Source organism: Caballeronia sp. HLA56 (assembly GCF_054655155.1).
The window spans coordinates 1-57671 of sequence record NZ_BAAHOB010000005.1; the positions used below are offsets into that span (position 1 = coordinate 1).

Annotated in this window: 48 protein-coding genes (1 of these 48 running past the window's edge); 11 read left to right on the plus strand and 37 right to left on the minus strand. The window is 61.4% G+C overall.

Annotated features, from left to right (window positions below; all coding sequences use genetic code 11):
* A partial coding sequence (gene fdhD, locus ACYQ47_RS19430; protein ID WP_459906525.1) for a formate dehydrogenase accessory sulfurtransferase FdhD occupies positions 1 to 634 on the plus strand: 634 nt, incomplete at its 5' end.
* A 27-nt stretch (positions 635 to 661) separates the two neighbouring features.
* Here the strand turns inward: fdhD and ACYQ47_RS19435 are convergent.
* From ACYQ47_RS19435 to ACYQ47_RS19520, 18 genes are all read right to left on the minus strand, one after another.
* Complete coding sequence (locus tag ACYQ47_RS19435; protein WP_250462974.1) at positions 662 to 1426, minus strand: enoyl-CoA hydratase; 765 nt, start codon at positions 1424 to 1426, stop codon at positions 662 to 664.
* A 56-nt stretch (positions 1427 to 1482) separates the two neighbouring features.
* On the minus strand, positions 1483 to 2682 hold the full coding sequence (locus ACYQ47_RS19440) for an acetyl-CoA C-acyltransferase (protein ID WP_250508742.1): 1200 nt from the start codon (positions 2680 to 2682) through the stop codon (positions 1483 to 1485).
* A 27-nt stretch (positions 2683 to 2709) separates the two neighbouring features.
* The gene (locus ACYQ47_RS19445; RefSeq protein ID WP_459906526.1) at positions 2710 to 5139 is read right to left on the minus strand and encodes a 3-hydroxyacyl-CoA dehydrogenase/enoyl-CoA hydratase family protein; all 2430 of its coding nucleotides are present in this window, start codon (positions 5137 to 5139) and stop codon (positions 2710 to 2712) included.
* Between the two features lie 372 nt (positions 5140 to 5511).
* Entirely contained in the window at positions 5512 to 7299 is a 1788-nt protein-coding gene (locus tag ACYQ47_RS19450; protein WP_244826968.1) for an acyl-CoA dehydrogenase C-terminal domain-containing protein, read from the minus strand.
* A gap of 69 nt (positions 7300 to 7368) precedes the next feature.
* Entirely contained in the window at positions 7369 to 8046 is a 678-nt protein-coding gene (locus tag ACYQ47_RS19455) for a TetR/AcrR family transcriptional regulator (protein WP_244826967.1), read from the minus strand.
* A gap of 293 nt (positions 8047 to 8339) precedes the next feature.
* The gene (locus tag ACYQ47_RS19460; RefSeq protein ID WP_244827956.1) at positions 8340 to 9617 is read right to left on the minus strand and encodes a phospholipase D-like domain-containing protein; all 1278 of its coding nucleotides are present in this window, start codon (positions 9615 to 9617) and stop codon (positions 8340 to 8342) included.
* Positions 9617 to 10093, minus strand: coding sequence for a dihydroneopterin triphosphate diphosphatase (gene nudB, locus ACYQ47_RS19465; protein WP_250462963.1), 477 nt, complete (start codon positions 10091 to 10093; stop codon positions 9617 to 9619). The genes ACYQ47_RS19460 and nudB overlap by 1 nt, the downstream gene beginning before the upstream one ends.
* 110 nt (positions 10094 to 10203) lie before the next feature.
* Positions 10204 to 12006, minus strand: a complete 1803-nt coding sequence (gene aspS, locus ACYQ47_RS19470) for an aspartate--tRNA ligase (RefSeq protein WP_250491765.1) — start codon at positions 12004 to 12006, stop codon at positions 10204 to 10206.
* A gap of 98 nt (positions 12007 to 12104) precedes the next feature.
* On the minus strand, positions 12105 to 12767 hold the full coding sequence (locus tag ACYQ47_RS19475) for a DUF502 domain-containing protein (RefSeq protein WP_244826964.1): 663 nt from the start codon (positions 12765 to 12767) through the stop codon (positions 12105 to 12107).
* 153 nt (positions 12768 to 12920) lie between these two features.
* Positions 12921 to 13310, minus strand: coding sequence for an FmdB family zinc ribbon protein (locus ACYQ47_RS19480; RefSeq protein WP_250491764.1), 390 nt, complete (start codon positions 13308 to 13310; stop codon positions 12921 to 12923).
* A gap of 134 nt (positions 13311 to 13444) precedes the next feature.
* Positions 13445 to 14053, minus strand: coding sequence for a methyltransferase domain-containing protein (locus ACYQ47_RS19485; RefSeq protein ID WP_459906527.1), 609 nt, complete (start codon positions 14051 to 14053; stop codon positions 13445 to 13447).
* Positions 14050 to 15627, minus strand: coding sequence for a ubiquinone biosynthesis regulatory protein kinase UbiB (gene ubiB, locus ACYQ47_RS19490; RefSeq protein WP_250462951.1), 1578 nt, complete (start codon positions 15625 to 15627; stop codon positions 14050 to 14052). The genes ACYQ47_RS19485 and ubiB overlap by 4 nt, the downstream gene beginning before the upstream one ends.
* Positions 15628 to 15648: 21 nt before the next feature.
* Positions 15649 to 16341, minus strand: coding sequence for a ubiquinone biosynthesis accessory factor UbiJ (locus tag ACYQ47_RS19495; protein ID WP_459906528.1), 693 nt, complete (start codon positions 16339 to 16341; stop codon positions 15649 to 15651).
* 124 nt (positions 16342 to 16465) lie between these two features.
* A complete protein-coding gene (locus tag ACYQ47_RS19500; protein WP_459906529.1) occupies positions 16466 to 17470 on the minus strand; it encodes a Tim44 domain-containing protein in 1005 nt (334 codons plus the stop codon).
* 25 nt (positions 17471 to 17495) lie between these two features.
* Complete coding sequence (gene ubiE, locus ACYQ47_RS19505; protein WP_459906530.1) at positions 17496 to 18227, minus strand: bifunctional demethylmenaquinone methyltransferase/2-methoxy-6-polyprenyl-1,4-benzoquinol methylase UbiE; 732 nt, start codon at positions 18225 to 18227, stop codon at positions 17496 to 17498.
* Between the two features lie 94 nt (positions 18228 to 18321).
* Positions 18322 to 18732, minus strand: coding sequence for a gamma-butyrobetaine hydroxylase family protein (locus ACYQ47_RS19510; protein WP_309841304.1), 411 nt, complete (start codon positions 18730 to 18732; stop codon positions 18322 to 18324).
* Positions 18733 to 18761: 29 nt separating this feature from the next.
* Positions 18762 to 19196 carry an HIT family protein gene (locus tag ACYQ47_RS19515; protein WP_244826956.1) on the minus strand — a complete coding sequence of 145 codons (435 nt, stop codon included), beginning with the start codon at positions 19194 to 19196 and terminating at the stop codon, positions 18762 to 18764.
* Positions 19197 to 19232: 36 nt separating this feature from the next.
* Entirely contained in the window at positions 19233 to 23330 is a 4098-nt protein-coding gene (locus ACYQ47_RS19520) for a DUF3683 domain-containing protein (protein ID WP_250525365.1), read from the minus strand.
* A 531-nt stretch (positions 23331 to 23861) separates the two neighbouring features.
* Between ACYQ47_RS19520 and ilvA the strand changes: the two genes are divergently transcribed.
* From ilvA to queF, 3 genes are read left to right on the plus strand one after another with little or no spacing between them, the layout of a single operon-like run.
* A complete protein-coding gene (gene ilvA, locus ACYQ47_RS19525; RefSeq protein ID WP_244826954.1) occupies positions 23862 to 25385 on the plus strand; it encodes a threonine ammonia-lyase, biosynthetic in 1524 nt (507 codons plus the stop codon).
* A gap of 11 nt (positions 25386 to 25396) precedes the next feature.
* Entirely contained in the window at positions 25397 to 26314 is a 918-nt protein-coding gene (locus tag ACYQ47_RS19530; RefSeq protein ID WP_459906531.1) for a 5'-nucleotidase, read from the plus strand.
* On the plus strand, positions 26311 to 27135 hold the full coding sequence (queF, locus tag ACYQ47_RS19535; protein ID WP_244826952.1) for an NADPH-dependent 7-cyano-7-deazaguanine reductase QueF: 825 nt from the start codon (positions 26311 to 26313) through the stop codon (positions 27133 to 27135). Before ACYQ47_RS19530 ends, queF begins: the two co-directional genes overlap by 4 nt.
* A 43-nt stretch (positions 27136 to 27178) precedes the next feature.
* On the opposite strand, the gene ACYQ47_RS19540 is transcribed toward queF, so the two are convergent.
* From ACYQ47_RS19540 to ACYQ47_RS19550, 3 genes are read right to left on the minus strand one after another with little or no spacing between them, the layout of a single operon-like run.
* The gene (locus ACYQ47_RS19540) at positions 27179 to 27565 is read right to left on the minus strand and encodes a RidA family protein (protein ID WP_244826950.1); all 387 of its coding nucleotides are present in this window, start codon (positions 27563 to 27565) and stop codon (positions 27179 to 27181) included.
* Positions 27566 to 27596: 31 nt separating this feature from the next.
* On the minus strand, positions 27597 to 29090 hold the full coding sequence (locus ACYQ47_RS19545) for an N-acyl-D-amino-acid deacylase family protein (protein WP_459906532.1): 1494 nt from the start codon (positions 29088 to 29090) through the stop codon (positions 27597 to 27599).
* Between the two features lies 1 nt (position 29091).
* Positions 29092 to 29979: a MurR/RpiR family transcriptional regulator gene (locus ACYQ47_RS19550; RefSeq protein WP_250462928.1), complete on the minus strand. Its 888-nt coding sequence runs from the start codon at positions 29977 to 29979 to the stop codon at positions 29092 to 29094.
* A gap of 144 nt (positions 29980 to 30123) precedes the next feature.
* Here ACYQ47_RS19550 and ACYQ47_RS19555 point away from each other — a divergent pair, with 144 nt between their 5' ends.
* A complete protein-coding gene (locus ACYQ47_RS19555; protein ID WP_459906533.1) occupies positions 30124 to 31398 on the plus strand; it encodes an amino acid deaminase in 1275 nt (424 codons plus the stop codon).
* A 4-nt stretch (positions 31399 to 31402) separates the two neighbouring features.
* Here the strand turns inward: ACYQ47_RS19555 and ACYQ47_RS19560 are convergent, their stop codons facing one another.
* Entirely contained in the window at positions 31403 to 31882 is a 480-nt protein-coding gene (locus tag ACYQ47_RS19560) for a MarR family winged helix-turn-helix transcriptional regulator (protein ID WP_250462921.1), read from the minus strand.
* A gap of 20 nt (positions 31883 to 31902) precedes the next feature.
* Complete coding sequence (locus tag ACYQ47_RS19565) at positions 31903 to 33498, minus strand: MDR family MFS transporter (protein WP_244826945.1); 1596 nt, start codon at positions 33496 to 33498, stop codon at positions 31903 to 31905.
* A 112-nt stretch (positions 33499 to 33610) separates the two neighbouring features.
* Here ACYQ47_RS19565 and ACYQ47_RS19570 point away from each other — a divergent pair, with 112 nt between their 5' ends.
* Positions 33611 to 34459, plus strand: a complete 849-nt coding sequence (locus ACYQ47_RS19570) for an EcsC family protein (RefSeq protein WP_244826944.1) — start codon at positions 33611 to 33613, stop codon at positions 34457 to 34459.
* Here the strand turns inward: ACYQ47_RS19570 and ACYQ47_RS19575 are convergent.
* The 3 genes from ACYQ47_RS19575 to ACYQ47_RS19585 form a co-directional block, all read right to left on the minus strand.
* Complete coding sequence (locus ACYQ47_RS19575; RefSeq protein ID WP_459906534.1) at positions 34429 to 35358, minus strand: alpha/beta hydrolase; 930 nt, start codon at positions 35356 to 35358, stop codon at positions 34429 to 34431. The two genes, ACYQ47_RS19570 and ACYQ47_RS19575, sit on opposite strands and share 31 nt — an antisense overlap.
* Positions 35359 to 35389: 31 nt before the next feature.
* Positions 35390 to 35836, minus strand: coding sequence for a CHRD domain-containing protein (locus ACYQ47_RS19580; protein WP_459906535.1), 447 nt, complete (start codon positions 35834 to 35836; stop codon positions 35390 to 35392).
* Positions 35837 to 36031: 195 nt separating this feature from the next.
* Complete coding sequence (locus tag ACYQ47_RS19585; RefSeq protein WP_459906536.1) at positions 36032 to 37216, minus strand: porin; 1185 nt, start codon at positions 37214 to 37216, stop codon at positions 36032 to 36034.
* 437 nt (positions 37217 to 37653) lie between these two features.
* Between ACYQ47_RS19585 and ACYQ47_RS19590 the strand changes: the two genes are divergently transcribed.
* The gene (locus tag ACYQ47_RS19590; RefSeq protein WP_459906537.1) at positions 37654 to 38589 is read left to right on the plus strand and encodes a LysR family transcriptional regulator; all 936 of its coding nucleotides are present in this window, start codon (positions 37654 to 37656) and stop codon (positions 38587 to 38589) included.
* 55 nt (positions 38590 to 38644) lie between these two features.
* Here the strand turns inward: ACYQ47_RS19590 and ACYQ47_RS19595 are convergent, their stop codons facing one another.
* The 6 genes from ACYQ47_RS19595 to ACYQ47_RS19620 form a co-directional block, all read right to left on the minus strand.
* Entirely contained in the window at positions 38645 to 41701 is a 3057-nt protein-coding gene (locus ACYQ47_RS19595; protein WP_459906538.1) for an ATP-binding protein, read from the minus strand.
* A gap of 181 nt (positions 41702 to 41882) precedes the next feature.
* Complete coding sequence (locus ACYQ47_RS19600; RefSeq protein ID WP_250462890.1) at positions 41883 to 42533, minus strand: response regulator; 651 nt, start codon at positions 42531 to 42533, stop codon at positions 41883 to 41885.
* Between the two features lie 90 nt (positions 42534 to 42623).
* Positions 42624 to 43304: a response regulator gene (locus ACYQ47_RS19605; protein WP_250525353.1), complete on the minus strand. Its 681-nt coding sequence runs from the start codon at positions 43302 to 43304 to the stop codon at positions 42624 to 42626.
* Between the two features lie 120 nt (positions 43305 to 43424).
* Positions 43425 to 44072, minus strand: a complete 648-nt coding sequence (locus ACYQ47_RS19610) for a response regulator (RefSeq protein WP_459906539.1) — start codon at positions 44070 to 44072, stop codon at positions 43425 to 43427.
* 425 nt (positions 44073 to 44497) lie between these two features.
* Positions 44498 to 45025 (minus strand): single-stranded DNA-binding protein, encoded by a 528-nt coding sequence (locus ACYQ47_RS19615; protein WP_244826936.1) that lies wholly within the window; start codon positions 45023 to 45025, stop codon positions 44498 to 44500.
* A gap of 117 nt (positions 45026 to 45142) precedes the next feature.
* Positions 45143 to 46345 (minus strand): MFS transporter, encoded by a 1203-nt coding sequence (locus tag ACYQ47_RS19620; RefSeq protein ID WP_250462885.1) that lies wholly within the window; start codon positions 46343 to 46345, stop codon positions 45143 to 45145.
* A 348-nt stretch (positions 46346 to 46693) separates the two neighbouring features.
* On the opposite strand from ACYQ47_RS19620, the gene uvrA reads away from it, so the two are divergent.
* Together uvrA and ACYQ47_RS19630 are read left to right on the plus strand one after the other, a co-directional pair.
* Positions 46694 to 49567: an excinuclease ABC subunit UvrA gene (uvrA, locus tag ACYQ47_RS19625; protein WP_250462882.1), complete on the plus strand. Its 2874-nt coding sequence runs from the start codon at positions 46694 to 46696 to the stop codon at positions 49565 to 49567.
* A 103-nt stretch (positions 49568 to 49670) separates the two neighbouring features.
* A complete protein-coding gene (locus ACYQ47_RS19630; RefSeq protein WP_244826933.1) occupies positions 49671 to 50759 on the plus strand; it encodes an AI-2E family transporter in 1089 nt (362 codons plus the stop codon).
* Between the two features lie 72 nt (positions 50760 to 50831).
* On the opposite strand, the gene purU is transcribed toward ACYQ47_RS19630, so the two are convergent.
* From purU to ACYQ47_RS19655, 5 genes are all read right to left on the minus strand, one after another.
* Positions 50832 to 51701, minus strand: a complete 870-nt coding sequence (purU, locus tag ACYQ47_RS19635; protein ID WP_244826932.1) for a formyltetrahydrofolate deformylase — start codon at positions 51699 to 51701, stop codon at positions 50832 to 50834.
* 24 nt (positions 51702 to 51725) lie between these two features.
* A complete protein-coding gene (locus ACYQ47_RS19640; protein ID WP_459906540.1) occupies positions 51726 to 52571 on the minus strand; it encodes an NUDIX hydrolase in 846 nt (281 codons plus the stop codon).
* 183 nt (positions 52572 to 52754) lie between these two features.
* Entirely contained in the window at positions 52755 to 53369 is a 615-nt protein-coding gene (locus ACYQ47_RS19645) for a LysE family translocator (RefSeq protein WP_459906541.1), read from the minus strand.
* A 1-nt stretch (position 53370) separates the two neighbouring features.
* Complete coding sequence (locus ACYQ47_RS19650; protein ID WP_244826929.1) at positions 53371 to 53937, minus strand: adenine phosphoribosyltransferase; 567 nt, start codon at positions 53935 to 53937, stop codon at positions 53371 to 53373.
* A gap of 57 nt (positions 53938 to 53994) precedes the next feature.
* Entirely contained in the window at positions 53995 to 55989 is a 1995-nt protein-coding gene (locus ACYQ47_RS19655) for a monovalent cation:proton antiporter family protein (protein ID WP_250462867.1), read from the minus strand.
* A gap of 161 nt (positions 55990 to 56150) precedes the next feature.
* Here ACYQ47_RS19655 and kdsD point away from each other — a divergent pair, with 161 nt between their 5' ends.
* Together kdsD and ACYQ47_RS19665 are read left to right on the plus strand one after the other, a co-directional pair.
* Entirely contained in the window at positions 56151 to 57134 is a 984-nt protein-coding gene (gene kdsD / locus ACYQ47_RS19660) for an arabinose 5-phosphate isomerase KdsD (RefSeq protein WP_244826927.1), read from the plus strand.
* Positions 57134 to 57671, plus strand: the 5' portion of a protein-coding gene (locus ACYQ47_RS19665; RefSeq protein WP_459906542.1) for a KdsC family phosphatase. It continues 29 nt past the right edge of the window; only the first 538 of its 567 coding nucleotides appear in the window; it begins with the start codon at positions 57134 to 57136; the stop codon falls past the right edge of the window. Before kdsD ends, ACYQ47_RS19665 begins: the two co-directional genes overlap by 1 nt.

Here is a 57671-nt window from a genome sequence, read left to right on the forward strand (position 1 = left end):
GCTGACGGAAGGTATTGTCGAGCGGGGCAGCGACATTCACGACATAGAAGTCTATTACCGTGATGAAGCAGACGCGCTGCCTCATGCCGAAGTGCATTTGCAAGTCGTGCAGCAGGCGTTCGTTTCGCTGAAGGACAAGCGGCGCGCATTGGCGGGCCGCACGGGGTGCGGCGTGTGCGGGATCGAGAGTATCGACTTGCTGGATTTGCAGCCCGAAGCCGTGCCGGATACCGGCTTTCTCGCGAAGCTCGCGCCCGATGCCATCGAACGCGCCGCGCGCGATCTGCCCGCGCATCAGCGGCTGACGAAGCTCACCGGCGGCCTGCACGCCGCTGCATGGTGCGACGAAACAGGCGCGGTGCTGCACGCGTTCGAGGATGTCGGCCGCCATAACGCGCTCGACAAACTCATCGGCCATCTCGTGCTGCAACGTGTGGACACGACGCAAGGCTTCGTGTTTCTGTCGAGCCGCGCAAGCTACGAACTCGTGCGCAAGTCGGCGCGCGTCGGCGTGCCGATGATCGCGACTATCTCCGCGCCGACTTCGCTTGCCATCGCCATCGCGAAGAAAGCGAGCCTGAGGCTCGTCAGCTTCGCGCGCGAAAACAGCTTCGTCGAGTACGACGCGGACTGAGCGCGCTTCAGGCGTTTTGCGCAGGCTTTATTCGAACGCGCTGAAGTTCGGTTTGCGTTTCTCGAAGAACGCCTGAAACGCTTCACGCGCTTCCGGCGCGGCGAGCATGCGCGCAAAGTGCCCCGCTTCCTCGCCCATGCGCGCGGTGACTTCCGCCGCCTGTGCGCCCTTCAGCAAGGACTTGGTCGTGCGCAGCGACGACGCCGGCAACGCGGCCAGCTTCCTCGCCTTGCCAAGAGCGTAGGCATCGAGTTCGGTGGCAGCGAGCACGCCGTTGATAAAGCCCATTTCGGTGGCTTCCTTGACATCGAATGCTTCGCCGAGCAGCAGCTTTTCCGCCGCACGCTGGTATCCGGCGATACGCGGCAACAATAGACTCGATGCCGCTTCCGGACACAAGCCGAGCTGCACGAACGGCAGCGAGAACTTCGCGCCCTCGGCCGCGTAGACGAGATCGCAATGCAGAAGCATCGTCGTGCCGATACCCACCGCCACGCCCGATACCGCCGCAACCACCGGCTTCGGCATCGCGCTCAGGCGGCGCAGGAATTGAAACACGGGCGCGTCCTGGTCTTTGGGCGGATCGTTGAGAAAGTCTTCGAGGTCGTTGCCCGCGCTAAAAGCGCCGCCGTTGCCGCGAATCAGCACGGCGCGCACGGAAGGATCTTTCTCGGCTTCGTAAAGACCGTCCGCCATCTCCTGATACATCGCAGCCGTGATCGCGTTCTTCTTCTCGGGGCGATTCAGCACGATGCAGAGCACGCCATCCGCGCGTTCGATGAGAATCTCCATCTTCCGTCTCCTGTCGTATGGTCCGCCAACGCTCGACGCGCTGGCGGACCACGTCATCACAGCCGCTCGATGATGCCCGCAGCGCCCATTCCGGTGCCGACGCACATCGTCACCATGCCGTACTTCAGATTGCGGCGGCGCAGGCCATGTACGACGGTCGCCGCGCGAATCGCGCCGGTCGCGCCGAGCGGATGCCCGAGCGCAATCGCACCGCCGAGCGGATTGACCTTCGAAGGATCGAGCCCGAGGTCCTGAATCACCGCGAGCGACTGCGCCGCGAATGCCTCGTTGAGTTCGATCCAGTCGATGTCATCCTGCTTGAGACCGGCGGCCTTCAATGCAGCGGGAATCGCTTCCTTCGGCCCGATGCCCATGATCTCCGGCGGCACGCCGCGCACTGCAAAGCTCACGAAGCGCGCGAGCGGCGTGAGGTTGAATTGCTTCAACACTTTCTCCGACACGACGATCAACGCGCCCGCGCCATCGGAAGTTTGCGAACTGTTACCCGCCGTCACCGAGCCCTTGTTCGCGAACACCGCGCGCAGCTTCGCGAGACCTTCGACGCTCGTATCGGCGCGCGGACCTTCGTCGAGCGCGATCTCACGGGCATTCACGCGCACTTCGCCCGAAGCGAGATCGGGGAAGCGTTCGTTGAGCGTGTAAGCCGCGATTTCATCGGCGAATTCGCCCGCCTTTTGCGCCGCCAACGCACGCCGATGCGACTCCGCCGCGAACGCGTCCTGCGCCTCGCGGCTCACCTTCCAGCGCTCGGCCACGCGCTCGGCGGTCAGCCCCATGCCGTACGCAATGCCGACGTCCTCATTGCGATCGAAGATATGCGGCGACAGCGACGGCTTGTTGCCCATCATCGGCACCATGCTCATGGACTCGCAGCCGCCTGCGATCATCGCGTCGGATTCGCCCACGCGGATGCGGTCCGCGGCCATCGCGAGCGCCGTCAGACCCGATGCGCAGAAGCGGTTCACCGTCACGCCGCCGACCGTGTTCGGCAGACCCGCGAGCAAGGCGCCCATGCGCGCGACGTTCAGCCCTTGCTCGGCTTCGGGAATGGCGCAGCCGACGATCGCGTCTTCGATCACGCTCGTGTCGAGTCCGGGCACTTGCGCCACAGCCGAACGGATGGCGTGGACCAGCAATTCATCCGGGCGCGTGTTCTTGAACACGCCGCGCGGCGCCTTGCCAATAGGCGTGCGGCTCGCGGCGACAATGTATGCGTCTTGCAATTGCTTGCTCATTATTTGCAGCTCCAATAGGTCGCGTGTTCAGTTGCGCACCGGCTTGCCGGTCTGCAGCATGCCCATGATCCGTTCCTGCGTTTTCTGCGTGCCGAGCAACTCGACGAACGCGCGGCGTTCGAGCGCGAGCAGCCATTCTTCATCGACGAGACTGCCGGCTTCGACATCGCCGCCGCACATGGCTTCCGCTATGCGGCTCGCGATCAGATAGTCGTGCTCGCTGATGAAGCGGCCATCGCGCATGTTGACGAGCGACGCCTTGATGGTCGAAATCGCCGAGCGGCCCGCCACCGGCACCTGTTTCACGCGCAAGGGCGGACGGTAGCCGGTATCGGCGAGCGCGCGCGCTTCCTTCTTCGCGATGTCGAGCAACTCGTGCACGTTGAAGACGATGGTGTCCGTGGGCTTGAGATAACCCATCGCGCGGGCATCGAAAGCGGAGGTGGAAACCTTCGCCATCGCGGCGTTCTCGAACGACTTCTGCAGGAACTTGAGCAGATCGGTCGTTGCGTTGACGGCGTTCGCGGCATCGGCGGCGCGCAACGCGGCTTCCTTCAGGCCACCGCCCGCAGGCACGAGACCCACGCCTACTTCGACGAGACCGATATAGCTTTCGACGTGCGCGACGCGCTTGGCCGAATGCAGCAGCAACTCGCAACCGCCGCCAAGCGCGATGCCCGACACGGCCGCGATGACCGGCACATTCGCGTACTTCACGCGCAACATGCCTTGCTGGAACTTCTTCACGAACGGGTCGATGCCCTTCGCGCCGCCCATCATGAACGCGGGCATGGCTTCCTCGAGATTCGCCCCCGCCGAGAACGGACCGCCCGGCGCGCCGAGCGCAAGCGAAGTCGGCTGCCAGATCACCACGCCGCGATACGCTTTCTCGGCGAGTTCGATGGCTTGCGTGAGACCGTCGATCACGCCCGGGCCAATGGTGTTCAGCTTCGTCTTGAACGACACGATGACGACATCGCTTTGCTCGTCATCGAGCCAGGCGCGCGCGCTTTCGGTTTCGAAGAGCGTCTTGCCGAAGGTCTTGGGATCGGCGCCCGTCTCGCCGACGAGCGGCGCGCGAAATACTTGCTTCTCGTACACGGACAAGCTCGAGCGCGGCACGAAGCGGCGTTCCCGCGGCGACCACGAACCCTCGCTCGTATGCACGCCGCCTTTTTCCGCGACGGGACCGTCGAGCACCCACGCGGGCAGCGGCGCTTTCGAGAGCGCCTTGCCTGCATCGATATCTTCCTGCACCCACTTCGCGATCTGCTGCCAGCCCGCCGCTTGCCAGCTTTCGAACGGCCCTTGATTCCAGCCGAAGCCCCAGCGAATGGCGAGATCGACGTCGCGCGCGTTATCCGCGATCGATTCGAGATGCACCGCGATGTAGTGGAACACGTCACGGAAAATGGCCCAGAGGAACTGTGCCTGCGGATTGTCCGTCTCGCGCAGCAGCTTGAAGCGCTCGGCGGGCGGACGCTTCAGAATGCGGCCGACGAGTTCATCGGCCTTCGCGCCGCCATCGACGTATTGCGCGGTCTTCGGATCGAGCACCTTGATCGCGCGCCCTTCCTTGCGATAGAAACCGGCGCCCGTCTTCTGGCCGAGTGCGCCGTTTTCCACCAGTTTCGCGAGCACGGGCGGCGTGGCGTAGATGGGCAGAAAGGGATCGTCCGGCAGGTTGTCCTGCATCGTCTTGATGACATGCGCCATCGTGTCGAGACCGACGACATCCGCGGTGCGGAAGGTGGCGGACTTGGCGCGACCGAGACGCGAACCCGTGAGGTCATCGACCTGATCGAAGCGCAGACCGAACTTTTCCGCTTCGGCGATCACGGCGAGAATCGAGAACACGCCGACACGATTCGCGATGAAGTTCGGCGTGTCTTTCGCGCGCACCACGCCCTTGCCGACCACGCTCGTCAGGAACGTTTCGAGTTGATCGAGGATATGCGGTTGCGTGGTTGCGGTCGGAATAAGTTCGACCAGATGCATGTAGCGCGGCGGATTGAAGAAATGCACGCCGCAGAAGCGCGCCTTGAGTTCATCCGGAAAGCCGTTCGACAGTTCCGTGATCGAGAGGCCGGACGTATTGCTTGCGAAGATGGCGTGCGGCGCGATGTGCGGCGAGACCTTCTTGTAGAGATCGTGCTTCCAGTCCATGCGTTCGGCGATGGCTTCGATGACGAGATCGCACTCGGCGAGTTTGGCGATATCGTCTTCGTAGTTAGCCGGCTCGATGAAGTTCGCGTCGTCCTTGATACCGAGCGGCGCGGGCGAGAGCTTCTTGAGATTGTCGATGGCTTTGAGCGCGATGCCGTTCTTGGGACCTTCCTTGGCTGGCAGATCGAATAGCAGCACGGGTACGCGAGCGTTGATCAGATGCGCGGCGATTTGCGCGCCCATTACGCCGGCGCCGAGCACGGCGACTTTGCGAATGTTGAGAGTGCCCACGAATAAGCCTCCAAAAAAAGGGGTTGTGCGCGACTTGTATCGAATGGCTGCGCGCTACCCAATGAGCGCCAAAACTAATGAACGAAACACGTTAGTCATTGGAAGTGCTCAATGGGCCTGTGATAAATAGCGGGAAACCGGTTGTTCTTCAGAAGGCGGGCTCGCCCTGAGATGAACCTGAGGCGTTGGACATTGGGAGCGCTCAAAGGGTTTGTGGTGAATAGCGGGGAACCAGTTGTGCTTCAGAAGCGGGTTCAGAAGCTGCTTTCTTTGGTGACTTTCTTTGCTGCTGCAAAGAAAGTTACCCCTCCGCCGGGGAGGCGGCTACTGCATGTAACCGCACGAAAGCAGCACAGGCTCCCCTAAAAAAAATCAAAACAAAGCCTCGTCGTAATCCATCATAGGCTTGGCCCCCGCGCGAGCAGCACGAATAGTAGAGGCTGTCTCGGGCAGCAGCTTGGCGAAGTAAAACCGCGCAGTAGCGAGCTTGGCCTTATAAAAAGCATCGTCAGAAGAAGCGTTATCGAGCGCGACTCGAGCCATCCGCGCCCAAAAATAAGAAAACACCAAATGCCCGACCGTACGCAGATATGGCACCGCAGCCGCGCCCACTTCATCGGGATTCTGCATGGCTTTCATGCCGATTTCCATGGTGAGCTTCTGCACCTTGTCGCCGATATCCGCGAGCGGATTGATGAACTCCTGCATCTCCGGCTTGACGCCCTCTTCCTCGACGAAATCCGCGACCAGCTTGCCGAAGCGCTTCAACTTCGCGCCCATGTCGCCGAGAATCTTGCGGCCGAGCAGATCGAGCGCCTGAATGGAATTCGTGCCTTCGTAGATCATGTTGATGCGTGCATCGCGCACGTACTGCTCCATGCCCCATTCGGAGATGAAGCCATGACCGCCGTAAATCTGCATGGCCATGTTCGTGCCTTCGAACGCGTTATCGGTGAGAAACGCCTTGATGACGGGCGTGAGCAACGCGACGAAATCCGCAGCCTCGCGACGCGCCGCTTCATCCGCGTGCGAAAGTTCCTTGTCGATATTGAGCGCCGCCCAATAAGCAAACGCGCGCCCCGCTTCGGCATAGGCTTTTTGCGTGAGCAGCATGCGCCGCACGTCCGGATGCACGATGATCGGATCGGCCGCCTTCTCCGGCGCCTTCGGACCGGTGAGCGAGCGCATCTGCAAGCGCTCTTTTGCATAGACGAGCGAGTTCTGATACGCGACTTCGGTGAGACCAAGACCCTGCATGCCGACACCCAGGCGTGCCGCGTTCATCATCACGAACATGGCGTTCAAGCCCTTGCTCTCTTCGCCGACGAGCCAGCCCTTCGCGCCATCGAGATTGATCACGCAGGTGGCGTTGCCGTGGATGCCCATCTTGTGTTCGATCGATCCACACTTGACGCCATTGCGTTCGCCCAGTGCGCCGTTCGAATCCGGCACGAACTTCGGCACGATGAAAAGCGAAATGCCCTTGGTGCCGGCAGGTGCACCCGGTAGACGCGCCAACACGAGATGGACGATATTCTCCGCCATGTCGTGCTCGCCGCTCGAAATGAAGATCTTCGTGCCGGTGAGCGCAAAGGAACCGTCGCCGTTCGGCTCGGCCTTCGTGCGCAGAATGCCGAGGTCGGTGCCGCAATGCGGCTCGGTCAGACACATCGTCCCGGTCCATTCGCCCGAAACGAGCTTCGACAGATACGTGCTCTTTTGCTCCGGCGTGCCATGCGCGTGCAGACATTCATACGCGCCATGCGAGAGGCCGGGGTACATCGTCCAGGCCTGATTAGCGGAGTTGAGCATTTCGTAGAGCGCGTTGTTTACGAACGCGGGCAAGCCCTGTCCGCCAAACTCGGGATCGCAGCCGAGCGCGGGCCAGCCCGCCTCGACATACTGGCGATACGCCTCCTTGAAACCGGCGGGCGTGCGCACGACGCCATCGCCTTCATACGTGCAGCCCTCGCGGTCGCCACTCTGGTTGAGCGGAAAGACGACTTCGGCGCAGAACTTGCCGGCTTCTTCGAGCACCTGATTGATGGTGTCCGCGTCGAGATCGGCGTGCTTCGGCATGTTCTTCAGTTCTGCTTCGACATCGAGCAATTCGTGCAGTACGAACTGCATGTCGCGCAACGGGGCGGCGTACTGTCCCATGAGTCTCTCCAGTTTCTTCGGGCTTCTCGTCAGGCGCCGCCAAACCGTTGTGCGATTCGTGCGGCGCCGCTAACGGCTATCGGGTTGTGGTGAAGCTAAAGTCGCCGTGGCGCCCACGCTTGCCGCGATACTGCTGTGCACGCGCGCGGTCGATTCCGGCGACTGATACGAATCGATCGTTTTTTCCAGCGCATCCCGCGTCAGTTGCACGGCTTCCGGCAAGTGAAGGAAGCGCGCGTCGTGATGCAGGCCGAGCGTGAAACTGTACAACTCGAAGAGCATCAGTTGCGGATCGGTATCCGGCTTCAAATGCCCCTCGTCCTTCGACTGGCGTATTGCGCGCAAGAGCGCCTCTCGCCAAGTCGTCACGCTGCTTACCAGTTGCTCTCGCACGGCGCTCGCCGCGCGGTCGTCGTACTCCACCGCGCCGCTGATATAGATGCAGCCCGTGGTCACCTCCTGGATGCGCTTTTCCATCCAGCGATCCATCATGGCGCGCAGCCTCGGCAATCCGCGCGGCTCTCGCAGGCTCGGGAAGAACACTTCGTCCTCGAAGCGGCGGTGATACTCGCGTACCACTTCCACCTGCAAATCTTCGCGCGATCCGAAATGCGCAAACACTCCGCTCTTGCTCATTTGCATCCGCTCGGCCAGCAACCCGATGGTCAGCCCTTCCAGCCCGTCCCGGCTCGCCAATTCAAGCGCTGCGTCGAGAATCGCGGCCCGCGTCTGTTCGCCTTTTCGCATGATGTCTCTACCGTCCTCTCGTGACCCGATTTAAAACGAACGGCCGTTCTATTATTATGGCCAGTCGCCAATGAAACAAGAAAATTATTAGAAAACCGTTTCTAACCCGCCGCCAACGTCAATAGGATAAGTCTCAACATTAGCCGCTCGATTGTCCCTTTTTAATTGATAGCTGCATGCTAGTGACTGCCCGAGTTCCCATTTTCTGAACCGGTCATGTTGCGGTGCATGAAGGAACAATTTGCTGCTGGTCAGCAGCAATCTACACGAATCGGGAGCCGAAATCGTAGTGATCAGTCGTATTGACCTATCGTGATGACTTTCATCATCAGACGATACGTGTTGTAGGCGAACCAGCTCAGCATGCGCTCGGTGACGGGGCGCGCGGCGTAATGCTTCTGGTCGATAGGACGGCCTTCGTCGAAGGCGTTGAGGATGGCGTCGTGCAAACCGGCGATTTCCGGGTGATTCACGAGCACCATGTTGGCCTCGTTATTCAAGACGAGACTAAGCGCGTCTAAATTGGAGGAGCCGATGGTTGCCCAGTCGGAATCCACGACGGCGACCTTGCCGTGAAGCATGGTTTTCTCATATTCGGCGATACGCACGCCGTGCTTGAGCAGGTTGCCATAGAGAAACGGCGTGGCGTAGTCGAGCGCCACAAATTCCTTGCGGCCAATCAGCAGTGAAACGCGCACGCCGCGCCGTGCCGCATACACGAGCGCACGCCGCAGTTTGCGTCCAGGCATGAAGTAAGGATTCGCGAGCAGCACTTCGCTTTCCGCATGCGAGATGGCACGCAGATACGCCTTCTCGATAGCTCGCCGGTTCAACAAATTATCGCGCGCGACGAAAGCGACGCACGGCTGATCGACGGCGTGGATTTCGCCGAGCTGGGCGCGTTTGCGCGCGCGCATCGAACGGCGCGCGCTCCAGCGGCTTTGCTGCGGCTCGGGCTCGCATCCCGGCTGGCGCGGCTGACGCGGTTTCACGCCAAGACGAATACGTTGCCATTGCAAATCGATCGCTTCGCCTACGTCCTTCACCACCGGACCTTGCGCTTCCATCGCGAAGTCCCAGCGTGGTTGTTCGAGGCGCGTGCCGTTCTGATCGTAATCGTCGACGATATTGATGCCGCCGCAAAACGCGTAAGTCTCGTCGACGATCGCGAGCTTGCGATGCGTGCGCGACCATCCTTGCGGCCCGAACAAAAGATGCGGATTGTAAATGCGATGCTCGACGCCGCTTTCCTTCCAGAGCGTGAACATCGGCAGTTTGCTGTCGGTGCCGATGCCATCGGTGATCACGCGCACCGTCACGCCGCGTTGGGCCGCGCGCACGAGCGCATCGGAGACGGCGCGGCCGATGTCGTCGTTGGCGAAGATATACGTTTCCAGCGACACCGACGTGCGCGCATTGTCGATGCGCTCTATCAACGCCGGGAAGAACTGCACGCCGCACTTGAAGATACGAACGTGATTGCCCGACGTGAAGCACAGACGCGACGGCCGACGGCCCGAGAAAAGCGCCTCGCGCAGCCGCTTGAATTTGCGTCGCGGGCGAATGTCCATCACCGGCTATGCGCCGCGAGGCGCTCGGGCAATTGCAGAATGGCTTCGCGGTTCGACCACGAGAAGCAGCGATCCGCGGCTTCGCGCAGAGGCAGCCACAAGTGTGAAGTGTGTTCGCGCGGCGCGAGTGTCACTTCGAGACAGTGCGGCACGAGCAGGCTGAACTGGTGTTCGGTATTGTGCGTGACGCCTTCGGCATAGCGATGCCGCCACCGCGGATAAATCTCGTACTGAATGCTGTGATTCCAGTCGAGCAACGCGTTCTCCGGCACGAGCGGACTGCCGATCACAATCCCCGTTTCCTCTTGCACTTCGCGCGCGGCGGTCTCGGCAAGCGGCTCGTCGATTCGGTCCTTCGAACCCGTCACGGACTGCCAGAAGCCCTCGTGATCCGCGCGTTCGATGATGAGCACATCGAGCGTTGGCGTGTGAATGACGACGAGTACGGATTCAGGGATTTTCGGCGGCTTGAGCATGACGATTTATGCGCGCGTTTCATTGTGTGCCTCTATGGCGAATGACTGTAACGCAAAAACGGAAAAAGGCGCACTTGGCGCCTTCTTCATCGTGCTGTAGCGAACGCGCGTTACTGCGCCTTCTGCTCCGGCTGACGCAAGCGAATATGCAACTCGCGCAACTGGCGCTCGTCCACTTCGCTCGGCGCTTGCGTGAGCAAGTCCTGCGCACGCTGCGTCTTCGGGAACGCAATCACGTCGCGGATGGAATCGGCGCCGGACATCAGCGTGACGATGCGATCCAGACCGAACGCAATGCCACCATGCGGCGGCGCGCCGTACTGCAACGCGTCGAGCAGGAAGCCGAACTTCAGGCGCGCTTCTTCAGCGCCGATCTTGAGCGCGCGGAACACCTTGCTCTGCACGTCTTCTTGGAAGATCCGCACCGAGCCACCGCCGATTTCCCAGCCGTTTAGAACCATGTCGTACGCCTTCGCGAGACAGCGGCCCGGATCGGTTTCGAGATATTCGAGATGCTCGTCCTTCGGGCTCGTGAACGGATGATGCGCGGCCACGTAACGGTTCTCGCCTTCGTCATATTCGAACATCGGGAAGTCGATCACCCACAGCGGCTTCCAGCCCGTTTCCAGCAGACCCGTGGACTTGCCGAATTCCGAATGACCGATCTTCAGGCGCAGCGCGCCGAGGCTGTCGTTCACGACCTTCGCGCGATCCGCCGCGAAGAAAACGATGTCGCCGTCTTGCGCGCCGGTACGCTCGAGAATGGCTGCGAGCGCTGCGTCATGCAGGTTCTTGACGATCGGGCTCTGCAGGCCGTCACGACCACGCGCCTTGTCGTTGACCTTGATCCACGCAAGACCCTTCGCGCCGTAGATGCGCACGAATTCCGTATAGCCGTCGATATCGCCACGCGAAAGTTCGCTGCCCTTCGGCACGCGCAAGGCGGCCACGCGGCCGTCTTTCGAGTTGGCGGGCATGCTGAACACCTTGAAGTCGACGTCCTTCACCGCGTCGGTGAGATCCGCGAATTCCAGCTTCACGCGCAGGTCGGGCTTGTCGGAGCCGAAACGACGCATGGCTTCCGAGTACAGCATGACCGGGAATTTCTCGGGCAGCGCGACGTCCATCGTCTCCTTGAAGACGTGGCGGATCATGTTCTCGAACAGATCGCGAATTTCCTGTTCCGTCAGGAACGAGGTTTCACAGTCGATCTGCGTGAATTCCGGCTGACGGTCGGCGCGCAGGTCTTCGTCGCGGAAACACTTGGTGATCTGGTAGTAACGGTCGAAGTTCGCGACCATCAGCAATTGCTTGAACAATTGCGGCGATTGCGGCAGCGCGAAGAACTGGCCCGCGTTCACACGCGACGGCACCAGGTAATCGCGCGCGCCTTCGGGCGTGCTCTTGGTCAACATCGGCGTTTCGATGTCGATGAAACCTTGCGCGTCGAGATACTTGCGCACTTCGATCGCCACGCGATAACGCAAACGCAGGTTCTTCTGCATCTGCGGACGACGCAGGTCGAGCACGCGATGCGTGAGGCGCGTGGTTTCGGAGAGGTTGTCGTCGTCGAGCTGGAACGGCGGCGTGACCGATGCGTTCAGCACGGTCAGCTCGTGGCACAGCACTTCGATCTTGCCGCTCGTCAGATTGGTATTGATCGTGCCTTCCGGACGGTTGCGTACCACGCCCTGAACGCGCACACAGAACTCGTTGCGCACGCCTTCGGCCACCTTGAACATATCGGCGCGGTCCGGGTCGCATACGACCTGAACGAGCCCTTCGCGATCGCGCAAGTCGATGAAGATAACGCCGCCGTGATCGCGGCGGCGATGCACCCAGCCACACAGCGAAACGGTTTGGCCCAGCAGGGCCTCGGTCACCAGACCGCAGTATTCAGATCGCATCGACATGATGTTTGTGTCTTTCGTTGTTCGTTGATCAACGGCTCGCGCGCTGTGGTCATGTTCTTGATTGACTGACTGACTCACGTTTGGCGCGCGTGCCGGCATTACATCGGCGGCTCGGTGGGGCGGCGGGCAGGCGCGACCGGGATCGGTGCGCTCGGCGCCGGGGCTACCACGCCCATCGAGACGATGTACTTCAGTGCGGCGTCGACGGTCATATCCAGTTCGACGACTTCGCTTTTCGGCATCATCAGAAAAAAGCCGGAGGTCGGATTCGGCGTGGTCGGCACATAGACGCTCACGTGATCGCCCTCCAGATGATTCAGGACGTCGCCACCCGGAATGCCCGTCAGGAACCCGATGGTGTAGGAGCCCTTGCGCGGATATTCGATGAGCAACGCCTTGCGAAACGCATTGCCGCTCGACGAAAGCAGCGTGTCCGACACTTGCTTCACGCTCGTGTACAGCGGCCCAACCACCGGAATGTGGCGCACGATGGCGTCCCACCACAATACGAGTTTCTGCCCGATGAAGTTCTGCGTCAGCAAGCCGACGATAAAAATGAACGCGATAGTCAGTACCGCGCCCAGTCCAGGCAAATGGAAACCGAAGATGCGCTCGGGCTGCCATGATTCGGGCAACAGGAGCAGCGTCTGATCCATGGTTCCGATGACGAGGCCGAGCACCCACAGCGTGATGGCCAAAGGCACCAGCACGAGCAGGCCAGTCAGAAACACGGATTTCAGCGTAGTCTTCTTTGTCGTCACGTTGTAGTCGCTAAGGTCTTAGCCGAAGGTTGCACCGTTTCAGTGCGAAACGGCTGGCGGATGCCCGAATCGACGAGCGCGACAGCGATATTCGCCCGGAGATGCCGGACGGCATGCATATCGCGCAATGGCCGCGCTCTTGCGTTCAGCCGCTCAGGCCGCGCCCGAGGTGGATGTGCCGGAAGAAGGCGTACTGCTTGCGGGCTTCGACGCTTCTGAGGACGACGCCTTCGCGCCGGCGTCATTCGAAGCGTTTGCATTGCCTGAACTGCCAGCTTCCGACGAAGCCGCGGGCGCATCCGAAGAGCCGTTCTCCGATTTGGCGGGCGCCGCCGCGTCCTTGGCCTTGCCGCCGTTATTGCCGCCGCGAAAATCGGTGACATACCAGCCCGAACCCTTCAACTGGAATCCGGCGGCAGTGACCTGTTTCGAAAACGTGGCCTGTCCGCAAGCGGGACATTGCGTGAGCGGTGCGTCGCTCATTTTCTGAAGCACGTCTTTTTCATGGCCGCAGGAGGCGCAGCGGTACGCGTAAATCGGCATGGTGCTATCCCTACAATGATCTGTCGACGCTTGCAAAGCCTTGAATTATAGCCGCAAACGGATTTTGACCCGCGATTTTCGGGGGTCTCCGGCTTCGACTTCCTGCCGCTAAATGGAGGCGTCGATGCCGAATTTCAAGCGCGCCGCCAGGTCATCCAGCGTTCGCGTCCGGCAAATACGCGAACGGAGTCTCGAACTTCCCGCTCGTCGATGAGTTCGAAGTGCGGCGTAAGAAGCGCGTGAAGTTCATCGCGTTCGATGCCGAACGGCGGGCCTTTCGGCGTCGCGCCGAGGAAATAGAAGCCCGCGAGCAGCGCGCCGGGTTCGAGCAAATCGGCCATGCGCTGCGCGTAATCGGCCCAGCGGTTTTTCGGCAGCGCGCAAAGAAACGCGCGCTCGTAGATCCACGCGGGCGAAAACGGCGGCTGATAAGCGAAGAAATCCGCCTCTTCGACGTTTTTCCCATACGCGCCCAGTTGCGCGCGTGCCGTCGCGACGGCGACCGGCGAGAAGTCGATCGCGCGCACCGTCCAGCTTCGCTCGGCCAGATAAAGCGCTTCATACGCGCTGCCGCAACCGGGAATCAGCACGTTGTGCGTAGCGCGCGACGCCGCAAACGCCTTGAACGCCTCCTGAACGCCTGCCTGATCCCACGGCATGAAACGCCGGTCGAAGCGTTCGTCCCAGAAATCAGGCGAATTGGGATCGCGATGATCGAAAGTTGGGACGTTGGGATCGCTCATCCGCCGTGCCCCAGCCACAACTGGGCGATAACTACGCCCGCACCCGCCATGGCTACGAGTCCGACCGCGAGCAGCGTAATCAGCAAGCGGTTCGTGCGCTTTTGCTCCGCGAGCAAGAGGCGCATGGTTTCGTCGCTGCTGCCTTTGGGCGCGTCGTGATGCTCGGCCAGAAGGTGATGAATCAGGCGCGGCAACTGCGGAATGGTCTTGCTCCATTGCGGCGCTTCTAACTGCAGACGTTCGTACCAGCCGCGCCAGCCGATCTGTTCGTTCATCCAGCGTTCGAGATACGGCTTCGCGGTCTTCCACAGATCGAGTTCAGGATCGAGCGAACGACCCAGGCCTTCGACGTTCAGCATCGTCTTCTGCAAGAGCACGAGTTGCGGCTGAATCTCGACGTTGAAACGACGCGACGTCGAGAAAAGCCGCATCAACACCTGACCGAGGGAAATATCCTTGAGCGCGCGATCGAAGTACGGCTCGCATACGGCGCGGATCGCGCTTTCCAGTTCCTCGACGCGCGTGCTCGGTGGCACCCAGCCGGATTCCAGGTGCAGCGTGGCGACGCGATGATAGTCGCGCTTGAAGAACGCCAGAAAGTTCTGCGCGAGATAGTTCTTGTCGAAGTCCGACAGCGCCCCGACGATGCCGAAGTCCAGCGCGATATAGCGCCCGAAGGTTGCCGGATCGAGGCTCACCTGGATATTGCCGGGGTGCATGTCGGCGTGAAAGAAGCCATCGCGGAACACTTGCGTGAAGAAAATCTCCACGCCTTCGCGCGCCAGCTTCGGAATATCGACGCCCGCCGCGCGCAGCGTTTCAACCTGGCTGATCGGCACGCCGACCATGCGCTCCATCACGAGCACCGTGGGCGCGGACAAATCCCAGTACATTTCCGGCACGAGCAGCAGATCGAGCCCCGCGAAATTGCGCCGCAACTGACTGCCGTTGGCGGCTTCGCGCATGAGGTCGAGTTCGTCGTGCAGATACTTGTCGAATTCGGCGACGACTTCGCGCGGCTTCAGCCGCCGTCCGTCCGGCCACAGGCGTTCGGCCCACGTCGCGGCATCGCGCAGCAAGCCGAGATCCGAATCGATCACCGGCAGCATGCCGGGGCGCAACACCTTCACGGCGACCGACTTGCCCGCGTGCTCGCCGTGCTTGATTTTCGCGAAATGCACTTGCGCGATGGAAGCCGACGCCACCGGCACGCGCTCGAAATCGTCGAACAACACTTCGATAGGCGCACCCAGCGATTTTTCGATGATCTCCATTGCCACCGCCGAATCGAAGGGCGGAACCTGATCCTGCAGCTTGGCGAGTTCATCCGCGATATCGACGGGCAGCAGATCGCGCCGCGTCGACAACACCTGACCGAACTTGACGAAGATCGGGCCGAGACTTTCCAGTGCGAGGCGCAGCCGGATGCCACGCGCCACTTCGAATTTGCGGCCGAACGTCGTGATGCGCATGAGATAGCGCACGCGACGATCGTTGATGCCGCTCATCACCAGCTCGTCGAGCCCGAAGCGGACAATCGTGAAGAATATTTTGAGGAAACGCAGAAAACGCATATTCGGTTTCGCTTCAGCTCGTTATTCGCGCGAGTCGCGCACGGACTCGCCACCGGGCCGCGCTGAGGCGCCGCGTTCCGGTTGTCGTCTTTCCAGTCTTTCGATGCGCTTTTCGAGGCGCGCCAGGGCGTCGCGCGTCGCGGAAACCTCGGCGTTGAAACCGTCGAGCGCGCTTTTGCGTATGAGTTGCGGACGTTCGTCGAGCAGATATTCGGCGACCGTATCCAGCAGATTGCGGCCGGTGCGTTGCGCCTGCTCCTGAACCGTCCGCGCGATTCGCCCGACGCGATGCGCGGGCGCGTCGCCGATGGCGCGCGCCAGATCCTCTTCCGGGTCCCAGCGCAAGTTTTCGGCGAGTTTGGCGAGCGTCGTGGCGAATTCGGCATCGCCTTCGATTCGAACGTGCTTCATCACGGCCGCCTGGCCGCCTTGCAGGAACGCGGGCAACGCGTCGAGCGGAACCGCGATGGTGACATCGAAACGCCCGGCTTCACCTTCGCTCGTCGCGGCAAAGAGACCGCCCGGTTGCACCACGAGCGCGATGGGAACAGGTCCGCAAGTCAGCTTGACGCACTTGCCGGCGTAAGGCTTGACGCGTTCGAGCGCCCACGGCTCGCGCACGAGCAGATGGTTCACCACGGCCGAGAAGGCACCGGATGCGGTCTTGAAGGCAGGATTTACTGCAAAACGGGCGGATTCGTCTGCGTTCGTCATCGGCTCTGAGATGAAAAAACCCGCGCCAGCGGTGACCGGCGCGGGTTTCTATTCTACCTTCGCAACCGGCGTGATACCGGCCGCCGCCCCCGGTCTTTCGACCGGGCGCAATTGGATCGACAACTCAACTGACTTGCTGAATACCTGCCAGCAGCCAGCCTTCGTTGCCCGTCTTCTGCTTCGAGAGATTCCACACTTCGACGAACGGTTCGGCCGCTGAACCCTCGGACTCGCGAATGAGGCCGTGGAAACGCACGCTTGCCAGATACTCGTTCGCGCGGTCTTCGACGCCGAGCAGATCGGCATTGAGTTGCACGACGTCTGTACGGTTCGGTGTGCTGCCGCGCGCATCGACGTCGAGTTTCACTTCGGCGAACATTTCGGGCGTCGTGAACTCGCGGATGTCGTTGACATTGCCGCGATCCCACGCGTCCTGCAGGCGCACGAAGTAGACCTTTGCGTTGCGCACGAACGCTTCCGTATCAAAGCCGGCCGGCACGTTCGGATTTGTCACCGGCGGCTGGTTCGGCGAATCGATATAAGTCGCGCCGAGGCTCGTGGAACGCGGCGTTTGCGGCGGCTCCTGGTTCAAGTCGGTACGCGCCATTGCGCCGTAAGGCGACGCCGCGCCCGAAGCGCCAGCGTATGCGGGCGTGTTGCCCTGATTCGTTTGACGGCGGCGCATGAAGAAGCGGAACAGCATGACGGCCGCGAGCACGATCAAGCCGATGATGATCATATTGGCCATGGCGCCGGCGAAGGCTTCGCCCAAGCCGAAGTGCGACAACAGCGCCGCGATGCCGAGACCCGCCGCCAAACCTGCGAGCGGTCCGAGCCAGCGGTTGCGTGCCGGTTGCGCGGCCGCCGCCGCGGCGGGCGCGGCCGGTGCGCGCTGAGCTTGCGCGGCCTGGCCTTGCTGCATGGACTGTGACGGCGGCGTCGCCTGATGCTGCTGCGTGGCCGTTGCCGACTGACGGCCCATGCTGCGGCCGCCGCCCATGCGACGGGCATCTGCATCTTCAGTGTAGATTGCGCCAACCGTGATAACGCCAGCGAGCGCCAAGATTCCGGCCTTCCTGAACATGCTGCTCAGGAAACCCCGGGATTGGGGTATGCGCGAATCGGACATTTCGAATCCTATTAAGAGTGGAACACTAAAATTTGGTCCCGACGTGTAACGCTACCACGCCACCTGACAAATTGTAATATTCGACTCGATCCAAGCCAGCTTGTTCCATCATTGTTTTTAAAGTTTCCTGGTCGGGATGCATGCGGATGGATTCGGCAAGGTAGCGATAGCTGTCCGCATCCTTCGCGACTCTCTTGCCAAGCCACGGCAAAATCTTGAAACTGTAGATATCGTACGGCTTCTTCAGCGGCTCCCAAACCTTCGAGAACTCCAGAACGAGCAAACGGCCACCGGGCTTCAGCACACGCTGCATTTCGGCAAGCGCGCGCTCTTTGTGGGTCATGTTGCGTAGACCGAAGGCGACTGTAACCACATTGAAATAATTGTCCGGGAAGGGAATCTTCTCGGCGTCGCACAAGAGCGCCGGCGTAATCACGCCTTTGTCGACCAACCGGTCGCGCCCGACGCGCAACATCGATTCATTGATGTCCGTGTGCCAGACTTCGCCGCTTTCACCCGCTTGCCTCGCGAAAGCCATCGCCAGATCGCCCGTGCCGCCTGCCAGATCCAGCACCTTGTAGCCCGGCCGCACTCGCGCCTGCCCGATCGTGAAATGCTTCCAGATCCGATGCAGTCCGCCGGACATCAGGTCGTTCATCAAGTCGTAGTTGCCCGCGACGGAGTGGAACACGCCCGCCACTTTCTTCGCCTTGTCCTGCTCGTCGACCGTTTCGTATCCGAAGTGGGTCTTGCTCATCGCGCTGATTCCTCGCCTGTCGTTTGTCGTGTACCCGCGCAAGCATCGCGCCGGGTCCGCGGCGTTATGCCGCGTATTTGGATTGAGTTCGAGTTTAGTGGCAATGCCCGCCGGACGCCTTCGCCGTCATGGGCGCGTCGCGGTCGAGGCCGGCAGCTTCCAGTTTCGCCAGATACTCGCGCCACAAATCGTCCTGCCGCGTCGCCAGGTTGTGAAGAATGTCCCAGGAATAGATGCCGGTATTGTGCCCGTCCGAAAAGTTCAGCTGCAGCGCGTAGTGACCGACCGCATCGACGCCGATCAGCGTGACATCGCGCTTGCCGGTCTGTAGCGTTTCCTGGCCGGGACCGTGGCCCTGAACCTCGGCGGAAGGCGAATAAACGCGCAGCAGTTCGAATGGCACGCGATACGACGTGTCGTCCGCATATTGCAGTTCGAGCACGCGGGATTTCGAATGCACGACGACGCCGGTGGGAATCGGCGTCGTGGAAGTGAGTCCGCTCATAGGGAGCCCTGGCTTTTGATGATGTTGTCTTATGGAGAGCCGAAGACCTGATTCAGCTCATGGCGCACGGCTTCGCGCAGCAAGGTGGCCTGCGCGCGGCGCTTCGAAAGCTGCGCTTCGGAAACGGTGCGCTGACGCGGCGCCCAAATGGGCAGGGGAAAGCGGGAATCGTTGGAAAAGCGCGGAATGACGTGCCAATGCACGTGGGGCACCTGATTGCCGAGACTCGCCAGATTGACCTTCTCCGGCACGAGAATGCGCCGCATGGCGCGCTCGACGCAGTTGACGGCGGTCATCAAGCGCGCGCGGTCGGCGTCTTGCAGATCCGACATCTCGGCGATATGCGCGCTCCAGATCACGCGGCACAAGCCGGGCCAGTCGGCCTCATCGGCGAGGACGACGCGCAATGCGTCGTCCGCCCACAGTACCTCGCCGCCGTCTTCACGGCAAAACACACAGTCCATCTCAAACCTCTAGCGAATCGAAACCCGATTTCGCTATTACACCAGTACGCGCTCGATACCGCCATTGTTCGCGCGCTCGACATACTGTTCCATCCAGTTCTCGCCGAGCACCTTGCGCGCCATTTCCACGACGATGTAATCCGCCTCGGTGTTGGCGTCCTCGTTGTAGCGCGACAAACCCTGCAGGCAGGACGGGCAGCTCGTGAGGATCTTGACGTCGGTGACGGCATTGTCCGGCTGCGGACCATCGCCCGCTTTCAGCACCGAACCCGGCTGCGCGCCCGCCGCACCGGCCGAGGCGTTCGCCATGTTGATGGCGTTCGCGCCCGCCTCCGCGACGAGCGGAATGCCGCGCAACTTCGCCGCGCCCTTGCGCATTTCCTCTTCCTTGCGAAAGCGCACTTGCGTGGAGATGTCCGGCCGCGTCACCGCGAGCGTGCCCGACTCGCCGCAGCAGCGATCATTTTTTTCGATCTTGTAGCCGTCCTGCTGCGAACCCATCAGCTCGTTGACGAGTTTGACCGGGTCCATCGTCTTGATCGGCGAATGACACGGGTCGTGATACATGTAGCGCGTGCCCTTCACGCCATCGAGCTTGATGTTCTTTTCGAGCAGGAACTCGTGGATGTCGATGATCCTGCATCCCGGGAAGATCTTCTCGAATTCATAGCCCGCGAGCTGGTCGTAACAGGTGCCGCACGACACGACCACGGTCTTGATATCCAGATAGTTCAGCGTATTGGCCACGCGATGGAACAACACGCGGTTATCCGTGACGATCTTCTCGGCCTTGTCGAACTGTCCCGCGCCGCGCTGCGGATAGCCGCAGCACAGATAGCCCGGCGGCAGCACGGTCTGCACGCCCGCTTCCCACAACATGGCTTGCGTGGCGAGCCCGACCTGCGAGAACAGACGCTCGGAACCGCAACCGGGAAAATAAAACACGGCTTCCGAATCCACCGTGGTTTTCTGCGGATTGCGGATGATCGGAACGATCTTGTTGTCCTCGATATCCAGCAGCGCGCGCGCCGTCTTCTTGGGCAGATTGCCCGGCATCTTCTTGTTCATGAAGTGGATCACTTGCGTGACCACCGGCGGCTTGCCGACCGTCGCGGGCGGTTTGGCCGTCTGCTTCTTCGCGAACTTCTTGAGGATGTCGTTGCCCAGACGCTGCGCCTTGTAGCCCACGCCCATCATTGCGGTGCGCGCGACGTTGATCGTCTGCGGATTCGTCGCGTTGAGGAAGAACATGCCCGCCGCGTTGCCCGCGTTGAACTTCTTTTTGCCCATCTTGCGCAGCAGATTGCGCATGTTCATGGTGACATCGCCGAAATCGATCTTCACCGGGCACGGCGTCACGCACTTATGGCAGACCGTGCAGTGATCGGCGACATCGTTGAATTCGTCCCAATGCTTGATCGACACGCCGCGGCGCGTCTGCTCTTCGTACAGGAACGCCTCGATGAGCAGCGAAGTCGCGAGAATCTTGTTGCGCGGGCTGTAGAGCAGGTTCGCGCGCGGCACGTGCGTCGCGCACACGGGCTTGCACTTGCCGCAGCGCAGGCAGTCCTTGATCGACTCGGAAATCGCGCCGATATCCGACTGCTGCATGATGAGCGACTCATAGCCCATCAGGCCGAAGCTCGGCGTGTACGCGTTGCGCAAGTCCGCGCCTTCGAGCAATTTGCCCGCGTTGAAGCGCCCCTGCGGATCGACGCGCTTCTTGTAATCGCGGAAGTCGCGGATTTCGTCATCGGTCAGGTACTCCAGCTTCGTGATGCCGATGCCGTGCTCGCCCGAGATCACGCCGTCCAGCGAACGCGCAAGCTTCATGATGCGCGCCACCGCGTGATGCGCGTCCTGCAGCATCGCGTAGTTGTCGGAGTTGACCGGAATGTTGGTGTGTACGTTGCCGTCGCCCGCGTGCATGTGCAGCGCGACGAACACGCGGCCGCGCAGCACTTGCTTGTGGATGGCCTGCGCTTCGTCGAGGATCGGCTTGAATTCGCCGCCGTTGAAGATTTGGCGCAATTCGCCGCGAATCTCCGTCTTCCATGAGATGCGCACGGTGCGGTCTTGCGCGACGTGGAACACGCTCGCATCCGGCTGGGTATCGACGCGATCCGCGAACTTCTCGGCGAGCCCTTCGTAGCCGAGATTCACGAGATAGTGCTGCGCCTCGCGCAAGGACATGTCGAGCTTGTCGCCGACGAAAGTCCAGCGCTCACGCACGCGCTTCATCAAATCGAGCGCCTGTTGCACGCGATCTTCGAGCAATTCGGCGGACGGAATCTCGTTCGCGTCGTCGCTCTTTCCGAGCGGCAGCTTGCCGGTCTTGAAGAACGCCTCGAGCGCGTCGACCAGTTGCAGCTTGTTCTTGATCGACAGCTCGATATTGATGCGCTCGATGCCGTCCGTGTACTCGCCCATGCGATTGAGCGGGATCACCACGTCTTCGTTGATCTTGAACGCGTTGGTGTGCTTCGCGATGGCGGCCGTGCGCGAACGGTCGAGCCAGAAGCGCTTGCGCGCCTCGGCGTTCACCGCGACGAAGCCTTCGCCGCTCTTGCCATTCGCCATGCGGACGACTTCGGAGGCGGCTTGCGCGACGGCATCGGCGTCGTTGCCGACGATATCGCCGATCAGCACCATCTTCGGAAACGCGTTGCGCTTGCTCTTGGTCGCATAGCCGACCGCGCGCAGATAGCGCTCGTCCAGATGTTCGAGTCCCGCGAGAATCGCGCCGCCCTCCTTCGACGTCTCGAACAGATAATCCTTGATCTCGACGATGCTCGGAATGGCGTCGCGCGCCTGGCCGAAAAATTCGAGACAGACGGTGCGCGTATGCGCGGGCATCTTGTGCAGAATCCAGCGCGCCGACGTGATGAGCCCGTCGCAACCTTCCTTCTGCACGCCCGGCAAGCCCGCGAGGAACTTGTCGGTGACGTCCTTGCCGAGCCCTTCCTTGCGGAACGTGCGGCCGGCGATATCGAGCGCCTCGGTTTTCAGGAGCTTTTCGCCGGGCGCGCGCGTGCCGTCGAACCAGTCGAGCCGGAAGCGCGCCACCGGAATGTCGTGGATCTTGCCGCAGTTATGTTCGAGGCGCGTGACTTCGAGCCAGTTGCCTTCCGGGTCCACCATGCGCCACCAGGCGAGATTGTCGAGCGCCGTGCCCCACAGCACTGCCTTCTTGCCGCCCGCGTTCATCGCGACATTGCCGCCGACGCACGATGCATCGAGCGATGTCGGATCGACGGCGAACACGAAGCCCGCCTGCTCCGCCGCTTCCGTGACGCGCCGCGTGACCACGCCCGCGCCGGAGAAAATGGTCGCGACCTTGTGATCGACGCCCGGAAGATCGGTCATCTCCACCGGCCCGAGTTGTTCGAGCTTTTCCGTGTTGATGACCGCGGAAAACGGCGTGAGCGGAATCGCGCCGCCGGTATAGCCCGTGCCGCCTCCACGCGGAATCACGGTGAGGCCGAGCTCGAAACACGCCTTGATGAGACCCGCGATCTCCGCCTCGGTGTCCGGCGTGAGCACGACGAACGGATATTCGACACGCCAGTCGGTGGCGTCGGTGACGTGCGAAACGCGCGACAGGCCGTCGAACTTGATGTTGTCCTTCTGCGTCTGTTTGCCCAGCACGCGCGACGCGCGGCGGCGCAATTCGGCCATGCGGCCGAATTCGGCGGAGAAGTCGTCCACGGCGCGGCGCGCGGCCGCGACCAGTAGTTGCACGCGTGCGGCGCGTTCCTGGCCTGCGTCGTCGCCGTGTTGCGATAGATCGGCGTTACGGCGCTTTTCGATTTCAGCCAGTCGATGATTCAGCGCTTCGACGAGCAATACGCGACGCTTCGGGTTGTCGAGCAAATCGTCCTGCAGATACGGATTGCGGCGTACGACCCAGATGTCGCCGAGCACTTCGTACAGCATGCGCGCCGAGCGGCCGGTGCGTCTTTCGCCGCGCAGTTCGTCGAGTGCGGCCCAGGCTTCGTCGCCGAGCAGCCGCATGACGATCTCGCGATCGGAAAACGACGTGTAGTTATAGGGAATTTCGCGCAGACGGGGCTCGACGTCGAGCGGCAAGGCGGCATGGGCGCCGTTCGGATCGAAGGCTTGAGGTGCGTTCATGTTCGACGGTTCGGTGAGCCGGCGAGCGCGTCAGGAAGCGCAAAGTCACCGGCGATGCGCGTGGGGGCGCAGATTTTTGGATGAGACTGTTCTGTAGGAAGGCCGCCGCATCGCGCAAATCCGGCAATGACACGGATGTAATGACGAGCCAGATGCGACACGGCGCCTTCAATGTGCCCGGATCAACGCCACGATCGCGCATGGCGCGCATGCCGCTCCGCCGCAGCGTGAAGCTCGCGGGGGACATACGCCAGTAAATCGATCCGAAGCTGCCAGTGCATCTGCCGATCCTGATTTGTAAAACGAAATTCTAACCCATCGCGAAAAAGGCCGTTCGTGACGGCTAGCAGGCAGAAGGGGCATTTGCGTGCCCGTTCACGACATGTTTCGGGCATTTTCCGCGCTTTTACTCCCGGCCGGTCGGTCGGCGATAAGGCGTCATAGCCGGAATGCTGCTTCTTCCGCGCTATCATTCATGCTTTCGCCCTCAAAAAAGCAGCGCGCGGCCGGCCTGCGCGACGATTTCGACGCATGACACATCCCGACTACCTGAAGAAAGTGCTGACCGCGCGAGTCTATGACGTCGCGCGCGAGAGCGAGCTCGAACCCGCGCGCAGTCTGTCCGCGCGCCTGCATAACGCCGTCTACCTCAAGCGCGAGGACAACCAGCCGGTGTTCTCCTTCAAGATTCGGGGCGCTTACAACAAGATGGCCAACCTGCCCGCCGACGTTCTGGCGCGCGGGGTCATTACGGCGTCGGCGGGCAATCATGCGCAGGGCGTGGCTTTGTCGGCGGCGCGGCTCGGCTGTCGCGCGGTGATCGCCGTGCCCACGACCACGCCGCAAGTGAAAATCGACGCGATCCGCGCGCATGGCGGCTCGACCGTCGAAGTGGTGCTAGCGGGCGAATCGTATAGCGACGCCTACGCGCGCGCCGTGCAGCTTCAGGAAGAGCGCGGCCTCACCTTCGTCCATCCGTTCGACGATCCCGACGTGATCGCCGGACAAGGCACCGTCGCCATGGAAATCCTGCGCCAGCATCAAGGTCCGATTCACGCGATCTTCGTGCCGATCGGCGGCGGCGGCTTGGCGGCGGGCGTGTCGGCGTACGTCAAGGCGATCAGGCCGGAGATCAAGGTCATCGGCGTGCAGACCGAGGATTCCTGCGCGATGGCGCAATCCATCGAGGCGGGCGAGCGCGTTACCTTGAGCGAAGTCGGCCTGTTTTCGGACGGCACGGCGGTGAAGCTCGTCGGCGAGGAAACCTTCCGCCTGTGCAGCGAGTTGCTCGATGAAGTCATCACCGTCGATACCGACGCGCTTTGCGCCGCCATCAAGGACGTCTTCCAGGACACGCGCAGCGTGCTCGAACCGGCGGGCTCGCTCGCGGTGGCGGGCGCGAAGGTCTATGCGGAACGCGAAGGTATCGAAGGAAAGACGTTGATCGCGGTGACTTCCGGCGCGAACATGAATTTCGACCGCATGCGCTTCGTGGCGGAACGCGCGGAAGTGGGCGAGGCGCGCGAGGCCGTGTTCGCGGTGACGATTCCCGAGGAACGCGGCAGCTTCAAACGCTTTTGCGAACTCGTCGGCGATCGCAGCGTGACCGAGTTCAACTACCGTATCGCGGATGCGGCGGCCGCGCATATCTTCGTCGGCGTGCAGATCAAGTCGCGCAACGAGACGGTGCAGATGCGCTCGGCGTTCATCGAGCACGGGTTCGCGACGGTCGATCTGTCGCACGACGAACTCTCGAAGCAGCACATTCGCTACATGGTCGGCGGCCATTCGCCGCTCGCGCATGACGAACGCCTGCTGCGTTTCGAATTTCCCGAGCGGCCGGGCGCGCTCATGCGCTTCCTTTCGTCGATGGCGCCGGACTGGAACATCAGCCTGTTCCACTACCGGAATCAAGGCGCGGACTATAGCTCGATTCTCGTCGGCATTCAGGTGCCGAGGGCGGATAACGCCGAGTTCGAGCGCTTTCTCGCGACGCTCGGTTATCCGTGGTGGGACGAGCAGCAGAACCCCGTCTACAAGCTGTTCCTGGCGTAAGTCGAGACTTCATGTCCAAGTTCACGCTCGAAGACAAGCTCGTCGTCGCGATTTCGTCGCGCGCGCTCTTCGACTTCGAGGAAGAAAACAGCGTGTTCGAGGCGGGCGATCTCGCACGTTACGAAGCGCTGCAACGTTCGCGGCTGGACAAATCCGCGAAACCGGGCGTGGCGTTCGGGCTCATTCGCAAACTGCTCGCGCTCAATGCGGGCGAGCAGCGCGTGGAAGTAGTGATTCTTTCGCGCAGCGATCCTATCAGCGGCCTGCGCGCGTTCCATTCGTGTCGTGAGCATGGACTGGCGATCGAACGCGGCGTGTTCACGCGCGGCCGTTCGCCCTTCAGCTACTTGAAACCGCTGCGTGCGTCGCTATTTTTATCGGCAAATCCCGACGATGTACGCGACGCGCTCGCCGCCGGTTTTCCCGCCGCGCGCGTGCTGCCGGAAACGCCGCGCGCAGCGAGCCGTTACGCGGACGAAATTCGCATTGCGTTCGATGGCGACGCCGTTCTCTTCTCCGATGAAGCCGAGCGCGTGTTTCAGGCCGACGGTTTGCTCGCCTTCGTCGGCCATGAAACGAACAAGAAAGATCTGCCGCTGCCGGGCGGACCGTTGAAGCCGCTGCTCGAAGCGCTGAACAAGCTGCAACGCATTGCCGCCGCGAATGAAGGCGAGCAGGCGGCCATGCATATCCGCACCGCGCTCGTCACCGCGCGTTCCGCTCCCGCGCACGAGCGCGCGATCCGGACGTTGATGGCGTGGGACATCGAAATCGACGAAGCGATGTTCCTGGGCGGTCTGGACAAGGGCGAATTCCTGCGTGAATTCGAGCCCGACTTTTTCTTCGACGATCAAATTCGCCATTGCGAATCGGCCCGCGGCGTGAGTCCGACCGGGCATGTTCTCAGCGGCATAGCGAACGCAACATGACACCCGAACAATCTCCGCTCGGCAAGCCTGTCCACTACACCGAACAGTACGATGCGTCGCTGCTGTTTCCGATAGAGCGCAAGAGCGCGCGCGATGCCATCGGCGTCGGCGCGCGGCTGCCGTTCTTCGGCACCGACATCTGGAACGCTTACGAGCTTTCGTGGCTGAACGCGCGCGGCAAGCCGCAGATCGCGGTGGCGACGTTCTTCGTGCCGGCGGATTCGCCGAATATCGTCGAATCGAAGTCGTTCAAGCTTTACCTTGGCTCGTTCGCGCAGACGAAGTTCGACTCCATCGACGACGTGCGCGCGGCCATCAAGCGCGACGTATCGGCGATCTGCGGAGCGACCGTATCGGTGCAACTTGCCGCGCCGGCAGATTTCGGCAAGCTCGCGATGGAAGAGTTCGATGGCTTGTCGCTCGACAGGCTCGATCTGGATACGGACATCTATATGCCCGATCCTTCACTGTTGAGCGCGACGCATGGCGAAGCACCCGTCGACGAGACGCTGTATTCGAATCTGCTGAAGTCGAATTGCCCGGTGACGGGACAGCCGGATTGGGGCAGCGTGCAGATTCGCTACTACGGCGGGCAGATCGATCACGCGGGTTTGCTGCGCTATCTGATTTCGTTTCGCGGACATACCGGTTTTCACGAGCAATGCGTCGAGCGCATTTTCATGGACGTGATGCGGGAATGTCAGCCGGAAAGGCTCGCGGTGTACGCGCGTTACACGCGGCGCGGCGGGCTGGATATCAATCCGTTCCGGACGAATTTCAATTTGCCGATGCCGGATAATGCGCGGTTGGCGCGGCAGTGAAGCTCGCCAATGCGGCTCCGACTTCCCGGAGCCGCATTGACGTTCAAGCCGACGCCTTCTTATAAGCCACGCAATCCACCTCGACCTTGCAATCGATCACCATCGACGACACCACGCAAGCTCTCGCCGGCGGATTCGCGCCGAAGTACTCCTTGAAGATCTTGTTGAAAGAAGCGAAGTCGCGCGGATCGTCCAGCCAGACGCCGCAGCGCACGACATGCTCCGTGCCGTATCCCGCTTCCGTCAGAATGGCGATCACGTTTTGAATTGCCTTGTGCGTCTGCTCGACGATTCCGCCGTTGATCACTTCGCCGTTCTCCATCGGCGTCTGGCCCGACACGAAGAGCCAGCCATCGGCCTCCACCGCGCGTGCAAACGGCATATGCGCGCCGCCTTGTCCCTTGCCGCCTTCAACGCCATATCGCTTCATCGTTCAACTCCTTGATTCAATCGTAAAGAATTCAAAACGCACCCTGCGCATCCAGCTTGGATGCCGCGCCGCGCGCCACGAAACGTCCCGCGCGCGCGCCGGTCACGGCGGCATCGCGATACGTCAAAACCCCATTCACCCACACCGCGTCGATGCCGTCCGCCGCCTGCTGCGGCTTCGCGAAGGTAGCGGCATCGCGCACACGCTCGGGATCGAACACGACCAGATCGGCGTGATAACCCACTTTCACTTCGCCACGCTCGGGCAGGCTGAAACGCCGCGCCGTCAGGCTCGTCATCTTGCGCACCGCTTCTTCGAGCGGCATCAGCGCCGTATCGCGCGCGTAGTGGCCAAGCACGCGCGGAAACGCGCCCCACAAGCGCGGATGCGGCAGCGGATCGTTCGGCAAGCCATCAGAGCCAACCATCGTCGCGGGATGCGCGAGAATGCGCCGCACATCGTCTTCCGACATGTTGTGATACACCGCGCCCGCCGGCTGCAAGCGTTTCGCCGCATCCTGCTGGCTCACGTTCCACTCGGCCGCCACCTCGCGAATCAGCTTGCCCGCCATCTCCGGATGCGGCTCCGACCACGTGATGGTGATGTCGATATCCCCCGTCACCTGCTTCAGATCCAGCGTCGACGAACTGCGGTTATACGGATAACAATCGCAACCAAGCGGCTGACCCTCGCGCACCGTTTCGAGCGACTTCAGCACTTCCACGCTTCGTCCCCAGTTCGACGGTCCCGCGCACTTCAAATGCGAAATCACCACCGGCACAAGCGCATGGCGACCGACGCGATACGCCTCTTCCATTGCATCGAGAATTGCATCGAACTCGGTGCGCATGTGCGTCGTGTAAAGCGCACCTGCCTTGGCAAGCGGCTCGGCAAGCGCCTCCACTTCCTCTGGCGGCGCGTTGAACGCCGAACCATAAGCCAGCCCGCTCGATAACCCAAGCGCGCCGTTATCCAGCGCTTCTTCGAGTTGCGCTCGCATGCCTTCCACCTCAGCGCCGTTCGCCGCGCGATCCAGCCGGTCCATGTGATTGTTGCGCAGCGCCGTATGGCCGATCAGCGCGCCGACATTCACGGCGGGACGCGCTTCGTTGACGGCATCGACATAAGCGGCGAAGGTCGGATATTTGAACGCGTTGGCGTCGCCGAGCAGATTCATCGGATCGGGCGGGTTGCCCTTCAACGTCACCGGCGACGCGCTGATCCCGCAATTGCCGACGATCACCGTGGTCACGCCTTGCGTGATCTTCGGCATCATCTGCGGCGAGCGGATCACGTGCGTGTCGTCGTGCGTATGGACGTCGATGAAACCGGGCGCCAGCACCTTGCCCTGCGCGTCGAACACTTCATCGGCGTTCCAGTTGGCGAGGGCGCCGGGCGCCACGATGGCGACGATGCGGCCATCGCGCACCGCGACATCGCGCTCGACGGCGGGCGCACCCGTGCCGTCGATCACACGCGCACCGATGATCAACGTATCGGCCTTCTGCTTCGAGGGCGATTCCATGTCAGTCTCCCAAAGGTTGCCGCTCGCCGCCGCCACGATGCGCATCGAGCGCGTGCTTCATGCGGCGCAGCAGTTCACGGCTGTGATCGGCCTGCTTCACCGCGAGTTCGGTGACCAGCAGATCGAGCGCCATCATCATTGCGTAACGCGACGACGACGGCTTGTAGATGAAATCCGTTTCTATTGCGATGACCGGAATGAGCCAGTCCGCGAGCTTCGCCAGCGGCGACGCCGGCGCGGTCAACGCGATCACGCACGCGCCGTATTCACGCGCGATTCGGCAGCTTTCGAGCATCTCCGGCGTCTGCCCCGTCACGGACAGCGCGACAACGACGTGTTCGCTCGATAACGTCGATGCCACCATGCGCTGCAGCAGTCCGTCCTGATACGACGCCACCGGCCGCCCGAGCCGCACGAGACGAAAGCGCATCTCGTCGGCGAGCGCGGTCGAGCCGCCGCCCATGCCGAACACGTAGATCATCGACGCAGCCGCGAGTGCATCGGCGGCTTGCGCAATGGGCGCGGCACGCAGCGCCCCCTGATTCTGTGCGAGCGTGGCCTGCACTTCCTCGAAGATGCGCGCGGCGAGTGTTTCAGGCACGGCGTCCGGTTCGGGCTTCAAAAAGCGTTGCCCGACGCCCGCCGCCTGCGCGAGCCGCAGCTTGAGTTCGCGCACGTCCTGACAGCCGACCGCTTTCGCAAAGCGCGTGACCGTGGCGATACTTACTTCCGCCTTGTCCGCAAGCGCGCCGATGCTCGCCCGCGACGCGCCCGTGAGATCGTCGAGGATCAGCGCGGCGACCTTGCGCTCGGCGCTGCGCAATTCGGGCGCGCGTTGCGCGATGCGCGCGACGATATCGAAGGTGAGCGAATCGGCGTGGCCGTTCATAGTGCTGACAGGGTTAACCCACAGTGTATGTTACTAAATAACATCTCACCGAGAATGCTACTTTGGGTAACATGATGCCGTCAACCGCGACGCCATTTTAAGCACCGACAGAATCTATTCATCCGGACGATGGAGTAGCAGCACATGAAAGTTACAAACTATCAGAACGCGACAATCGACCCGTTTGGCAAGGGTCTCGGCATGGTGCCGGGCACGGGCATCAATCTGACGGACGCGGCGCGTCTGCAATGGAACCTGCTCGAAGAGGACGTGAGCTTGCCTGCCGCCGTGCTGTATGCAGAGCGCATCGAACACAATTTGAAGTGGATGCAGGCGTTCGTCGAAGAGTACGGCGTGAAACTCGCGCCGCACGGCAAGACCACCATGGCGCCGCAACTCTTTCGCCGCCAACTCGACACCGGCGCGTGGGGCATCACGCTTGCCACGGCGCATCAGGTGCGCGCGGCGTATCGCGGCGGCGTGTATCGCATCCTGCTGGCGAATCAGCTCGTCGGCAAACGCAACATGGGCATGATCGCCGAGCTGCTGACGGACCCGAACTTCGAGTTCTTCTGTCTCGTCGATTCAGCGGATGGCGTCGATCAACTGGGCGCATTCTTCAGCGACGTGCACAAGAAGCTGAACGTGCTGATCGAACTCGGCGTGCCGGGCGGACGCACGGGCGTGCGCGACGACGCGCAGCGCGAAGCCGTGCTCGCGGCCATCGCGCGCTGGCCGGGCACGATCGAACTGGCGGGAATCGAACTATACGAAGGCGTCTTGCAGGACGAATCGAAGGTACGCGACTTTTTGAAGAGCGCCGTCGACACCACCCGCACCTTGATCGATGCTGGCAAGATCGCGCGCAAGCCGGCGATTCTCTCGGGCGCGGGATCGGCATGGTACGACGTCGTCGCCGACGAATTCGCCAAGGCGAACAGCGACGCCATTGAAGTCGTACTGCGTCCCGGCTGCTATCTGACGCACGACGTCGGCATCTACAAGAAAGCGCAGAACGAAATCTTCGCGCGCAATCCCATCGCGAAGAAGATGGGGCAAGGGCTTAAACCCGCGCTGCAATTGTGGGCGTACGTGCAGTCCATTCCCGAGCCGGACCGCGCGATCATCGGGCTCGGCAAGCGCGATTCCGCATTCGACGCGGGCTTGCCGGAACCGGCGAAGCATTTTCGTCCGGGCACGGAAGCGCCACGCGATATCTCGACGGATGAAGGCTGGGAAATCTTTGGCCTGATGGACCAGCACGCTTACTTGCGCATTAAGCCCGGCGATGATCTCAAGGTCGGCGACATGATCGCCTTCGACATCTCGCACCCGTGTCTCACGTTCGACAAGTGGCGTCAGGTGCTCGTGGTCGATCCTAAATACCGCGTCACCGAAGTGATCGAAACGTTCTTTTGACGCGTCAGGCTTTTTCGGCGGCGGTATCGACGAGTGCGGCGTTCGCCGCGTTTTGCACCGCGACTTCCTGAATGCGCGCTTCGAGCATATGAAGCGCGCCCGACAGCGCCTCGATGGCGTCGTCCGGCAACGATGCCATGGTGTCGTGCAGAAACGCCGTGCGGCGCGGCATGCCCTCTTCCGCCGCCGCGCGGCCTTGCGCTGTCAGCGCGACATTCGACACGCGATTGTCGCGGACATCCACGCTGCGCACGACCCAGCCGAGACCTTCCAGCGTCTTTAACTGACGAGTCAGCGCGCCCGGGTCCACGCGCAGGCGTTCGACGAGTTTCTTCTGCGACACCTCGCCCTCGTGCTCATGCAAGGCGAACAGAATGCGCCAGCGCGGCATCGGCTGGCCGACGGCTGCTTCGAACGCCGACATGAAAGCGCGATACGTCCGCCCGAACTGCTGCACCACCGCGATACGTTCCTGTTCGTTCATGCTCTCGATTCCGTTGTAATTCATTCGGCGAGGATGACCGGTTCGTGCGTTCGTTTCAAGCGCACGGGCGGCACGCGGCGCGACTGCCAGAGCGATACGACCGCGACGACGGCCGCGACCGCGAGGCCGATGTGGATCGCCGCCACCAGCGATTCGCGCGCGGATTCGAGCAGCATCGCGCCGTTATGACCCGCAGCCGCAAGCTGCGCGAGCAGCGTGTCCTGTCCTTCGCGATTGATGAGGATTTGCGGATCGGAAAGATCGCCGAGCCAGTGCATTGCGTGATCTCGTTCAAGCGCGAGGCTCACGCCGCTCGCGTACAGATGGCTCACGAGCGTGCCGGTCAATGCCGTGCCGATCATCCCGCCGATCATGCGTAGCGATTGCAACAATGCCGTCGCAATTCCCAGATGCTGACGTCCCGCGGTCTGTTGCGCGAACACGGTGAGGTTCGGCATGACGAAGCCCAGGCCGAGCCCGCCCATCAGCATGACGACGAGCAGCATGGAACGCGGCATCGTATGCGTGGCGATCACCACGCCGAAACACGACGCGGCGAGAAACGCGAAACCCACGTACAGCATGAGATTCGCGTTCTTCAAACGCGTCACGATTCGTCCGTTCACGATACTGCCAATGGTAATGAACACGACGAGCGGCGTGATCATCATGCCCGCGTCTTTCGGCGACATGCCGAAGCCGCCCTGGAACAGCAGCGGCGCATAGAACAGCAGCGAGAACATGGTGAAGCCGCCGAGAATCGCCAGCGTGAACAGCGCGGCGAGGCTCTTGTTGCGGAACATATCGACGGGAAGAATCGCGTAGCTGCAACGCAGTTCCCACTTCCACAGGCTGTAGGACGCCACGATGGCCACCGCCAACAGCATCGCCGTCTCGACACTGATGCCGTGCTTCGGCAACATCTCGACGAACAATTGCAGCGCGCCGAGCGCAACCGCGATCAGCGCGGCGCCGGGCCAGTCGAGCCGCATCTTGCCTTCGTGCGCGACATGCCGCAGATGCGGCAAAAAGCGCCAGACGAAGAACAGCGACAGCACGCCGACGGGCAGATTCACGTAGAACACCGAGCGCCAGCCGTAATACTGCGTGAGAATCCCGCCGAGCGAAGGGCCGACCGCATTGGCGATGCCGAAAGCGGAACTCATCAGCACCTGCCAGCGCAGGCGCACGACCGAATCCGGGAACAGATCCGCGATGCACGCGAACGCGGTGCCAACCAGCATCCCGCCGCCGATGCCCTGCAAACCGCGCGCGAGCACCAAAAACATCATGCTGTTGGCGAGTCCGCACAACACGGACGCCACCGTGAACACGATAATCGAAGCGATCACGAAGGGTTTGCGACCGTAGTAATCGCCGAGCCGCCCGAAAATAGGTACGGTAATGACGGAGGTCAGCAAATAGGAGGTTGCGACCCAGGCGTAAAGGTCGAAGCCTTTGAGTTCGGCCACGATAGTAGGCAGCGCGGTGCCCACGACGGTCTGGTCCAGCGCGACGAGCATGGTGACGAAAGAGATGCCCAACATCGCCATGAGCGATTCGCGGAAGGGCAAGACCTGTCCGCTGGAGTGATGCGCGGCTGTGTGAACGGCCATTTTTGTGGACGCAATTATTGACGAGTCAAAGATTGGGAATCATAGCACGCTCGCGTGCTCTAAGCCGTGTGGCCCACCGCTCTCTTCATGCACGTTCCCGGACATTTTTCGTATGCAACCGACGCCCATCATCACTTCGCCGCTTACTGCCGAAGATTTCACCGCTCTGTCCCGCGCGAAGGAGGCGCTCGAAAGCCCTTCGCTCACGATGAAACTGGCGAGCGTGGTCGGCGCGCCGATCGAAAAACTCATGGGACGGCTTCCAGCCTCGGCTCAGGGGAAAGTCGACGAAGCCACGCAAGTCGCGCTCAAGAAATGCCTGCAGCTTGCGCTGCGCACGCTCGGCAACAGCGCGCCGTCCGACTCGCTGCTCGCGCCGCCGCCGGACAAACCGCGCAATCTGATGCACAAACTCGCCGTCGCGACGACGGGTGCGGCGGGCGGCGCATTCGGCTTGTTTGCGTTGCCCGTCGAGTTGCCCGTCACGACCACGTTGATGTTTCGCTCGATTTGCGACATCGCGCGCAGCGAAGGCGAGGACGTGCATCGCGTGGAGACGCAGTTGCAATGCATGATGGTGCTCGGCATGGGCGGCACCCACAAAGACGACGATAACGCCGACATCGGCTATTTCATCGTTCGCGGCGCACTCGCGCAGTCCATCTCGCGCGCGACCAACGAAATCGCGGCCAAGGGATTGAGCAGTCATGGCTCGACGGCGCTGCTCAAATTCTTGCAGACCATCGCGTCGCGCTTCTCGGTGCAGGTCAGCGAGCAGGTCGCGGCCAAGTCGATTCCGGCCATCGGCGCGGTTCTCGGCGCCATGGTCAACACCGTGTTCATCGACCATTTTCAGCAGATGGCGCTCGGACACTTCACCGTGCGCAGACTCGAACGGCAATACGGAACGGCGGCGGTCGAGCGCGCCTATCAGACCATCGAGGTGATCGGCGGGCGCTGAGCGTTGTCGGCGCTCGTCGTGGTCGCTATGAAGCGCGCGGCTTGCGTGAGCGCATCGCGCGCTTCGGGCATGAATGGCGCCCAGATCTGAAAAATATGCGGGACGTTGCGCCAGATTTGCAATTGCACGTCCACGTTGGTTTCGCGCGCTATTTTCGCGACGCGCGTGGCATCGTCGAGAAGCAATTCCGTGTCGCCTGCTTGAATCAGGAGCGGCGGCAGGCCTCGATAATCGCCGAAAAGCGGTGACGCGTAGGGATCACGCGAATCGGCATCGCCGAGATAGAGCGCGGCCACACGCGGGAAGACCGATGCGTGGAACATCGGGTCACGGCCTTCGTTTGCTTGCATCGACGCGCCGCCGCAGGTCAGGTCGGTCCACGGCGAAAACAGCACCGCGCCGGCGGGCAATGGAACCCGTGCATCGCGAAGCGCGAGCAATGTGGCGAGCGCGAGGCCACCGCCGGCCGAATCGCCCGCAATGACGATCGATTTTGCATCGATGCCCGACGCGAGCAGGCGGCGGTAAGCGGCAACGGCGTCGTCGAGCGCGGCCGGAAAGCGATGCTCGGGAGCCAGCCGGTAATCGAGCGAAAACACGTCGGCATCCGCACGCGTCGCAAGACCGAACGTGATCGCTCGATGACTGCGCGGCGAGCAAAAGTAATAGCCGCCGCCGTGGAGATAAAGCACCGTCCGTCGATCATGCGCGGCGCTCTCGCGGCGCAACCATTCGCCATCCGGCTCGATATTGACTCGCCATCCCTTCGGTACACGCGGCAACCAGATTCGACGCGATGCGTAGGTCCGCGCGCGCTCGACATCGAGTGTGGGCTTCGCCGTTTCCGGCCGCATTTGCCGCTTGAGCAGCCAGCATGCGAACGCGCTTTGCCAACTCATCGTAGCGGGCTCAGGCTTTGAGTCGAGCCGATCAGTTCGATGGCATCACCTGACCGCGAATCTCGCCGGTCGGGTTTTCCTGTGTGTGAATGTTGAAATACCATTGCCCGGCCATGAGGTCCGTGACCTGCTGCTCGGTGAGCGTGGCCCGACCTTTCATCGGACTGGCGAGCGCATGTTTGTCGGCGGGTACTTGCGGCTTCGCGTTCTGACCGACGGGCGCGGGACCGTGAAAGTGGGCCATCGTGACCGGGCCGGAAAGCTCGGCGTAAGTCGCGGTCCAGGTGATGACTTTGGTGTCGGTGTCGAACGTGGCGTCGAGCATGCCGTGGCCTTTGCTGACGCGCGGCGGAACTTCGCTCGATGGCTGCAGATTTGCCTTCAGCGCGATGGTATCGGCGAATGCCGCCGAGGATGCGAGCAACGTGAACATCATGGCTGCGATGCAGCGGACATGTGGTCTGCATGTCGGGATCATTCTGGCTCTCCTTGGTGACGGCCAAGCGCTTCGCTTTCATATCGTTGATGCGCTTACGGCATCGCCATGGTAGAGCATTCGGATGATCGATGTTTTTCAGTGTGCGCCGTTCACGCGCGCGAATGCAAAAAGGGCGCCGCGCGGCGCCCTTTTCTTTCTACTGCTAGCTAGCTACTGCTTACAACTCAGCCCGCTTTAGAAGCGGTGACGGATACCAGCCGTCACGAGAACCTGACGGCTGCTCGACGATGCTGCTGCACCGCTGATTTGAGCCGACGGGTATTCGTTTTCCGGCAGACCGCTTGCAATTTGCATCACGCCTTCAGCGTAGACGTCCGTACGCTTGGACAACGCGTAGTCGGTCTGCAAGGCGAACTGGTGATAGCGAACGCGCGTGGATTCGCCCACGGCACCGAGCTTCTGGTTGGTGAACGTGTAGGCCGCACCCAGCGACAGCGCCGGCGTCAGAGCGTAACGAGCGTTTGCTTCGTAGTTGTTCGTGACGGCCGTAGCGTCGAAGTTGCTGCCGTCTTGACGAACTTGCGTCCACAGCAGGCCGAATTGCATAGCATTCGTCGAGTAGCTGGCGCCTGCGCCGAACGTACGTTGACGGATCGTGCCGAATGCGGCTTCTGCGGCCTCTGCCGGCTGACCGGCTGCTACAAAAGCGTCACCGACGACATGCGGAACGACCGTAGCACCGTTGATGGCGCCAGCGTTGTTGCTGTTGATGCCATTTGCTTGCGTGTATGCAATGCCAGCCTTGATCGGGCCGTTAGCGTAGCCAGCACCCAGGCTGTACGCGCGATTCGCCGCGAAGCTGCCTGCCGAGTTCGAGAAGCCGTACTCGCCGCCGAACGTCAGACCAGCATAGTTGGCGCTCTGGAACTTGATCGAGTTGCTGAGACGGAAGTTGTTGCCGTCCAGGTTATCCAGGTTGTCCGGGTGCGCGAAGTACGTGCCGCCGAACGTGCCCGTTGCGCTCAAAGGACCGAGGTAGTCAGCCACGGAGTCGTTCTGACGACCCAACGTTACCGTGCCTTGGTTCGTCGAGATGCCGACATACGACTGACGGGCAGCACCGGCGCCGCTACCGTCTGCCGGGTTGAAGCCGCTTTCCAGCCTGAAGACTGCCTTCATGCCGTTGCCCAGATCTTCAGCGCCCGTCAGGCCCCAACGGCTGTCTTGCACGTTGTTACCCGTAACGCCCCATGCGCTTGCCTTGTTGTAGTCCGAACCCTGTGCCGAACGCACGTTGTTCACGAACGTGAAACCTGCGTCTACCGTGCCGTACAGCGTGACGCTGCTTTGTGCGCTTGCAGCCGTGGCGAACGATGCAGCCAGAGCGGCCACTGCGGCTCCGATAAGATTCTTTTTCATGCGAATTCCTTTGATTGAGTCACGAGACTCGATGAGTTGCTTAAGGCCGCGGCGCGGCACATCTGGGATCGAAGCCCCGGAGAAAGCCTCACACCGATATTCGGCAGCCCAAAGTGTATGGCGCAGCTTTTTGCAGAGACCACCAAGGAACGAGCAAAAGGTCTTTCGAATAAATCGAAAAATAGAATTTCAATATGACTTAACGCTTATGCATCTGGTACTTACCCGAATGCTTTTTCTTTAACGAGATGGACCAGGCGCAGCATCGTTGCACACATGCGACAGTGGCTGACGAGCGACAGCGAGAAGACATCGGAGTCGTCTTATTCACAAGATGTATCGGGCTACGTAACATCGCGCACGCGAGGTGGCACTCCTGCCCTTGCTGACTTCGCATCGACCACCCGCAGCTCACGCTTTCGTCAGGCCATCCGCTCATGAACCAATTACAGGCGATGCGCGTCTTCCTCAAAGTCGCGGAGACATCTTCTTTTGGCCGCGCGGCCGCAGCGCTCGATCTTTCGAACGCCGTGGTCACGCGCTATGTCTCGCTACTCGAAGCGCATCTCAATACCCGCTTGCTGAATCGCACGACACGAAGCGTGTCGCTGACCGAAGCGGGCAAGGAATACGCCGATGGCTGCCGAACAGTGATCGAACACGTCGAGAATATCGAGGCATCAGTAGCGAACAGTTCAGTCGATCCATCCGGAACACTCAAGCTCGTTGCATCGGCATCGTTTTCCTTGCTCGAACTCACGCCCATGCTGCGCGCTTATCGCGATCGCTATCCGAGCGTGAAGCTCAGTCTTACGCTGCTCCATCGGCCGGTCGATCTCGTCGATGAAGGCTTCGATGTCGGCATCGTCGTGCCGCATCTCGTCAATAGCGGCACGCTCATCAACCGGCCACTTTTCAAGGTCGCCGCGGCACTCGTCGCATCGCCCGACTATCTCGCCCGCCGCGGCATGCCCGCGCGGCCCGCCGCTCTCGTCAAACACGAGTTTCTCGCGCCGTCCACGGATATTCACGGATCGAAGTGGTCATTCACCAGTCCGACGGGTTCGCGCGAGGAAGTGTCGATCGACCCGTCGTACACGGTGAACAGTTCACCCATGTTGCGGCAGGCGGCGATATTGGGAATGGGCATTGCCGTATTGCCCGAGAGCTATGTCCGGCAGGACGTCGAAGCGGGCGCGCTCGTGCGCTTGCTGCCGGCCTACACGCTCAACGACGCGGACAAGGAAGTGTCGATCGTTTATCCGGGACGCAGACACGTATCGGCCAAGACGCGTTCATTCGTCGACTTTGCGCTGACGCATTTCCGGGACCGAGCGACGTCCGATAGCGGCGCGGCCAGTCTTTCCGACTAAAAGAAAAAAGCGCGACGCGATTTGATTCGCGTCGCGCTTTGAGTGATCCGACCGCTTAAACGAGCTCGGCGCCTTGCGCCTCTATGCGCTCGAGCAATTGCCTGCAGCGAACGATCAACAGACTTCCGTCCCGTCGACGCATTGCAAGTGGCTTACTCGACAAGTCACGCCTAAATGTTTCCAGCGCGTCCAGCAGCGGCCGATACTGCAACACGCTCGCGGCCCCAGACACGCGATGATGCCATTCGCGCAAGTGTTCCACCGTGCCGCGTGCGAGCAGTGGTTCGAGCGCGGCGAGATCGTCGCGGAACGAGGACACGAAGGCATCGAGAAGCGCCTTGACGGTGGCCTCGCTGCCCCAGAGTTGCGCCATCGCTTCAAGGTCGAGTTCGTCTTCTTCCGCGTGCCTTGCTTCGGCGCCGCCGACTGCCCGTCCTTCCGGCTCAGGCGCGATCGTGTCCTTCAACCACCACCGGTTAAGATGCTCGCGCAGCGTCGCGAGCCGAGTGGGTTTGATGAGGCAATCGTCCATACCCGCGTCGCGGCACATGGTGCGCTCCTCGGCCGCCGTGCTAGCGGTGATACCGAGAATCGGCAGTCGGACCGCTGTTCCCGCTTCGTTGGCGCGCACGCGCCTCGTCAGCTCGTAGCCGGTCATGTTCGGCATATGGCAGTCCGTGATCAGAAAGCCGTAATGCGTCTGTTCGAGCGCCGCAAGCGCCTCGACGCCATCCTGCACGACATCGCAGGCGAACCCGAGCAACGAAAGCTGGTGACGAATCAACTCCTGATTAACCGGATGATCCTCCGCCACGAGCACGAGCCTGCCGTTGCGCAAAGCATCCTCGCGGTCGGGCGCTTCCTTCTTCGGTTCGAGGCCCATTGTCGCGCGCGCCGCAATCTGCGGCATGCCGGTCAAGGCCGCGACGCAGGCAGCGCCAAGCCCTCGCCAAGAGATGGGATTGATGCTGACGCGAATATCGTCTTCGAGAATTCGATAACCCGTTGGCTTCGGCTTTTCCGTCGCGTGAATGACGCGGGATCCGAACGGCAGTTTGTCCTTGTGCGTATCGCTCAGAAATACGATATCGACGCCTTCGAACGTCTCCGGAAGCATTAGGCTCGGGCTATCCGACGGAATGCGCTGAAGCACCAGACCGAGCGCCTGTCCGTAGTTCACCAACGCGTCGGCGACGCGATCTTCGTCGATTGCCACGATGCCTCGCCGGCCGCGCAAGCCGTCGATCTGATACTGCAAAGTCTCGACCGGCAGTTCGAGGCGAAGCGTCATGGATGTGCCGACGCCTACTTCGCTCTGCAACGTCAGTGTGGCACCCATCAAGTCCACGAGCCGATTGACGATAGTCAGTCCGAGGCCCGTACCGCCGAAGCGTCGAGTAGTGGACTTTTCCGCTTGCACGAACGGCTCGAAGAGACTCGCCTGCGCTTCGGACGCGATACCAATGCCCGTGTCCTTCACGCAGAGTTCGAGCAGCTGAGTGGAATCCGTCGATCCCACTTCCCGTACGTGCACGGCGACTTCACCAGCGCTGGTGAACTTGATCGCGTTGCTCATCAGGTTGAAGATGATCTGCCTCAGACGCACGCTGTCGCCCTGCACGGTAGCCGCCACTTCCGGCGCGACATTGACTCGCACTCGCAAGCCCTTTTCGTGTGCCCTGCCCGCCAGCAAGCCGACGGCGCTATCGACGAGTTCGCGCAAATCGATCGCGGTCGGCTCGATCGTCAGACGGCCTGCTTCGATCTTCGAATAGTCCAGGAGATCGTCGAGAATCTGAAGTAAAGCGCTGGCTGAATCCTGAATCATGCCGAGCATTTGCGACTGATCCGGATTGAGCGGCGTATTTTCGAACACTTCGACGAGACCCAGAACGCCGTTCATAGGCGTGCGGATTTCGTGGCTCATCATGGCGAGAAAATCGTCCTTCGCTCTCGATGCGGCCTCCGCGATATCTCTCGCCCGCGCAAGCTCTTCAGCGCGCGCGTGTTCGACGCTCGCATCCACCCAATATCCGCTCCAGACCACGGCGCCGTCGTCTTCGCAATGAGCGACGAGGTCTGCGCGAAACCAGCGCGTCACGCCGCCGACGACGGCTCGAAATTCTGTATGCAAGGGCTCGAGCGTGAGCGATGACCGCTCTATTTCCGCCAGCAGGCGCACGCCGTCCTCGGAGTTGACTTGACGCAATACCTTGAGCGGATCGTTAGCCAACGCTCCAAGATCGAGGCCAAGCAGTTGCCGCGTGTCACCGTCGATATACGGAAGGCTGTAAGCGCCATCGCGCGCACGCCGCAGTTGGAATACGACAGCGGGGAGCGAGCGCGTGACGTCGTGCAGGCGCCGCTCCGTGCGACGGGCGTGCATCTCCGCGTCGCGAATATCGGTAATGTCGATCATCGTGCCGACTACGCCTGCTCGCTCGCCGTCCGGTGCCAGAAATGCACCGGTCCAAAAGAGGCCGTAGCGCGATCTGCCGAACTCGTCGAAGAACTCGGCCTCGACTTCCTGACGCTTGCCCGTGGCGAGCGTGCAACCGGAGAGATCGTGCAGCAAACGGCTGTGCTTTGCTCCCCACGCGCCCACTTCGAGCGCCGTCTGTCCGACGATATCCGTCCTGCGAACGCCCAGGGCCTCCTCGAACGCACGGTTGACCGCGACGTAGCGATTGTCCATGTCCTTCGCGACAAGCGGATACGGCACGACTTCCATCATGGTCTGCTGGAAGCTCAACTGCGTCGCGAGTTGCTGTTCGATCTTGAGACGCTTTCGCATTTCCCGCTGCAACAGGACGAATGCCCGAAGCGTGACGATCAAAACGGCCAGCACGCCAATGAGTGCAGGAAGCAGGCGCAGTGCGGTAACGCTCAGAACACGGGACGGCGCTGCCGAGACATAAACGTTCGAGAGCGCGTCGTTAGCGCGAAACATGAAGGCATCCGCATCGATAGGCGGAATGCTTTCTCTGGCGGGCGCGATATCTGCCGCCGTTGCACGCGCGTCGGACGCGACAGTGTCCGCGCGAACCACCGTGCAATACGGTGACAGGAGCACGACGAGCAAAAACCAGCAACGCACGACGACGGAACTCAAATCGAATCTCACAAAGGTAAAAGTCGGCGTCGTGGAGAGGACGCCGCATGGGAAATCTTGCGTACGCTGCAACACAGGCTGTCGCTGGCGCCGTCGAACAGTAGAGTCTGATACGCATCCGTTGGCGCAGACATCGGAACCGTCTTAAATAATTCTGATGACGCCAACCGTTCCACTTCAGTCAGACGAGGCCCACCTGCCTGAAATACTCGACGAGATCGGCCTCCGAACTTAGGCCCAGCTTCCGCATGCCACTGCGTTTCTGGGTAGCAATGGTTTTACTGCTTCGTCCAAATCGGCTTGCAATCTCGTGCACCACCATTCCACTGGCATACAGCCGAAACACTTCCCACTCGCGCCGGCTCAATACGCCGACACATGCGGGCATGGTTTCTGGAAGGCTGCTCAACGCATCTATGGCAAGCGGCGAGGCGAACCGTCTGCCTGCGCTGATGGCCGCAATTGCGGTTTCGAGAGACTCCAGTCCGTCGCGCTTGTCGACCACACCGTCGACGCCCATTCGTATGAGTCCCGCTAGCATTCGCGCTTGTGAAAGCATGGTGATGACGACCAGCCTCGGCCGCTCGATCCGACTCGAAAAACGCCTCAGAAATGTGATGGAGCTGCTCTCACCTTCCATCCCCTGCATTCCAATGTCAGAAAAGACGAAGTCACAAGCAGTTGAATCCAGCGCTTCGGCCAGCTCTTGGGTGTCGTGCGCCGTCGCCACTACTTCGATGGCGCCGTCCCGTTCGAGATAGCTCTTGATACCCTTCACGACTATCGGGTGATCATCGGCGATGATTGCCCTCAGCGGCATTCTTGTTTTCATTGGTCTCTTTTATTTTAAAAGCCGGCATGCCCTTCTATCGAGGGCAGTGCGTCTCTACGCCGGCCGGTCAAAGCTGCTTGTAAGCGCGCGTCAGATCAGGTCCGTGTCCGCAACGAAGCGATACAGATCTGCGTCCGTGGACAGATCCAGCTTGCGCATGGCGGCGCATTTCTGAGCGCTGATAGTCTTTACGCTACGGCCCAGCTTCCTTGCGATCTCAGTCACGTTGGCACCGCGCGCGTAGTTTTCAATGACTTCCATTTCCCGGCTAGTCAGTCTCTGCCGAATGAACAGAGCGTGACTTTCCGTATTCGCAATGGCCAAAGCACGGCGAATTGCCGGTCCGAGATAGGTCTCGTTGGCAATGACCGAGACGATCGCGACATAGATGAGGTCAAGCCGGTCCTCTTTGCTGAGGAACGCGTGCGCGCCCGCGTCCAGCGCCTGCTTGATGAGCGTCGCGTTATCGGTGCGCGATAGCACGACGATGTGCACATTCGGATAAGTCGCAGAAATGTGCTGCACGAGTTGAACGCCGTCACCATGGCGCCCCCCCGGCATGAAGAAGTCGACGATGGCCACGTCGCATTCACCGCGTGCCAGACACTCGTCGAGCTGCGTGGAATCGATGCTTCGACTCACCACTTCTACATTGGGAAAATTCCCAGCCAGCCGTTCGATAGCGAGAATGACGAGCGGATGATCGTCCGCTATTGCTAACCGAATTCTCCTGGCATGCGAGAACACTTGACCTTCATTCAATGATTCCATCACTTAAAACCTTCACGCGTTGAGCGAACTCAAATTCATTCTTGACACCGATAAGAATCGGATACCGAAACATTAAAAAACATAAGATGCATCCGAATTCGAACTCACCACACCGATAACTCAGCAGAGTCCTTGAGCGCGTACAAACGCGAACAAACCCGGGTCGTTTCTAATTCCGAGCTTGTTCATCGCATCTCGCTTCTGTCGACTGATAGTGCGCACATCGCGGTTCAACGCTTTGGCGATTTCGGTAATCGTGCGACCCTTGGCGAACAAACGAACGACTTCTTCTTCCCGGGGCGAAAGCCGCGGTTTCTCTGGTGATGACTCGGTTTCCGCGCCCGCTTCCGCTAACGCGGTAACAAAAGACCCACTGACATAACGGCGATCGATTCCCGCATGGCGCACGGCAGTCGCGACGAGTTCAATAGCCTCCGCCTTATTCACGAGTCCGATGGCACCGGCATTCAGAATAGAACGAAGAATCGCGACATTACTGACGCTCGTCAGCACGACGATTTTGATGCTTGGCCACTCTTGCCTGATTCTACGGATCAGCCGTAATCCGTCTAAAGCGTCCGGCCCAGGCTCAGGCATGGCGAAATCCGTGACAAGCACGTCACATGGCGTCTTCGCGAGTTCGACCACAAGGCTGCTCGCATTATTCGCCTCACCGACGACATCGATCCCCTCGTCGGCCTTGAAAAGCGCCTTTACGCCAAGGACCACGAAAGGATGATCGTCGGCCAGCACTACGCGAAGTTTCAAAGTCGCCCCTCTAAATGATGTTGTTGATTTTTAGATTTTGGTCAGAACGCATTTATTGCTTTATGCAATCAACGAAGTCTCTCTTCCGTTACGTTTGCTCGAACTCAATAAAATCGAGTAAACATCCGAAATCAATAAATGAATGCCTAAAAGCAGCGAGTAACTAAACGTTCTAAACTCGATGAATCAAAGTAGGACGCAAACAAGCCGCGCACCATAGGACTACTCCGATTAGGCTTCCAATGACTCCTTGTTGACGGGATTAAAGCCACCTATTCGCGGTTAATCGGAAGCGTAATACGGCTGCGGGAATCGCGGAGAGCCTCGAAGTTATATTTCGGAAAGCGCCTTGCCGATTTGATAAAAAAAAGCCTCCGACAATTAATGCCAGAGGCTTAGTGTTTGAACGAATTTGTTGCGACTTGTCAGAACGGGATATCGTCGTCCATGTCTTCAAAACCGCCGCCCGCAGGTTGGCTCGGACGGCTCGATCCGCCACCCGCTCCACCGCCCGCAGCGCGCCCGCCTGCCGGCGCGCGGCCGCCACCACCGCCGCCGCCTGAGCGCTCCATCGGCGCGCTGCGGCTGTAGCCGCCGTCATCGCCGCCGCCTGCTCCGCCGCGGCCACCGAGCATTTGCATCTGATCGGCAACGATCTCGGTCGAATAGCGCTCTTGCCCCGCCTGATCGGTCCACTTGCGCGTGCGAATGCGCCCTTCGATATACACCGACGAGCCCTTCTTCAAATACTCGTTCACGATCTCGGCAAGACGCCCGAAGAACGCCACGCGATGCCACTCCGTGAGTTCCTTCATCTCGCCAGACGACTTTTCCTTGTAACGGTCGGTCGTCGCGAGACGAATGTTGGCCACGGCGTCGCCGCTCGGAAGGTAGCGCGTTTCCGGGTCGGCGCCCAGATTGCCTACGAGAATGACCTTGTTGACAGATGCCATGATTTCTCCGGTAAATTCCTTGCCCACTAGCAGTTATGCGACGTTATCAGTTCAACCCTCTTCCACGGAAGAGGACGGGAAACATCGCACTGCCTCAATATGATTAATACAGATTCGCTACGCCGCGCGCTCGACCCTGCGCGGCGGCGCCTTCATTTTCGACGCGACGATCAACCATGCCAGCACCAGCGCCGAACACGAGAAGAACACCGCACTCGGGCCATCCAGCTTGAGCAGCCAGCCGCCGATCACGCCACCAAGCGCGAGCCCGATAGACTGCGTCGTGTTGTACACCCCGGCGGCCGCGCCCTTGCGGGTGCCTGGCGCCAGTTTGGACACGAGCGAAGGTTGCGACGCCTCCAGCACGTTGAAGCCCAAGAAGTACACAAACAGGATCGCGGCCACAGACCATAGCGTATGGGGAGCCGCGCCTAATAACAACTGGCCGATCAGGATAAGAAAAATCGCACTCAACATGACCGCTTTCATCTTGCCGCGCTTCTCGGCGGCGATGATTGCCGGAACCATCATCACGAAAGCGAGGCCCATCACCGGAAGATAAATCTTCCAGTGCGAGGCGACCGGTAACCCGCCCGCTTCGAGAATGCGCGGCACGACGAGAAAGAGCGCGGTTTGGGTTGCGTGCAGCACCAGCACGCCGAAGTTCAGACGCAGCAGCTCGACGTTGTGCAGCACCTCGGCGAATGGCGCCTTGACGTGAACCGGCGGCACGGGCGGGTCCGGCACGACCCACAAGACCACGCCGACCGCGACGATCGACAGCACGCCGATCACCGTGAACAAGCCGCTCATGCCGACCCAGTGGAACAGGATCGGTGCGCCAACGATAGCGACCGCGAACGAGACGCCGATGCTCGCGCCGACCATCGCCATGGCCTTGGTGCGATTTTCTTCTTCAGTCAGATCGGCGATGAACGCGATTACCGCCGACGACACCGCGCCCATGCCCTGAATCACACGTCCGGCGATGATCCACGCCATGGAGTGCCCTGCCGCCGCCACGAAGCTGCCGAGCGCGAACACGAGCAGGCCGAATGCGATCACGGGTTTGCGGCCCAGCTTGTCCGAAATCCAGCCATAGAAGATGTAGAGCATGGACTGCGTAACGCCGTAAGCGCCGAGCGCTATGCCGACGAGAAACACGTCATCGCCGCCAGGGATGGTTTTCGCGTAAATGGAAAACACCGGCATGATCATGAAGAGGCCGAGCATGCGCAACGCGAAGATCGCGGCGAGCGACACGGTTGCGCGCAATTCCGGCGCGGACAAACGTGTGGACGTAGCAGACGGATTGGACATCAGGAACGGAAATGGGTGAGGGTCGCGACTGGCCTGACGCGTGGGGAGCGCGGCGCGGCCGCCTTGTTCTGGCTCGAAACGGCACTATATGCGACACACGGCTGCTCGCGCGCCGCACGACCTGCGGCCATTAACGCGAAGGCGCCTGGGAAACGGAAAAGCCGTTGGAAAGCCGCCGAGAAGCCTTGAGAGCCCCTGGGAGCCTTTTGGCACGGGCGCCGCACCCTGCAAAAGTCGTTATAGTAGCAGGTTTAGCCCCCTTACTTTGTCGTCCGGTAGTCGCAGGAAACCCCGCGCCACGACCTAAAAGACGCCCGAAAGACCCCCGAAAGAACCCGGAAGAGACTCGTGGAAGAAATTCGTATTCGTGGGGCTCGCACCCACAATTTGAAGAACGTCAATCTCGACTTGCCGCGTCACAAGCTGATTGTGATTACGGGGTTGTCCGGGTCGGGCAAGTCGTCGCTCGCATTCGATACGCTTTACGCCGAAGGTCAGCGCCGCTATGTCGAGAGCCTCTCGGCATACGCGCGGCAATTTCTGCAGCTGATGGAAAAGCCGGATGTCGATCTGATCGAAGGCCTTTCACCGGCCATTTCGATCGAACAAAAAGCCACCTCGCATAATCCGCGTTCGACGGTCGGCACCGTCACCGAGATTCACGATTATCTGCGTCTGCTGTTTGCGCGCGTCGGCACACCTTATTGCCCCGATCATCTGATTCCGCTCGAAGCGCAAAGCGTCTCGCAGATGGTCGATGCCGCGCTCGCGCTGCCCGAGGAAACCAAGCTGATGATCCTCGCGCCCGTCGTCGTGGATCGCAAGGGCGAGCACGTCGAGTTATTCGAAGAGATGCAGGCGCAGGGATTTATCCGCTTTCGCATTCGTTCGGGCGGCGGCACGGCGAACGAAGGCGTCGCGAAAATCTATGAAGTGGACTCGCTACCGAAGCTCAAGAAGAACGACAAGCACACCATAGACGTGGTGATCGACCGGCTTAAAGTGCGTCCGGACATGAAGCAGCGCCTGGCGGAATCGTTCGAGACCGCGCTGCGTCTCGCCGATGGCCGCGCGATCGCGCTCGAAATGGATACTGAAAACGAAAAGCTCTTCAGCTCGAAGTTCGCGTGCCCGATCTGTTCGTACTCGCTGCCGGAACTGGAGCCGCGCCTTTTCTCGTTCAACAATCCGATGGGCGCGTGCCCGGAATGCGACGGCTTGGGCCAGATCACGTTTTTCGATCCGAAGCGCGTGGTCGCGCATCCTTCGCTCTCGCTCGCGGCGGGCGCGGTGAAGGGCTGGGACCGGCGCAATCAGTTCTATTTTCAGATGCTGCAAAGTCTCGCGGCGTTCTACGAATACGACATCGACGCGCCGTTCGAGGAACTGCCGGAAAAGGTGCGCAAGACGCTTTTGTACGGTTCGGGCAAGCAGGTCATTCCGTTCTCGTACATCAACGAGCGCGGGCGCGCTTCGGTGAGAGAGCACGCGTTCGAAGGCATTCTGCCGAATCTGGAGCGTCGTTATCGCGAAACGGACTCGGCCGCCGTGCGCGAGGAACTGGCGAAGTATCAGAACAATCAGGCGTGCCCGGCCTGCGAGGGCACGCGTCTGCGCCGCGAGGCGCGTTTCGTCAAAGTCGGTTCCGGCGATGACGCTCGCGGCATCTACGAAGTCAGCGGCTGGCCGTTGCGCGATACGCTCGGCTACTTCCAGACGCTGCGGCTCGACGGCGCGAAAGGTGAGATCGCGGACAAGGTGGTCAAGGAAATCGTCGCGCGGCTGTCGTTCCTGAATAACGTCGGGCTCGATTACCTGTCGCTCGAACGCAGCGCCGAAACGCTCTCGGGTGGCGAGGCGCAGCGCATCCGCCTCGCGTCGCAAATTGGCTCGGGCTTGACCGGCGTGATGTACGTGCTCGATGAGCCGTCCATCGGCCTGCATCAGCGCGACAACGACCGGCTTATCGCCACGCTCAAGCATCTGCGCGATATCGGCAACTCGGTGATCGTGGTCGAGCATGACGAAGACATGATCCGCATGGCCGATTACGTCGTCGACATGGGGCCGGGCGCGGGCGTGCATGGCGGCGTGATCGTCGCGCAAGGCACGCCGAATCAGGTGCAGAAAGACCCGAATTCGATCACGGGACAGTATTTGTCGGGCAAGCGGACTATCGGTTATCCGTCCGAGCGGACCGCGCCGGACGAGCGGCAGCTTCGTATTGTCGAGGCGTACGGCAATAATCTGAAGCGCGTGACGCTCGATTTGCCCGTCGGGCTTCTGACTTGCGTGACCGGCGTCTCGGGTTCGGGCAAGTCCACGCTTATCAACGACACGCTGCAACACGCGGTCGCCCAACATTTGTACGGATCATCGACCGAGCCCGCGCCGTATGAATCCATCGAAGGTCTCGAACACTTCGACAAAGTGATCGCCGTCGATCAATCACCCATCGGCCGCACGCCGCGCTCGAACCCGGCCACTTATACCGGACTGTTCACGCCCATCCGCGAACTCTTCGCCGGCGTGCCGGCCGCGAAGGAGCGCGGTTACGATCCCGGCCGTTTTTCGTTCAACGTGAAGGGCGGACGCTGCGAGGCGTGTCAGGGCGATGGCGTCATCAAGGTCGAAATGCATTTTCTGCCGGATGTCTATGTGCCCTGCGACGTGTGCCACGGCAAGCGCTACAACCGCGAAACGCTCGACATTCAGTACAAGGGCAAGAACATCAGCGAAGTGCTCAACCTCACGGTGGAAGCCGCGCACGAGTTCTTCAAGCCGGTGCCGGTCGTCGCGCGCAAGCTGAAGACGCTGCTGGAAGTGGGCCTCGGTTATATCCGGCTCGGCCAGTCGGCGACCACGCTTTCGGGTGGCGAGGCACAGCGCGTCAAGCTTTCGCTGGAACTGAGCAAGCGCGACACCGGTCGGACTCTTTATATCCTCGATGAACCGACGACCGGTCTGCACTTCCACGACATCGCGCTTCTGCTCGAAGTGATTCACCGTCTGCGAGATCAGGGCAACACGGTCGTGATCATCGAGCATAATCTCGACGTGATCAAAACGGCGGATTGGGTCATCGACCTCGGTCCGGAAGGCGGCGCGGGCGGCGGCCAGATCATCGCTCAGGGAACACCCGAGCAGGTCGCGAAATCGAAAGCGAGCTTTACGGGCAGATATCTGGCACCCTTGCTGCAACGGCCCAAGTCGGCGGCGTAGCATGGTTGCGGCGCGTCACTTGCGCCGCGCGCCATAGCCGTTCGAAATGCGCCGCGATACGCGGCACGAATAACCGTCGCAAGCAGGGAAAAGGAACGCAGTCATGGCGAAGCGCAACGAAGCGGCCAACGAGGAGCGACGCATACGGGATCTCCCCGCGCGCCCCGTCAGGCTGACGAGCGACATGAGCATGCCGAAGTTGTCCGCCGTGGAGATCGGCAGCTATCTGGCGGCGTTCGCGGGTATGTACCTGGTTTTGCAGCTCAAGTTGTTGGGCGGACTGCTCGCCGGCATGCTGGTGTTCCAACTGGTTCACATGATCGCGCCCGTGATCGAGCGGCACGTCATGAGCCGCGGCGCGCGGCTGGTGTCCGTCGTCATCATCTCCACGATCATCATCGGCGGGCTCACGTTCGCGACGATAGCCATCATCGAGCACTTCCAGCAAGACGTGCCGAGCCTGCAAAAATTGCTGGATCAGTTGATGAGCATCACGTCGCACGCAAGGCTGCGCGTGCCGGATTGGATCGCCAATTACCTCCCGGTCGATGCCGATCAGATGAAAGACCGCGCCGCCGACCTCATGCACAAGCACGCCGAGCAATTGCAGCAAGGCGGCAAGGAAATGGCGCGCGGCTTCGGGCATATTCTGATCGGCATGATCATTGGCGCGATCATCGCGGTCGGAGCGCCGAAGCAGGCGCATCGGTTGCCGTTATCCACCGCGCTCGTCACGCGCGTGTCGCGTTTTTCGGATGCCTTCCGCCGCATCGTCTTCGCGCAGATCAAGATTTCGGCGATCAACGCGGTTTTCACCGCGCTGTATTTGCTGGTCGCGTTGCCGCTCTTTCACGAGCGTTTGCCGCTGTCGAAGACACTCGTGCTGATCACGTTCATCGTCGGTCTGCTGCCGGTAATCGGCAATCTCATTTCCAACACCATCATTGTCGGGATTTCATTGTCGGTTTCGTTCGGCACGGCGGTGGCGTCGCTCGGCTTTCTCATCGTCATTCACAAGCTCGAGTATTTCCTGAACGCGCGCATCATCGGCGGGCAGATCGAGGCGCGCGCGTGGGAACTGCTGCTCGCCATGCTCGCGATGGAAGCCGCGTTCGGTCTTCCGGGCGTAATCGCCGCGCCGATTTTCTACGCGTATATCAAGCGCGAACTGATTTATTTGCGGCTCGTCTGAAGCGTGCATCGACATAAAAAAACCCCGCTGAATCTTTGAATTCAGCGGGGTTTCTCGTTTTGACGGCGATGCTTACCGGAACACCACCGTCTTGCTCCCATTCAGCACGACGCGATGCTCCACATGCCACTTCACCGCGCGCGCGAGCGTCACGCATTCGACATCGCGGCCAATGGCGGTCAGTTGATCCGGCGTCATGTTGTGATCGACGCGCTCCACTTCCTGCTCGATGATCGGCCCTTCGTCGAGGTCGGACGTCACGTAATGGGCGGTCGCGCCGATCAGCTTCACGCCGCGATCGAACGCCTGATAGTACGGCTTCGCGCCCTTGAAGCTCGGCAGGAACGAGTGATGAATGTTGATCGCGCGGCCCGCGAGTTTGTCGCACATTTCGGTTGAGAGAATCTGCATGTAGCGCGCGAGCACGACGAGGTCGGTATCGTTCTGGTCGATGATCTCCATCACGCGCGCTTCCTGCGCGGCCTTCGCCTGCGGCGTGCCGTTGAGCAGCGGCAGATGATGGAACGGAATGTCGTAGCTCGCGGCGAGCTGATAAAAATCCTTGTGATTCGACACGATAGCCGCGATGTCGATCTGCAACTGGCCCGTGCGATAACGGAACAGCAGATCGTTCAGACAGTGGCCGATCTTCGACACCATGATGACCACGCGCGGCTTCACCGATGCATCGTGCAACTCCCAGCGCATGCCGAACGTGTCGGCCAGTTCGCCGAACGACGTGCGCAGCGCATCGAGGCCGGGATCGCCGCCGACTTCCTGAAAATGCACGCGCATGAAGAACTCGCCGGTGTGGCTGTCGCCGAACTGCGCCGAGTCCAGAATGTTCGCGCCGAGATTGAACAGAAACCCGGAAACGGCATGCACGATTCCCGGACGGTCCGGGCACGACAACTTCAGGATGAAACTATGTTCGGTCGACATGACCCGGTTACTCCTTAATCATTGTTAGAGCGATGGCGGCGTGTAGAGCGCGGCGATGCCTTCGCACGCTTCCTCGTCGATCCAGCGGTGGCGCAGCAGGCAATCGAGGGTGGCAAGCGTGGCATCGACGGTGAATTCGCCTTCCTCGATCCAGCGCGCGACATCCTCGATGCGCGCCAGGCGATGTTCGCCGACTTCGCCGTCCTGATTTTGCGGCGTGAAGCCGTTCGGAAGCTCGATGTCGTAGACGAAAAGCTGCTCGGCCTGCGTGCCTTCGGGAATCATCTGCAGCACGTGGAGCGTGCCGCCGGGCGTGGCCGTCGACGCGAGTTCGGCCGGCATGCCCGCTTCTTCCCAGCATTCCTTCACGAGCGTCGGCTCGATATCCATACCCCAGCCGATGCCGCCCGCGACCACGTTGTCGAGCCTGCCGGGATCGACGGACTTGGTATCGCTGCGGCGCGCGATCCACAACCGCGGCGCGCCATCGCGATATTTTACGATGCCGTTCAGATGCACTGCGTAAGTCATCGTGCCGAAGAAGCGCGAGGCCGCGCGTTCGATGAACGCGAGCGGCGCTGCTTGGAAGTCGTTGCGAATCGCGTAGGTTTCGTTGCGCCAGCCGGGAATCTTGCCCTGCTGAGCGAGCGTGTCGATGACATCGTGAAGCGCGGCCGTGCGCGCATCGACGTCGTTCAGCGATGGATGCAGCCGCACCGCGGTTGCATCGACTACGAAGATGTTCGGCCAGCGCGTGAGCGATGCGACATCGAAAGCTCGGATCCAGCCGACGCGCTCCTCGCCGATCAGAAAAGGCACATGCAGGGTGGCGTCGAAATGGCGGGCAGCGGCGATCGAAGGCAGGGACATGAAGGCTCCGGCAGGCTCGGCGGCCCGTGAAAGGCCGAAAATTGTAGCGCGGCCAATTGAATCGAAGGCTGGGCTTTCGCGCTCGCGGCTTGAGCGTTGGTGAGCGCTCGAAAGCGCTGGTGAGCGTTCGACGAGCGTTCGTGGCGCTGGTTAGCGTTCGTGAGCGTTCGAAAGCGGCCCGCCTCAATCCTTCAACGCGACGCGAATCCCGAGCGCGATGAACGTCACGCCAGCCACACGATCCAGCCACAAGCCCACGCGCGGACGGCGCTTGAGCCACGAACCGATCATGCCCGCGCCGATGCCGAAGAGCGCGAACACCACGACCGTTTGCAGCATGAACGCGCCGCCAAGTTCAAACATCTGCAGCATCACGCTTTGCGCGCCGTGCGGATCGACGAATTGCGGCAGAAACACGATAAAGAACAACGTGACCTTCGGATTGAGCATGTTGCCGATCACGCTCTGCCGGAACACGGTCGAAAGCGGTTGGCTCGCGCGTTCATGCGCGGTCGCGATGCCACGGCTGCGCAAAGCCTTGATTCCGATCCACACGAGATAAGCGGCGCCCGCGAGCTTCACGGCCTCGAACGCCATCGGCGAAGAGCGCAAGAGCGCCGCAATGCCGAGCGCCGCGAGCGTCGTGTGAAAGATCACGCCGCAGGCAAAGCCGAGCGCCGCCACGACGCCCGCAAGCCGTCCTTGCGAGATGCCGCGCGCAAGCACTTGCAGATTGTCCGGCCCCGGCGCGACGGTAATCGCAACCGATGCGGCAAGAAAGAGGAGGAAATTCGGCATCTCAATGCCCCGCGAATTCACAAACGGTGTAAAGCGGCACGCCGCTTTCACGCAGCAGTTTCGAGCCGCCCAAATCCGGCAAGTCGATGATTGCCGCCGCTTCCACCACTTCCGCACCGAGCCGGTCCAGCAGAATCTTGCCTGCCATCATGGTGCCGCCGGTCGCGACCAGATCGTCGACGAGCACGATGCGATCGCCCGGTTTGCACGCGTCTTCGTGAATCTCGACGGTCGCGCTGCCATATTCGAGCTCGTAGGACTGTGAGAGCGTCTTGTACGGGAGCTTGCCTTTCTTGCGGATCGGCACGAAACCCAGGCTCAGTTCGTACGCGAGAATCGGCCCGATGATGAAACCGCGCGCATCGAGACCGGCGATCGAATCGAGTTTTGCATCGATATAACGCTGCACGAACAGGTCGATCAACGTGCGCAGCGCGCGCCGGTCCTGCAAGACGGGCGTGATGTCGCGAAACTGCACGCCGGCCTGCGGCCAGTTTTCGACGGTGCGCACGCGCTCCTTGATGAAACGCGCGGCGTCCGGCGTGACGTTCGTAGGGGTAAAGGACATGACTTCTCCAAGTCCGCGCTGTGAGGCCGCGCCCGCCTTGACGATGAAGAGAAAAAGTTACGCTGCCCGGCGGTTGCGCGAAAGCCGCTCTTCGGCTTGCGCGAGCCCTTCGGGCATGCCGCGCAAGACGACGATGTCGTTCGCGCGCAGCTTGGTGTCGGGGGCAGGTTCGACGCCCCGGATGCCGTGGCGCCGGATCGCGGTGACCTCGACACCGTTGCCGACGAGCCCCAGATCGTCGAGCGAATGCCCGACCGCGTCCGATTTCTCGTCGATCGGTACGGATTGTAGCCGTACCTGCTCGTGGCCATCGTCGTCGTCATCGTCATCGGCGCCGTGGAAGTAGCCGCGCAGCATGCTGTAGCGCGCGTCGCGCATTTCCTCGACGCGCCGCACGACGCGGCGCATCGGCACGCCCATCAGCACGAGCGTGTGCGACGCCAGCATCAGGCTGCCTTCGACGATCTCCGGAATCACTTCCGTCGCGCCCGCTGCGGTGAGCTTTTCGAGATCGGCGTCATCGACGGTACGCACGATCACCGGCAAGGTGGGCGCGAGTTCGTGGATGTTGTGGAGCACGCGCATCGCGGATGGCGTATTCGCGTAGGTGATAGCGACCGTCGCCGCGCGATGCAGGCCCGCCGCGAGCAGCGATTCGCGGCGCCCGGCATCGCCGAACACGACCGATTCGCCGGCCGCCGCCGCTGCCGCCACGCGATCCGGGTCGAGGTCGAGCGCCACGTAGGAAATGCCTTCCTGCTCCAGCATGCGCGCGAGATTCTGCCCGGCGCGGCCGTATCCGCAAATGATCACGTGACCGCTTTGCTTGAGACTTTGCGTCGCGATCTTCGTCATTTGCAGCGATTGCAGCATCCATTCCGTCGACGACAGCCGCAGCACGATCCGGTCGGCGTTCTGGATGATGAACGGCGCGGCGAGCATGGACAGCAGCATCGCGGAAAGAATGGCCTGCAGGATGGTCGGATCGACGAGATGCGAATCCAGAATCAGATTCAGCAGCACGAAGCCGAATTCGCCCGCCTGCGCGAGCCCGAGACCCGTGCGCATGGCGACGCCCGGCGTCGCGCCGAACAGGCGCGAGAGCCCGGTGATCATCACGGCCTTGAGCAGAATCGGCAGGATCAGAAAGCCGAGCACGAGAAACGGATGCTCCCAGATCACGCGCGGGTTCAGGAGCATGCCGGTCGTCACGAAGAAAAGCCCGAGCAGCACGTCGCGAAACGGCTTGATGTCCTCTTCCACCTGATGCCGGTAAGGTGTCTCAGCGATCAACATGCCCGCGATGAACGCGCCGAGCGCAAGCGACAGCCCAAACTTGTCGGTGATGAACGCGGCGCCGAGCGTCACCAGCAACAGGTTCAGCATGAAGAGCTCTTGCGAGCGCCGGCGCGCGACCAGATCGAACCAGCGCGTCATGAACTTCTGGCCGATGAACAGCAGCACCGTCAACGCGACCACGATCTTGATCGCCGCGATGCCGAGCCACATCGCGAGTTGCGACGAATTGCCGTTGCCGAACGCCGCGATGATGATGAGCAGCGGCACCACCGCCAGATCCTGGAACAGCAGCACGCCGAAGATGTTGCGACCGTGCTCCGATTCGAGTTCGAGCCGTTCCGCGAGCAGCTTGCTGACGATCGCGGTCGAGGACATCGACAACGCGCCGCCGAGCGCGAAGCTCGCCTGCCAGGACATCGGAATCCAGAAGTTGGCGATCCAGCCGAACAGCAGCGCAAGCACGATGGTCGCCCCGACCTGGCTCGCGCCGAGTCCGAACACGATGCGCCGCATCGAGCGCAGCTTCGACAGCGAGAATTCGAGTCCGATGGAAAACATCAGGAACACCACGCCGAATTCGGCGAGATGCTGGGCGCGGTCGCTATCCGGCGCGATGCCGGCCGCATGCGGACCCACGATGATGCCAACGGTCAGATAACCGAGCATCGGCGGCAAATTGAAAAAGCGAAATACGACGACGCCTGCCACTGAGCAGAGCAGCAACAACAGCGTCATTTCGAGCGGAGAAATCATCCGTCCAGCGTCCTCGTTCGTCGGCGTTCCGGCACGCGCGAAGGCCGCGCGACGGTGTCGTGGAAAGGCCCCTGACGCCGGGGCCTGCGGGGGCGGATAGGCGGCGGCGCGTCACGCCCTTGAGCGGCGCGGCGAAGAAACGCCTTTGCTATACTCCGCGCATGATAGCGAAAATCAATGGCGACCGGGCACTGGGACTCGCTCGCGACGTGATCCAGATCGAAGCCGACGCCGTTCGCGGGCTTTCAGAACTTCTCGACGAAAACTTCACGAACGCAGTCGAAACGCTGCTTGCCTGCCGCGGGCGCGTGGTCGTGTCCGGCATCGGCAAGTCGGGACACGTGGCGCGCAAGTTCGCCGCCACGCTCGCAAGCACGGGCACGCCGGCGTTCTTCGTGCATCCGGCCGAGGCGAGCCACGGCGACCTGGGCATGGTCACGGCCGACGACATCTTCATCGCGTTGTCCAACTCGGGCGAAACCGAGGAACTCGTCGCTATTTTGCCGCTCATCAAGCGTCTTGGCGCAAAACTCATCGCCATTACGGGACGGCCCGAATCCAGCCTCGCGCAACTTGCGGACATGCATCTGAACGTGCGCGTCGAAAAGGAAGCGTGTCCCATGAATCTCGCGCCCACGGCCAGCACCACGGCCGCGCTTGCCATGGGCGATGCCCTCGCCGTCGCCGTGCTCGATGCGCGCGGCTTCGGTCCCGAGGATTTCGCGCGTTCGCATCCGGGCGGCGCGCTCGGCCGGCGCCTCCTGACTTATGTGCGCGACGTAATGCGCGTGGGCGACGAAGTGCCGGTCGTCTCGCTCGACGCCACGGTATCGGACGCGCTCTTTCAGATCACAGCCAAGCGCATGGGCATGACGGCGGTCATCAACGGCGATCGTCACGTGGAAGGCATCTTCACGGACGGCGACCTGCGTCGCATCCTGCAGCGCGACGGCGATTTCCGCGCGCTGAAACTCGCCGATGTCATGACGCGTAATCCGCGCACGATCGGTCCGGACCATCTTGCCGTCGAAGCCGTGGAACTGATGGAGCGCTTTCGTATCAATCAGATGCTGGTCGTGGACGCCGACGCGACACTGATCGGCGCGCTGAACATGCACGACCTCTTTTCCAAGAAGGTGATCTGATGGCGCAAACGCCTTCTTCCGCCGCTTCTGACGCATCCGCCGCGTCCGCTACCGACCGCGCGAGCCGCGTGAAGCTCATGATTTTCGATGTCGACGGAGTCTTCACCGACGGCAGCCTCTTCTTCACCGCCGAAGGCGACGCGATGAAATCGTTCAACTCGCTCGACGGCCACGGCGTGAAGATGCTTCAGTCGGTCGGGGTACAGACGGCGATCATCACGGGCCGCAAGTCGGGCATCGTCGCGGCGCGCGCGAAGGAACTGGGCGTCACGCATCTTTATCAGGGCGTCGCGGACAAGACCGTTGCCCTCGCCGGGTTGCTCGCCGCGACCAAAATAGCCGCCGACGAAGCCGGCTACATGGGCGACGACTGGCCCGACCTCGCCGTGATGCGCCGCTGCGGTTTCGCGGCCGCGCCGGCGAACGCGCATCCGGAAGTGATCCAACGCGTGCATTTCGTGGCCGAAGCGCGTGGCGGTCAAGGCGCGGTGCGCGAAGTCTGCGACGTCATCTTGCGCGCGCAGAACCGCTACGACG

Bases quoted from the DNA above. Each gene is read 5' to 3' on its own strand.
- ACYQ47_RS19435 (WP_250462974.1), bottom strand. From the start codon at position 1,426: ATGGAGATTCTCATCGAACGCGCGGATGGCGTGCTCTGCATCGTGCTG.
- ACYQ47_RS19440 (WP_250508742.1), bottom strand. From the start codon at position 2,682: ATGAGCAAGCAATTGCAAGACGCATACATTGTCGCCGCGAGCCGCACG.
- ACYQ47_RS19450 (WP_244826968.1), bottom strand. From the start codon at position 7,299: ATGGGACAGTACGCCGCCCCGTTGCGCGACATGCAGTTCGTACTGCAC.
- ACYQ47_RS19455 (WP_244826967.1), bottom strand. From the start codon at position 8,046: ATGCGAAAAGGCGAACAGACGCGGGCCGCGATTCTCGACGCAGCGCTT.
- ACYQ47_RS19460 (WP_244827956.1), bottom strand. From the start codon at position 9,617: ATGGACATTCGCCCGCGACGCAAATTCAAGCGGCTGCGCGAGGCGCTT.
- nudB (WP_250462963.1), bottom strand. From the start codon at position 10,093: ATGCTCAAGCCGCCGAAAATCCCTGAATCCGTACTCGTCGTCATTCAC.
- aspS (WP_250491765.1), bottom strand. From the start codon at position 12,006: ATGTCGATGCGATCTGAATACTGCGGTCTGGTGACCGAGGCCCTGCTG.
- ACYQ47_RS19480 (WP_250491764.1), bottom strand. From the start codon at position 13,310: ATGCCGATTTACGCGTACCGCTGCGCCTCCTGCGGCCATGAAAAAGAC.
- ACYQ47_RS19485 (WP_459906527.1), bottom strand. From the start codon at position 14,053: ATGAGCGATCCCAACGTCCCAACTTTCGATCATCGCGATCCCAATTCG.
- ubiB (WP_250462951.1), bottom strand. From the start codon at position 15,627: ATGCGTTTTCTGCGTTTCCTCAAAATATTCTTCACGATTGTCCGCTTC.
- ACYQ47_RS19495 (WP_459906528.1), bottom strand. From the start codon at position 16,341: ATGACGAACGCAGACGAATCCGCCCGTTTTGCAGTAAATCCTGCCTTC.
- ACYQ47_RS19500 (WP_459906529.1), bottom strand. From the start codon at position 17,470: ATGTCCGATTCGCGCATACCCCAATCCCGGGGTTTCCTGAGCAGCATG.
- ubiE (WP_459906530.1), bottom strand. From the start codon at position 18,227: ATGAGCAAGACCCACTTCGGATACGAAACGGTCGACGAGCAGGACAAG.
- ACYQ47_RS19510 (WP_309841304.1), bottom strand. From the start codon at position 18,732: ATGAGCGGACTCACTTCCACGACGCCGATTCCCACCGGCGTCGTCGTG.
- ACYQ47_RS19515 (WP_244826956.1), bottom strand. From the start codon at position 19,196: ATGGACTGTGTGTTTTGCCGTGAAGACGGCGGCGAGGTACTGTGGGCG.
- ACYQ47_RS19520 (WP_250525365.1), bottom strand. From the start codon at position 23,330: ATGAACGCACCTCAAGCCTTCGATCCGAACGGCGCCCATGCCGCCTTG.
- ilvA (WP_244826954.1), top strand. From the start codon at position 23,862: ATGACACATCCCGACTACCTGAAGAAAGTGCTGACCGCGCGAGTCTAT.
- ACYQ47_RS19530 (WP_459906531.1), top strand. From the start codon at position 25,397: ATGTCCAAGTTCACGCTCGAAGACAAGCTCGTCGTCGCGATTTCGTCG.
- queF (WP_244826952.1), top strand. From the start codon at position 26,311: ATGACACCCGAACAATCTCCGCTCGGCAAGCCTGTCCACTACACCGAA.
- ACYQ47_RS19540 (WP_244826950.1), bottom strand. From the start codon at position 27,565: ATGAAGCGATATGGCGTTGAAGGCGGCAAGGGACAAGGCGGCGCGCAT.
- ACYQ47_RS19545 (WP_459906532.1), bottom strand. From the start codon at position 29,090: ATGGAATCGCCCTCGAAGCAGAAGGCCGATACGTTGATCATCGGTGCG.
- ACYQ47_RS19550 (WP_250462928.1), bottom strand. From the start codon at position 29,979: ATGAACGGCCACGCCGATTCGCTCACCTTCGATATCGTCGCGCGCATC.
- ACYQ47_RS19555 (WP_459906533.1), top strand. From the start codon at position 30,124: ATGAAAGTTACAAACTATCAGAACGCGACAATCGACCCGTTTGGCAAG.
- ACYQ47_RS19560 (WP_250462921.1), bottom strand. From the start codon at position 31,882: ATGAACGAACAGGAACGTATCGCGGTGGTGCAGCAGTTCGGGCGGACG.
- ACYQ47_RS19565 (WP_244826945.1), bottom strand. From the start codon at position 33,498: ATGGCCGTTCACACAGCCGCGCATCACTCCAGCGGACAGGTCTTGCCC.
- ACYQ47_RS19570 (WP_244826944.1), top strand. From the start codon at position 33,611: ATGCAACCGACGCCCATCATCACTTCGCCGCTTACTGCCGAAGATTTC.
- ACYQ47_RS19575 (WP_459906534.1), bottom strand. From the start codon at position 35,358: ATGAGTTGGCAAAGCGCGTTCGCATGCTGGCTGCTCAAGCGGCAAATG.
- ACYQ47_RS19580 (WP_459906535.1), bottom strand. From the start codon at position 35,836: ATGATCCCGACATGCAGACCACATGTCCGCTGCATCGCAGCCATGATG.
- ACYQ47_RS19585 (WP_459906536.1), bottom strand. From the start codon at position 37,216: ATGAAAAAGAATCTTATCGGAGCCGCAGTGGCCGCTCTGGCTGCATCG.
- ACYQ47_RS19590 (WP_459906537.1), top strand. From the start codon at position 37,654: ATGAACCAATTACAGGCGATGCGCGTCTTCCTCAAAGTCGCGGAGACA.
- ACYQ47_RS19600 (WP_250462890.1), bottom strand. From the start codon at position 42,533: ATGAAAACAAGAATGCCGCTGAGGGCAATCATCGCCGATGATCACCCG.
- ACYQ47_RS19605 (WP_250525353.1), bottom strand. From the start codon at position 43,304: ATGGAATCATTGAATGAAGGTCAAGTGTTCTCGCATGCCAGGAGAATT.
- ACYQ47_RS19615 (WP_244826936.1), bottom strand. From the start codon at position 45,025: ATGGCATCTGTCAACAAGGTCATTCTCGTAGGCAATCTGGGCGCCGAC.
- ACYQ47_RS19620 (WP_250462885.1), bottom strand. From the start codon at position 46,345: ATGTCCAATCCGTCTGCTACGTCCACACGTTTGTCCGCGCCGGAATTG.
- ACYQ47_RS19630 (WP_244826933.1), top strand. From the start codon at position 49,671: ATGGCGAAGCGCAACGAAGCGGCCAACGAGGAGCGACGCATACGGGAT.
- purU (WP_244826932.1), bottom strand. From the start codon at position 51,701: ATGTCGACCGAACATAGTTTCATCCTGAAGTTGTCGTGCCCGGACCGT.
- ACYQ47_RS19640 (WP_459906540.1), bottom strand. From the start codon at position 52,571: ATGTCCCTGCCTTCGATCGCCGCTGCCCGCCATTTCGACGCCACCCTG.
- ACYQ47_RS19645 (WP_459906541.1), bottom strand. From the start codon at position 53,369: ATGCCGAATTTCCTCCTCTTTCTTGCCGCATCGGTTGCGATTACCGTC.
- ACYQ47_RS19650 (WP_244826929.1), bottom strand. From the start codon at position 53,937: ATGTCCTTTACCCCTACGAACGTCACGCCGGACGCCGCGCGTTTCATC.
- ACYQ47_RS19655 (WP_250462867.1), bottom strand. From the start codon at position 55,989: ATGATTTCTCCGCTCGAAATGACGCTGTTGTTGCTGCTCTGCTCAGTG.
- kdsD (WP_244826927.1), top strand. From the start codon at position 56,151: ATGATAGCGAAAATCAATGGCGACCGGGCACTGGGACTCGCTCGCGAC.